Origin of the sequence: Streptomyces djakartensis (assembly GCF_014651075.1) — a bacterium.
In the GTDB taxonomy this organism is placed as follows: Bacteria; Actinomycetota; Actinomycetes; order Streptomycetales; family Streptomycetaceae; genus Streptomyces; species Streptomyces djakartensis.
Genome location: NZ_BMWE01000008.1, coordinates 225,716 through 282,926, shown reverse-complemented (window position 1 = coordinate 282,926; position 57,211 = coordinate 225,716). Strand labels below are relative to the sequence as shown.

At 71.1% G+C, this 57,211-nt stretch carries 49 protein-coding genes, 2 tRNA genes, 1 pseudogene and 1 riboswitch (2 of these 53 cut by a window edge); of the genes and pseudogenes, 23 read left to right on the top strand and 29 right to left on the bottom strand.

Translation table 11 applies throughout. The features are described 5' to 3' along the window. On the bottom strand, positions 1–726 hold the 5' portion of the coding sequence (locus tag IE212_RS16415; RefSeq protein WP_190198574.1) for a cystathionine beta-synthase. 663 nt of this gene lie to the left of the window's left edge; only the first 726 of its 1,389 coding nucleotides appear in the window; it begins with the start codon at positions 724–726; the stop codon falls past the left edge of the window. A 156-nt stretch (positions 727–882) separates the two neighbouring features. On the opposite strand from IE212_RS16415, the gene IE212_RS16410 reads away from it, so the two are divergent. The 3 genes from IE212_RS16410 to IE212_RS16400 all read left to right on the top strand — a co-directional run bounded on the left by IE212_RS16410 (position 883) and on the right by IE212_RS16400 (position 4,326). After that, positions 883–1,908, top strand: a complete 1,026-nt coding sequence (locus tag IE212_RS16410) for an SGNH/GDSL hydrolase family protein (RefSeq protein WP_190198573.1) — start codon at positions 883–885, stop codon at positions 1,906–1,908. Positions 1,909–2,053: 145 nt separating this feature from the next. Beyond that, on the top strand, positions 2,054–3,271 hold the full coding sequence (locus IE212_RS16405; protein WP_190198572.1) for an acetyl-CoA C-acetyltransferase: 1,218 nt from the start codon (positions 2,054–2,056) through the stop codon (positions 3,269–3,271). Between the two features lie 272 nt (positions 3,272–3,543). Continuing rightward, complete coding sequence (locus IE212_RS16400; RefSeq protein WP_190198571.1) at positions 3,544–4,326, top strand: hypothetical protein; 783 nt, start codon at positions 3,544–3,546, stop codon at positions 4,324–4,326. Between the two features lie 93 nt (positions 4,327–4,419). On the opposite strand, the gene IE212_RS16395 is transcribed toward IE212_RS16400, so the two are convergent. Continuing rightward, on the bottom strand, positions 4,420–4,725 hold the full coding sequence (locus tag IE212_RS16395; RefSeq protein WP_190198570.1) for a hypothetical protein: 306 nt from the start codon (positions 4,723–4,725) through the stop codon (positions 4,420–4,422). A 101-nt stretch (positions 4,726–4,826) separates the two neighbouring features. Between IE212_RS16395 and IE212_RS16390 the strand changes: the two genes are divergently transcribed. Beyond that, positions 4,827–5,057, top strand: a complete 231-nt coding sequence (locus IE212_RS16390) for a DUF4287 domain-containing protein (RefSeq protein WP_030242638.1) — start codon at positions 4,827–4,829, stop codon at positions 5,055–5,057. 76 nt (positions 5,058–5,133) lie between these two features. On the opposite strand, the gene IE212_RS16385 is transcribed toward IE212_RS16390, so the two are convergent. The 3 genes from IE212_RS16385 to IE212_RS16375 all read right to left on the bottom strand — a co-directional run bounded on the left by IE212_RS16385 (position 5,134) and on the right by IE212_RS16375 (position 7,618). Continuing rightward, a complete protein-coding gene (locus tag IE212_RS16385; protein ID WP_190198569.1) occupies positions 5,134–6,027 on the bottom strand; it encodes a Bax inhibitor-1/YccA family protein in 894 nt (297 codons plus the stop codon). A gap of 150 nt (positions 6,028–6,177) precedes the next feature. Then, entirely contained in the window at positions 6,178–7,359 is a 1,182-nt protein-coding gene (locus IE212_RS16380) for a 4-hydroxybenzoate 3-monooxygenase (RefSeq protein ID WP_190198568.1), read from the bottom strand. Positions 7,360–7,534: 175 nt separating this feature from the next. Beyond that, positions 7,535–7,618: transfer RNA gene (locus tag IE212_RS16375), tRNA-Leu, on the bottom strand. A 411-nt stretch (positions 7,619–8,029) separates the two neighbouring features. Here IE212_RS16375 and IE212_RS16370 point away from each other — a divergent pair. Next, positions 8,030–8,800: an ABC transporter ATP-binding protein gene (locus tag IE212_RS16370; protein ID WP_190198567.1), complete on the top strand. Its 771-nt coding sequence runs from the start codon at positions 8,030–8,032 to the stop codon at positions 8,798–8,800. A 38-nt stretch (positions 8,801–8,838) separates the two neighbouring features. After that, complete coding sequence (locus IE212_RS16365; RefSeq protein WP_190198566.1) at positions 8,839–11,373, top strand: ABC transporter permease; 2,535 nt, start codon at positions 8,839–8,841, stop codon at positions 11,371–11,373. Positions 11,374–11,442: 69 nt separating this feature from the next. Here the strand turns inward: IE212_RS16365 and IE212_RS16360 are convergent, their stop codons facing one another. The 15 genes and pseudogenes from IE212_RS16360 to IE212_RS16290 form a co-directional block, all read right to left on the bottom strand. Then, positions 11,443–12,750 carry a class I SAM-dependent methyltransferase gene (locus tag IE212_RS16360; protein WP_190198565.1) on the bottom strand — a complete coding sequence of 436 codons (1,308 nt, stop codon included), beginning with the start codon at positions 12,748–12,750 and terminating at the stop codon, positions 11,443–11,445. Between the two features lie 675 nt (positions 12,751–13,425). Continuing rightward, positions 13,426–14,814 carry an NAD(P)/FAD-dependent oxidoreductase gene (locus tag IE212_RS16355; RefSeq protein ID WP_190198564.1) on the bottom strand — a complete coding sequence of 463 codons (1,389 nt, stop codon included), beginning with the start codon at positions 14,812–14,814 and terminating at the stop codon, positions 13,426–13,428. Positions 14,815–15,235: 421 nt separating this feature from the next. Further along, positions 15,236–16,177, bottom strand: a complete 942-nt coding sequence (locus tag IE212_RS16350; RefSeq protein ID WP_190198563.1) for a Ppx/GppA phosphatase family protein — start codon at positions 16,175–16,177, stop codon at positions 15,236–15,238. Next, complete coding sequence (locus tag IE212_RS16345) at positions 16,174–16,704, bottom strand: DUF501 domain-containing protein (protein ID WP_190198562.1); 531 nt, start codon at positions 16,702–16,704, stop codon at positions 16,174–16,176. Before IE212_RS16345 ends, IE212_RS16350 begins: the two co-directional genes overlap by 4 nt. 48 nt (positions 16,705–16,752) lie before the next feature. After that, positions 16,753–17,229 carry an FtsB family cell division protein gene (locus tag IE212_RS16340; protein WP_190198561.1) on the bottom strand — a complete coding sequence of 159 codons (477 nt, stop codon included), beginning with the start codon at positions 17,227–17,229 and terminating at the stop codon, positions 16,753–16,755. 125 nt (positions 17,230–17,354) lie between these two features. Then, entirely contained in the window at positions 17,355–18,635 is a 1,281-nt protein-coding gene (gene eno / locus IE212_RS16335) for a phosphopyruvate hydratase (RefSeq protein WP_030242663.1), read from the bottom strand. A gap of 263 nt (positions 18,636–18,898) precedes the next feature. After that, a complete protein-coding gene (locus IE212_RS16330; protein ID WP_190198560.1) occupies positions 18,899–19,582 on the bottom strand; it encodes a LysM peptidoglycan-binding domain-containing protein in 684 nt (227 codons plus the stop codon). Positions 19,583–19,586: 4 nt separating this feature from the next. After that, a riboswitch (cyclic di-AMP (ydaO/yuaA leader) is annotated at positions 19,587–19,753 on the bottom strand. A gap of 227 nt (positions 19,754–19,980) precedes the next feature. Continuing rightward, entirely contained in the window at positions 19,981–20,949 is a 969-nt protein-coding gene (locus IE212_RS16325; RefSeq protein WP_190198559.1) for a LysM peptidoglycan-binding domain-containing protein, read from the bottom strand. A 141-nt stretch (positions 20,950–21,090) separates the two neighbouring features. Further along, entirely contained in the window at positions 21,091–22,374 is a 1,284-nt protein-coding gene (locus tag IE212_RS16320; RefSeq protein ID WP_190198558.1) for a cytochrome P450 family protein, read from the bottom strand. A 50-nt stretch (positions 22,375–22,424) separates the two neighbouring features. Further along, complete coding sequence (locus IE212_RS16315) at positions 22,425–23,435, bottom strand: nucleoside triphosphate pyrophosphohydrolase (protein WP_190198557.1); 1,011 nt, start codon at positions 23,433–23,435, stop codon at positions 22,425–22,427. 74 nt (positions 23,436–23,509) lie between these two features. Further along, entirely contained in the window at positions 23,510–24,157 is a 648-nt protein-coding gene (locus IE212_RS16310) for a SurA N-terminal domain-containing protein (RefSeq protein WP_190198556.1), read from the bottom strand. 138 nt (positions 24,158–24,295) lie between these two features. After that, complete coding sequence (locus IE212_RS16305) at positions 24,296–25,792, bottom strand: serine/threonine-protein kinase (protein ID WP_268250706.1); 1,497 nt, start codon at positions 25,790–25,792, stop codon at positions 24,296–24,298. Between the two features lie 38 nt (positions 25,793–25,830). Then, on the bottom strand, positions 25,831–26,412 hold the full coding sequence (locus IE212_RS16300) for a hypothetical protein (RefSeq protein ID WP_190198554.1): 582 nt from the start codon (positions 26,410–26,412) through the stop codon (positions 25,831–25,833). 206 nt (positions 26,413–26,618) lie between these two features. After that, positions 26,619–27,360: pseudogene (locus IE212_RS16295) on the bottom strand (N-acetyltransferase). A gap of 61 nt (positions 27,361–27,421) precedes the next feature. Beyond that, positions 27,422–28,195 carry an HNH endonuclease family protein gene (locus IE212_RS16290; RefSeq protein WP_373301395.1) on the bottom strand — a complete coding sequence of 258 codons (774 nt, stop codon included), beginning with the start codon at positions 28,193–28,195 and terminating at the stop codon, positions 27,422–27,424. Between the two features lie 160 nt (positions 28,196–28,355). On the opposite strand from IE212_RS16290, the gene IE212_RS16285 reads away from it, so the two are divergent. After that, positions 28,356–28,541 (top strand): Rv0909 family putative TA system antitoxin, encoded by a 186-nt coding sequence (locus IE212_RS16285; protein WP_190198553.1) that lies wholly within the window; start codon positions 28,356–28,358, stop codon positions 28,539–28,541. Between the two features lie 37 nt (positions 28,542–28,578). Here IE212_RS16285 and IE212_RS16280 read toward each other — a convergent pair whose 3' ends face one another. Next, complete coding sequence (locus IE212_RS16280) at positions 28,579–29,496, bottom strand: SCO6745 family protein (protein WP_190198552.1); 918 nt, start codon at positions 29,494–29,496, stop codon at positions 28,579–28,581. Between the two features lie 119 nt (positions 29,497–29,615). Between IE212_RS16280 and IE212_RS16275 the strand changes: the two genes are divergently transcribed. From IE212_RS16275 to IE212_RS16265, 3 genes are all read left to right on the top strand, one after another. Beyond that, complete coding sequence (locus tag IE212_RS16275; RefSeq protein WP_190198551.1) at positions 29,616–30,218, top strand: TetR/AcrR family transcriptional regulator; 603 nt, start codon at positions 29,616–29,618, stop codon at positions 30,216–30,218. Positions 30,219–30,370: 152 nt separating this feature from the next. Continuing rightward, a complete protein-coding gene (locus IE212_RS16270; protein WP_190198550.1) occupies positions 30,371–31,132 on the top strand; it encodes an SDR family NAD(P)-dependent oxidoreductase in 762 nt (253 codons plus the stop codon). A 26-nt stretch (positions 31,133–31,158) separates the two neighbouring features. Further along, positions 31,159–31,548 carry a MerR family transcriptional regulator gene (locus IE212_RS16265; protein ID WP_190198656.1) on the top strand — a complete coding sequence of 130 codons (390 nt, stop codon included), beginning with the start codon at positions 31,159–31,161 and terminating at the stop codon, positions 31,546–31,548. An 85-nt stretch (positions 31,549–31,633) separates the two neighbouring features. Here IE212_RS16265 and mfd read toward each other — a convergent pair whose 3' ends face one another. The 3 genes from mfd to IE212_RS16250 all read right to left on the bottom strand — a co-directional run bounded on the left by mfd (position 31,634) and on the right by IE212_RS16250 (position 38,785). Next, positions 31,634–35,191 (bottom strand): transcription-repair coupling factor, encoded by a 3,558-nt coding sequence (gene mfd, locus IE212_RS16260; protein WP_190198549.1) that lies wholly within the window; start codon positions 35,189–35,191, stop codon positions 31,634–31,636. Positions 35,192–35,420: 229 nt separating this feature from the next. Further along, a complete protein-coding gene (locus tag IE212_RS16255) occupies positions 35,421–38,000 on the bottom strand; it encodes an ABC transporter permease (protein WP_190198548.1) in 2,580 nt (859 codons plus the stop codon). After that, the gene (locus IE212_RS16250; RefSeq protein WP_190198547.1) at positions 37,997–38,785 is read right to left on the bottom strand and encodes an ABC transporter ATP-binding protein; all 789 of its coding nucleotides are present in this window, start codon (positions 38,783–38,785) and stop codon (positions 37,997–37,999) included. Before IE212_RS16250 ends, IE212_RS16255 begins: the two co-directional genes overlap by 4 nt. Positions 38,786–39,285: 500 nt before the next feature. Between IE212_RS16250 and IE212_RS16245 the strand changes: the two genes are divergently transcribed. The 3 genes from IE212_RS16245 to IE212_RS16235 all read left to right on the top strand — a co-directional run bounded on the left by IE212_RS16245 (position 39,286) and on the right by IE212_RS16235 (position 42,093). Then, the gene (locus IE212_RS16245; RefSeq protein WP_190198546.1) at positions 39,286–39,780 is read left to right on the top strand and encodes a GNAT family N-acetyltransferase; all 495 of its coding nucleotides are present in this window, start codon (positions 39,286–39,288) and stop codon (positions 39,778–39,780) included. A 268-nt stretch (positions 39,781–40,048) separates the two neighbouring features. Continuing rightward, positions 40,049–40,483 carry a DUF485 domain-containing protein gene (locus tag IE212_RS16240; protein ID WP_190198545.1) on the top strand — a complete coding sequence of 145 codons (435 nt, stop codon included), beginning with the start codon at positions 40,049–40,051 and terminating at the stop codon, positions 40,481–40,483. Then, positions 40,480–42,093 carry a sodium/solute symporter gene (locus tag IE212_RS16235; RefSeq protein ID WP_190198544.1) on the top strand — a complete coding sequence of 538 codons (1,614 nt, stop codon included), beginning with the start codon at positions 40,480–40,482 and terminating at the stop codon, positions 42,091–42,093. Before IE212_RS16240 ends, IE212_RS16235 begins: the two co-directional genes overlap by 4 nt. 99 nt (positions 42,094–42,192) lie before the next feature. On the opposite strand, the gene IE212_RS16230 is transcribed toward IE212_RS16235, so the two are convergent. The 3 genes from IE212_RS16230 to IE212_RS16220 form a co-directional block, all read right to left on the bottom strand. Further along, positions 42,193–43,077, bottom strand: coding sequence for a coiled-coil domain-containing protein (locus tag IE212_RS16230; protein ID WP_190198543.1), 885 nt, complete (start codon positions 43,075–43,077; stop codon positions 42,193–42,195). Between the two features lie 203 nt (positions 43,078–43,280). Continuing rightward, a complete protein-coding gene (locus tag IE212_RS16225; RefSeq protein ID WP_190198542.1) occupies positions 43,281–46,370 on the bottom strand; it encodes an SUKH-4 family immunity protein in 3,090 nt (1,029 codons plus the stop codon). Positions 46,371–46,378: 8 nt separating this feature from the next. Beyond that, on the bottom strand, positions 46,379–47,413 hold the full coding sequence (locus tag IE212_RS16220) for an SMI1/KNR4 family protein (RefSeq protein WP_190198541.1): 1,035 nt from the start codon (positions 47,411–47,413) through the stop codon (positions 46,379–46,381). A gap of 350 nt (positions 47,414–47,763) precedes the next feature. Between IE212_RS16220 and IE212_RS16215 the strand changes: the two genes are divergently transcribed. After that, positions 47,764–48,294, top strand: coding sequence for a YwqJ-related putative deaminase (locus tag IE212_RS16215; protein ID WP_190198540.1), 531 nt, complete (start codon positions 47,764–47,766; stop codon positions 48,292–48,294). 94 nt (positions 48,295–48,388) lie between these two features. Then, positions 48,389–48,883 carry an SUKH-3 domain-containing protein gene (locus IE212_RS16210; protein ID WP_190198539.1) on the top strand — a complete coding sequence of 165 codons (495 nt, stop codon included), beginning with the start codon at positions 48,389–48,391 and terminating at the stop codon, positions 48,881–48,883. A gap of 11 nt (positions 48,884–48,894) precedes the next feature. Here the strand turns inward: IE212_RS16210 and IE212_RS16205 are convergent, their stop codons facing one another. After that, positions 48,895–50,193 (bottom strand): sensor histidine kinase, encoded by a 1,299-nt coding sequence (locus IE212_RS16205; RefSeq protein ID WP_190198538.1) that lies wholly within the window; start codon positions 50,191–50,193, stop codon positions 48,895–48,897. 167 nt (positions 50,194–50,360) lie between these two features. On the opposite strand from IE212_RS16205, the gene IE212_RS16200 reads away from it, so the two are divergent. From IE212_RS16200 to IE212_RS16165, 8 genes are all read left to right on the top strand, one after another. Further along, positions 50,361–51,233 carry a hypothetical protein gene (locus IE212_RS16200; RefSeq protein WP_190198537.1) on the top strand — a complete coding sequence of 291 codons (873 nt, stop codon included), beginning with the start codon at positions 50,361–50,363 and terminating at the stop codon, positions 51,231–51,233. Positions 51,234–51,244: 11 nt separating this feature from the next. Next, positions 51,245–51,315 (top strand) — tRNA-Gln (locus IE212_RS16195). A 132-nt stretch (positions 51,316–51,447) separates the two neighbouring features. Continuing rightward, a complete protein-coding gene (glmU, locus tag IE212_RS16190) occupies positions 51,448–52,896 on the top strand; it encodes a bifunctional UDP-N-acetylglucosamine diphosphorylase/glucosamine-1-phosphate N-acetyltransferase GlmU (protein ID WP_190198536.1) in 1,449 nt (482 codons plus the stop codon). Between the two features lie 129 nt (positions 52,897–53,025). Beyond that, positions 53,026–54,006 carry a ribose-phosphate diphosphokinase gene (locus tag IE212_RS16185; protein ID WP_030242738.1) on the top strand — a complete coding sequence of 327 codons (981 nt, stop codon included), beginning with the start codon at positions 53,026–53,028 and terminating at the stop codon, positions 54,004–54,006. Positions 54,007–54,196: 190 nt separating this feature from the next. Further along, entirely contained in the window at positions 54,197–54,793 is a 597-nt protein-coding gene (locus tag IE212_RS16180; RefSeq protein ID WP_190198535.1) for a 50S ribosomal protein L25/general stress protein Ctc, read from the top strand. A gap of 69 nt (positions 54,794–54,862) precedes the next feature. After that, on the top strand, positions 54,863–55,465 hold the full coding sequence (pth, locus tag IE212_RS16175; protein ID WP_190198534.1) for an aminoacyl-tRNA hydrolase: 603 nt from the start codon (positions 54,863–54,865) through the stop codon (positions 55,463–55,465). A gap of 54 nt (positions 55,466–55,519) precedes the next feature. Next, positions 55,520–56,011 carry a hypothetical protein gene (locus IE212_RS16170; RefSeq protein ID WP_190198533.1) on the top strand — a complete coding sequence of 164 codons (492 nt, stop codon included), beginning with the start codon at positions 55,520–55,522 and terminating at the stop codon, positions 56,009–56,011. Between the two features lie 137 nt (positions 56,012–56,148). Continuing rightward, entirely contained in the window at positions 56,149–56,835 is a 687-nt protein-coding gene (locus IE212_RS16165) for an LPXTG cell wall anchor domain-containing protein (RefSeq protein WP_190198655.1), read from the top strand. A 67-nt stretch (positions 56,836–56,902) separates the two neighbouring features. On the opposite strand, the gene ppc is transcribed toward IE212_RS16165, so the two are convergent. After that, on the bottom strand, positions 56,903–57,211 hold the 3' portion of the coding sequence (ppc, locus tag IE212_RS16160) for a phosphoenolpyruvate carboxylase (RefSeq protein WP_190198532.1). The gene runs 2,424 nt beyond the window's last position; 309 of the gene's 2,733 nt are visible here — the last part of the coding sequence; the start codon falls outside the window, past its right edge — the gene reads right to left on this strand; it ends in the stop codon at positions 56,903–56,905.

The following is a 57,211-nucleotide window of genomic DNA, read 5'->3' as shown; positions in this document are numbered from 1 at the left end:
CTCGTCCGCGACGGTGCGGTCGTAGGCGGTCGGCCAGAAGTCCTCACCGACGCCCTCGACGAGGTACGGACGGCCGGAGCCGCCGGAGTAGACGGAGCCCTCGGGGTCGGCGCCGACGACCTTCACCTTGCCGTCGCTGACCTCCTTCAGGTAGCGGCCGGTCCCGGAGATGGTGCCGCCGGTCCCCACGCCCGCCACGAAGTGGGTGATCTTCCCCTCCGTCTGCTCCCACAGCTCGGGGCCCGTGGAGTGGTAGTGGGAGAGCGGGTTGTTGGGGTTGGAGTACTGGTCGGGCTTCCAGGCTCCCGGCGTCTCACGGACCAGGCGGTCGGAGACGTTGTAGTAGGAGTCCGGGTGCTCGGGGTCCACGGCGGTCGGGCAGACGACGACCTCGGCGCCGTAGGCGCGCAGCACGTTGATCTTGTCGGTGCTCACCTTGTCGGGGCACACGAAGATGCACTTGTACCCCTTCCGCTGAGCGACGATGGCGAGCCCGACGCCGGTGTTGCCGCTGGTCGGCTCGACGATCGTGCCGCCGGGCTTGAGCGCGCCGCTCTCCTCCGCCGCCTCGATCATGCGCAGGGCGATGCGGTCCTTGACGGAGCCGCCGGGGTTGAAGTACTCCACCTTGGCCAGGACGGTCGCCCTGATGCCCTGGGTCACGCTGTTGAGCCTCACCAGCGGGGTGTTGCCGACGAGGCTGATCATCGAGTCGTGGAACTGCACCGTTGTCTCCGGATGCCGCAGAAGTGGTCTTAGTGGTGCCGCCAGCCTAGGGCCTGCCGGTGGTCCGTGACGGTCGTTCACCCGCTGTTGCGATTGGGCGACGGCCTGTACGGGGCAAGCACTGGGTGTACGGGTTCGAGGAGGTGGCGGCGACGCATGACGAGCATGTCGAGGGCGCGGGTGGCCCGGCGGATCGCGGCGGGCGCGGCGTACGGCGGCGGTGGTATCGGCCTGGCCGGGGCGGCCGCCGCGGGGCTGGTGCTGGCGGAGGTCCAACTGGCCCGGCGCCGGGTGGGCAACGGCACGGCGCCCCATGTGCCGAAGGGGGACGGGCTGTACGGCCGTACGTACGCCGGACCCGCCGACGCGCCGCTGCGGCTGACGATGCTGGGTGACTCCACCGCCGCCGGGCAGGGCGTGCACCGGGCCTCGCAGACCCCCGGGGCGCTGCTGGCGTCGGGCGTCGCGGCGCTGGCGGAACGCCCGGTCGAGCTGCGCACGGTGGCGACCCCGGGAGCCCGCTCGGACGACCTGGACCGCCAGGTGGCCCTGGTGCTGTCCGCCCCCGGCCCCGTGCCCGACATCTGCGTGATCATGATCGGCGCGAACGACGTCACCCACCGCATCCCCCCGACCCGTTCGGTCCGCTGCCTGGCGTCGGCGGTGCGGCGGCTGCGCACGGCGGGTGCCGAGGTCGTGGTCGGCACCTGCCCCGACCTGGGCACGATCGAGCCGGTCCAGCAGCCCTTGCGCTGGCTGGCCCGACGGGCCTCCCGCCAGCTGGCGGCCGCCCAGACGATCGGAGTCGTCGAGCAGGGCGGCCGCACCGTGTCGCTGGGGGACCTGCTGGGCCCCGAGTTCGCCGCGAACCCGCGCGAGCTGTTCGGCCCGGACAACTACCACCCGTCCGCCGAGGGCTACGCGACGGCGGCGATGGCGGTGCTGCCGACCGTCTGCGCGGCGCTGGGCCTGTGGCCGGCCGAGGAGGAGCGCCCCGACGCGGCCCGCCGCGAGGGCTTCCTGCCGGTGGCCCGGGCGGCGGCGGAGGCCGCCTCGGAGGCGGGTACGGAGGTCACCGCGGCGCTGCCGAGCGGGCCGAGGGGCCCGTGGGCCCTGCTGAAACGCCGGAGGCGCCGGCGGGTACACGAGCAGGAACCGGCCCCCGTCACACCCTCGAGCTGAGGAGCGGGAAGCAGGAGCAGGAGAAAAGCAAGCGCTTAGAAAACTGCGGCCAGGGTCACACCGCCACACCCGTGACCCAGCGCATACGGACGGGTAACTTCCCAGACAGCCCAGCCAGACCACCCGGTACGTCAATGGAGCCGTGATGCCCGAAGCCGTGATCGTCTCAGCCGCCCGCTCCCCCATCGGCCGCGCCGTCAAGGGCTCCCTCAAGGACGTACGCCCGGACGACCTCGCCGCCACGATCGTCCAGGCCGCCCTGGCCAAGGTCCCCGAGCTGGACCCGAGGGACATCGACGACCTGATGCTCGGCTGCGGTCTGCCCGGCGGCGAGCAGGGCCACAACCTCGGCCGCATCGTCGCCGTGCAGATGGGCATGGACCACCTGCCCGGCTGCACCGTCACCCGGTACTGCTCGTCCTCGCTGCAGACCTCCCGCATGGCCCTGCACGCCATCAAGGCCGGCGAGGGCGACGTCTTCATCTCGGCGGGCGTGGAGACGGTCTCCCGGTACGCGTTCGGCAGCTCCGACACCCCCGAAACACACAACCCGCTCTTCGCCGAGGCCGAGGCCCGCACCGTCGAGACCGCCCAGTCCGAGGGGTCCACCTGGCACGACCCGCGCGAGGACGGCCTGCTGCCCGACCCGTACATCGCGATGGGCCAGACCGCCGAGAACCTGGCCCGCGCCAAGGGCGTCACCCGCCAGGACATGGACGAGTTCGGCGTCCGCTCGCAGAACCTCGCCGAAGAGGCCATCAAGAACGGCTTCTGGGAGCGCGAGATCACCCCGGTGACCCTCCCCGACGGCACGGTCGTCGCCAAGGACGACGGCCCGCGCGCCGGCGTCACGCTGGAGGCCGTCCAGGGCCTCAAGCCGGTCTTCCGTCCCGACGGCCTGGTCACGGCCGGCAACTGCTGCCCGCTGAACGACGGAGCCGCCGCGCTCGTCATCATGTCCGACACCAAGGCCCGTGAGCTCGGCCTCACCCCGCTCGCCCGGATCGTGTCGACCGGCGTCTCCGGCCTCTCCCCCGAGATCATGGGCCTCGGCCCGGTGGAGGCCAGCAAGCAGGCCCTGAAGCGGGCCGGACTGACCATCGGCGACATCGACCTGGTCGAGATCAACGAGGCGTTCGCCGCCCAGGTGATCCCCTCCTACCGCGACCTGGGCATCCCGCTGGAGAAGCTGAACGTCAACGGCGGCGCCATCGCCGTCGGCCACCCCTTCGGCATGACCGGCGCCCGCATCACCACCACGCTCATCAACTCGCTGCAGTTCCACGACAAGCAGTTCGGCCTGGAGACGATGTGCGTCGGCGGCGGCCAGGGCATGGCCATGGTCATCGAGCGCCTCAGCTGAGCGCCGCCGGGTAGCCGCCATAGCACGGACCGTGAGGTCGTGGCCCAGAGCCCGGGAAACGCCAGGGTTCTGGGCCTTTTCGTGATCCAATCTCAGCCAGGATGTGACCTATCTCCCTCTACCCGGGGAGAATCCCAGGTCACGGCAGTCACACCCCCGCCCGCAGGACCGAAGCTCTGTCCGTTTCGTGACGTTACGCACTGACAGCTGGTCAGTCCGCCCTTCAAGCTGATGTAGGAAGTCGGGGTCGACTTTGAACCGGGAGTACGTCAGTGAGCGCCTTGCCGATCGCGTTGCTGGTCACCACGGCCGCCACGGGCGCCGTGGGCGTGGCCGTCCTGCGCACCGTCCTGCAGCTGCGCCGACAGGTCGCGGCCCTGCACACCGTGCTGGCCGAGAACCGCGCCGCCACCGCCCGCGCACTGCTGCCCGCGGCCCGTACGGCCGCTGACGCCGACGAGATACGGGCCGCCGTGGCGGCGGCGCTCGCCGAGGAACGGGAGCGGGAGCTCGCCGAGGCCCGGGCGTTCTGGGCCGCCCAGGAGACCCGCGACGCCTCCGACGCGCCGTCCCTCCTGGGCCTGCCCGACAGCGACCTGTTCCTGCACCGGCAGGCCGATTTCGCGGGTCTGGAGCCGGTCTCCGAGCCCGGCTCGGACAGCGACGAGCCGGCCGGCGAGTCCCCGGAGCTGGCCGCGGCCCGCCGCCGTCACCCCTCCCACCCGGACTTCGTGCCGAACTCCTCGCCGGCCGGGAACGACCACGAGCGCACGGTCGCCACCCTGGACGAACTGGCCGCCTCCCGCGTCGAGCTCACGGACGTCCGCCCCGGCCCCCTGGGCACCCTGGACGTCTATGTCTTCGCCGACGGCACGACCCTGTGCATGACCCCGGGCCACCGCGAGACGGCGGAGCGCCTGTCCGCCGCCCTGCGCGCGGGCCAGACCCCGACCCTCCTGGGCGGCTCCGGCGTCTCGGGTGCCTACACCCTGACGTTCGAGTGCGGACAGGAGAACGTGTACATCCTCGCCGACCGGGTCATCGCGTCCCTCTAGGCAAGCGCCCCGAAGGCGCGCGGGGCTGTATCGATGTGCGGCTCCGCCGCGTGGGCGCGAGCAACCCAAGGCAACCCGCACCCGCCGACGGCGCTAGACCCCCGCCCGCTTCTGCGCCTCCTCGACCAACCGCACCGCTTCGTCGACGTCGGCGTCACTGGGGATCACCACCGCCAGATCATGCGCGGCCACAGTGACCTGATCTGCCGCTGCAAACATCCCCGCATCCGGCATCTCCCTGGGCTCCAGCCCCTCCAGCACCTGCGCCCTCCGGGCCAACTCCCTGGCCAGCCTAAGAGCCTCAGCGGCAGCGCCACGCTGCAACCGGCTCTGGGGCGCGGCCCTCAAACGATCGGCGAAGTGATCCACCGCACGGGTCAGAGGCGTCGTATCAACCACGCCGTGAGCGTACGCGTCGCACCGCGACTGTTGCCAACGGGCGAACACTCAGGCACGGTGACCTGAAGGACCGGCTTACATCCCAGCGTCCGGAGGCGCCGATGTCCCAAGTCTTCTCCGAAGAGACCCATCGCAACCTGCTCGCCCGCATCCCCCATTGCACCGGTCGTGAGATCTCCGACTGGCTGCGCACCGTCGACGAAGGCCCGGCACTCTTCCGCTTCGAGGAAAAGGTCAGCTGGCTCCGGCACGAACACAACCTCGCGTACGGCCACGCCAAGGCGATCATCCATGAGTACGACCTGAGGAGGGCCGCGCGCAAACTGCTGTAGGCGACGCGCCGCCGCCCGGCAGACGACGAAGGGCCCCGGCCGGAGCCGGGGCCCTTCGCGCTACGACCGTCGAGGACTAGTCGCTGCTGTTGAGGATCGAAAGGAGCCTCAGGAACTCCAGGTAGATCCACACCAGCGTCAGCGTCAGGCCGAAGGCCGCGAGCCACGCCTCCTCGCGCGGAGCACCGTAGGCGACACCGTCCTCGACCTGCTTGAAGTCCAGGGCGAGGAAGCAGGCGCCGAGGATGATGCCGATGACGCCGAAGACGACACCCAGGGCACCGCTGCGGAAGCCGAGGCCGTCACCGCCGCCGAACACCGCGAACAGCAGGTTCACCATCATCAGCAGGACGAAGCCGAGCGCGGCCGCCATCACGAAGCCGTAGAAGCGCCGGTTGACGCGGATCCAGCCGGCCTTGTAGGCGACCAGCACACCGGCGAAGACCGCCATGGTGCCGATCACGGCCTGCATGGCGGCGCCGTCGGCGATGCGGTTGTCGACGATGTTGGACACGACGCCGAGGAAGACACCCTCGAACGCGGCGTACGCCAGGATCAGCGCGGGCGAGGCCTTGCGCTTGAAGGACTGCACGAACGCCAGGACCATGCCGACCAGCGCGGCGCCGATACCGATGCCGTAGCTACGGCTGATGTTGGCGTCGTCGACCGGCAGCAGGGCCCAGGAGAGCGCCGCGGTGACGATGAGCACACCGAGCGTGCTCGCCGTGCGCAGGACGACGTCGTCGATGGTCATCCGGCCGGTGGTGGCCGGGGCCTGCGGCGGTGCGCCGTACTGCAGGTCCTGCTGGGCGTACGGGTTCTGGGCGTACGGGTTGCCCGTCGGCTGCGCGTACGGGTTGGCCTGTGTGGCGACAGCGGGACCCCCGGCCTGCGGCGCGGTGTTGAAGCCCGCGTAGCCGTTGTCGCGGCTGAACCCCCGTCGCGAGAAGACCGGGTTTCTGCTCCTCATTTCACTCCTCCATGGCCACCAGGCGTGGCCTTGGCTCAAGAGTAATAGGTAGGCAAAGGATTGACCCTAGTGCTTGGGGAGGATCTTTCCCTCGTCGTGCTGCGCAACACGCTACGCGGCTCTGGTGTTCCCCTCACCGGAGGGGCTCATTCATCGCCCGCCGAACGGGAGGCCCGTGTACCCCTCGGCCAGGTCGGTCCCGGCGGCCCGCGAGGAGGCGATCCGCTCCAGCCGGGCGAGCTGGAGCCGGTTCTCGAAGCCGGTCGCGCCGGGGGCCGTGTGCAGGAGGGTGGTCATGTCGTAGGAGAACCGCTCGGCCTGCCAGACCCGGCGCAGGCAGGTGTCCGAATAGGCGTCGAGCAGCTCGGGTGATCCGGTCTCCTTCTGGTGCGTCAGCGCCCGGGCGAACGTCACGACGTCGCCGACGGCGAGATTCAGCCCCTTCGCCCCGGTCGGCGGGACGATGTGCGCCGCGTCGCCGGCGAGGAAGAGGCGGCCGTGGCGCATGGGCTCGTGGACGTAGGAGCGCATGGGCGTGACGGACTTCTGGGTGATCGGACCGCGTTCCAGACGCCAGTCGTCGGCGGTCTCGAAGCGGCGCTCCAGCTCGTCCCAGATGTCCTCGTCGCTCCACTCCGCGGCGTCCGTGCCGTCGGGCACCTGGAGGTAGAGGCGGGAGACGGACGGCGACCGCATGGAGAGCAGGGCGAAGCCGCGGTCGTGGCGGGCGTAGACAAGTTCGTCGTGCGAGGGCGGCACGTCGGCGAGGATGCCGAGCCAGCCGAAGGGATACGTCCGCTCGAACACCTGGGTGAGTCCGGCCGGGACGGCCTTGCGGGCCACGCCCCAGAAGCCGTCGCAGCCGACGACGTAATCGCACTCCAGGACGTCCTCGCGGTCCTCGTGCCGGAAGCGGACGCGCGGGGTGTCCGTGTCCGCGTCCTCCACGGCCAGCGCCTCCGCCTCGAACAGCAGCGGGCCGCCGTCCCTGAGCTGGAGGGCGATGAGGTCCTTGCAGACCTCGGTCTGGGCGTAGACCATCACGGACCGGCCGCCGGTCAGGGCGGGGAAGTCGACGCGGTGGCGCCTGCGGTCGAAGCGGAGTTCGATGCCGTCGTGACGCATCCCCTCGCGGTCCATGCGCTCGCCTGCGCCGGCCGCGCGCAGTACGTCCGCCGTGCCCTGCTCCAGGATCCCGGCCCGCTGCCGCCGCTCGACGTAGGCGCGGTCGCGGCTCTCCAGGACGACCGAGTCGATGCCGGCGACATGGAGCAGCCGGGCGAGGAGGAGGCCGGCGGGGCCCGCTCCGATGATGCCGACGGTGGTGCGCATCGGGCACCTTCTCTCTCTGGTTCGCGGAACCCTGTCCGAACCCTGTCCGAAGCCGTGCGTTGTTCGCACAGTGAAAAATATTTCACTGCGTTCGGATGTGAGTTTCCGACGGCGTGGGCCCGCTGTCAACGGGCATGTCGTGAAGTCTTCAATGAACCATGCAGCGGTCGGAAGGTGCCCGGAGCCGGACTTGAACCGGCACGCCCGCGAAGGGGCAGCGAGGTTTAAGCTCGCCGTGTCTGCATTCCACCATCCGGGCAGGCCATGGGCTCCGCATCGAGGTTCCGAGACTATCGGGACGGTTCACCCGAACAGCGGGAGGGCGGACCGATGTTGTCTTATTTTATTGGCGCCTGAGGGTGCATCAGCCCACGGAATGCGCCATCCGCACTTGCCAATAGCCTTGCGTGCGGACCCCGGCCGCGTATGCGGAATGACGGAATTTCACCGTCTGAACAAGGGCACTCCACCTGTTCTCGACACTGGCCCCCCCAGGTTCTCGACACCGGTCCCCCTCAGGGGTGTTCGTCATCCCCAGGTATGACACCGCACCCCGCGGTCAGCCCGAAGTCCACCTCCGGAACCGGAACAGCGGCTGACTACAGGCGGGCAGAGGACCCGGACGATGGGAGACGTCCTTCCACCGCCGTTCCGACAGGAGTGCCATCCCGTGACCACCGCATCCCTCGCCGACCGGGCCACCACCGTGGCCGCTCGCGCCACGGATCTGTCGAAGATCTACGGACAGGGTGAGACCCAGGTGGTCGCCCTGGACCGGGTCTCCGTCGACTTCCGGCAGGCCGAGTTCACCGCGATCATGGGCCCCTCCGGCTCCGGCAAGTCGACCCTGATGCACTGCGTCGCCGGTCTGGACACCTTCTCCTCGGGGTCGGTGCGCATCGGCGAGACCGAACTGGGCTCCCTGAAGGACAAGCAGCTGACCAAGCTCCGCCGGGACAAGATCGGCTTCATCTTCCAGGCGTTCAACCTGCTGCCGACCCTGACGGCCCTGGAGAACATCACCCTCCCGATGGACATCGCGGGCCGCAAGCCGGACAAGCAGTGGCTGGACTCCGTCATCGGCATGGTCGGCCTGGCGGACCGGCTCGGCCACCGGCCCGCGCAGCTCTCCGGCGGCCAGCAGCAACGCGTCGCCGTGGCGCGGGCGCTGGCCTCCAGGCCGGAGATCATCTTCGGTGACGAGCCCACCGGGAACCTCGACTCGCGCTCCGGCGCCGAGGTCCTGGGCTTCCTGCGCAACTCCGTGCGGGAACTGGGCCAGACGGTGGTGATGGTGACTCACGACCCGGTCGCCGCGGCCTACGCGGACCGGGTCGTCTTCCTCGCGGACGGCCGGATCGTCGACGAGATGCACCGGCCGACGGCCGAGACGGTCCTGGACCGCATGAAGGCGTTCGACGCCAAGGGCCGCACCAGCTGATCCCCCATCAGGACCGACAGGACTGAGAAGAAGAACCCATGTTCCGTACCGCCTTGCGCAACGTGCTCGCGCACAAGGCCCGGCTCCTGATGACCGTGCTCGCCGTGATGCTCGGCGTGGCATTCGTCTCCGGCACCCTGGTCTTCGCCGACACCCTCTCCAACGCCTTCCGCAACCAGTCGGCGAAGAGCTACGACGACGTCGCCGTCGCCATCACCTCGTACGCCGACCCGGACGACGCCAAGAAGGAGCCCGGTCTCTCCCGGAAGACCCTCGACGCAATCGCCGCGGTGGACGGGGTCGACGCCGCGTACGGCCGGGTCGACGGCTTCGCCGGGGTCGCCGACCCCGACGGGAAGCTGATCGGCGTCGGCTGGTCCAACAAGGGCTCCAACTTCGCCCCCGGCAAGGACGGCAAGGACCCCGCCTACACGTTCACCGACGGCTCGGGCCCGGTGAAGGACGATCAGATCGCCCTGGACAAGGAGTCCGCGGCCAAGGGCGAGTACCGGGTCGGCGACCGGGTCCGGGTCGCCACGAACGGGCCGGTGAAGGAGTACACCCTCAGCGGCGTGTTCACCACCGAGGACGGCGCCGTGAACGCCGGCGGCAGCCTGGTCCTCTTCGACACCGCGGTCGCCCAGAAGCAGTACCTCGAGCCCGGCTACTTCCAGAGCGTCACCGTCACCGCCGCCCCCGGTGCGTCCGACGCGAAGATCCTGGACGCGGTCAAGCCGCTGCTGCCGGACACCGCCGAGGCGAAGACCGGCCAGGCGCTCGCGGACGAGCAGGCCGAGCAGATCGAACAGGGACTGGGCAGCCTCAAGCAGGTCCTGCTCGGCTTCGCGGGCATCGCGCTGTTCGTCGGGGTCTTCCTGATCTCCAACACCTTCACCATGCTGGTCGCCCAGCGCACCAAGGAGATCGCGCTGATGCGCGCCGTCGGCGCCTCGCGCCGGCAGATCACCCGCTCGGTGCTCGCCGAGGCGGCGCTGGTGGGCCTGGTCGCCTCGGCGATCGGCTTCGTCCTCGGCATCGGGCTGGCGGTCGGTCTGCGGTCCGGGATGGCCGCGTTCGAGATGAAGATCCCGGGCGGTCCGCTGATCCTGTCCGCCACCCCGGTGATCGCGGCGCTCGGCGTCGGCGTGCTGATCACGATGCTCGCCGCCTGGCTGCCCGGCCGCCGGGCCGCGAAGATCCCGCCGGTGGCGGCCATGAACAGCGTCCACGCGGTGGCCACCACCAAGTCGCTGGTGCTGCGCAACTCCATCGGGGCGGCCATCACCGCCCTCGGCGCGGCCGGGATCGTGCTGGGTGCCTCCTCCGGCGGTGACGACGGCCGGATGTACATCGCGGCGGGCGCGTTCCTCGCGCTGATCGGTGTGATCATCCTGATCCCGCTGCTGTCCCGGCCCGTGATCGCGCTCGTCCGTCCGCTGCTCGTCGGCCCCTTCGGGGTGTCGGGCAAGCTGGCCGGCCAGAACGCGGTCCGCAACCCGCGCCGTACCGGGGCCACCGCCTCGGCGCTGGCGATCGGACTGACGCTGGTGACCGGCCTGTCGGTGCTCGGCGTCACGGTGGGCACGGCCATCGACAAGATGACCACGGACAACATCAAGGCCGACTACATGGTCTCGATGGCGAACGGCCTGGGCCTCGATCCGTCCGCGCTGACGGCGCTGGAGAAGGCCAAGGGCGTCTCGGCGGTCTCGCCGCAGCAGAGCGTCTACTTCGAGACCGGTGACGAGGACTTCGTGTCCGCTTCGGCGGTGACTCCGGGCGACATCGAGAAGGTCCTGAACGTCGACGTCGTCAGTGGCGACATCGGCTCGCTCGCCGAGGGACGGATCGCGGTCGCCGAGAAGACGGCCAGGAGCAAGGGCTGGAAGCCCGGCGACACGGTCCCCGTCACCTTCGACGACGAGAAGAAGGGCACGCTCGAGGTCGGCGCCGTCTACAAGGACAGCGAGTTCCTCTCCCCCGTCCTCGTCGACACGAAGGTCGTGAACCCGCACGAGACGCGGCCGTCCATCCAGCAGATCTTCGTGAAGGTGGACGGCGGCCAGTCCCCGGCGAACGAGAAGGCCCTCATCGACGCGCTGGGCGACAACCCCGCGATCACCGTCATGGACCGGCAGGACATCCGCGACGAGTTCGGCGGCGTCATCAACACACTGCTGAACATCATGTACGGCCTGCTGGCGATGGCCCTGATCATCGCCGTGCTGGGGGTCGTCAACACCCTTGCCATGTCGGTCTTCGAACGGCAGCAGGAGATCGGCATGCTGCGCGCGATCGGTCTCGACCGGCGCCGGGTGAAGCGGATGGTCCGGCTGGAAGCCGTGGTCATCTCGGTGTTCGGCGCGACGGTCGGCATCGGTCTGGGCTCGTTCCTCGGCTGGGCGGTCGGTGAGACCTTCGCGGACAAGATCCCGGGCTACGCGCTGGTCCTGCCCTGGGACCGGATCGGGATCTTCCTGGTGCTGGCCGGCCTGGTGGGCGTCCTCGCGGCGCTGTGGCCGGCCCGCAACGCGGCGAGGCTGAACATGCTGAACGCGATCAAGGCGGAGTGAGCACTCCCGCCACGGCGAAGGGCCGGGCTTCCCACGACGGGGAGTCCGGCCCTTCGGCTCGCGTCCGGATCAACGGTGCTCGGACTCGGTCCACTCGCGGGGGCGCAGCGGCATGCCCGACGCCCCGGACTCGGGGGTCCGCACGGCCAGGACCTGGTTGACGCCGATCCGGTTGCGTTCGAAGGCGAGTGCCGAGGCGGCCATGTAGAGGCGCCAGACGCGGGCGCGGCCGGGGCTGGTGAGCTGGACGGCACGCTTCCAGTCGGCCTCCAGGCGGGCGACCCACTGGCGCAGGGTGAGGGCGTAGTGCTCGCGGATCGACTCGACGTCGCGTACCTCGAAGCCGGCGCGCTCCAGCTGGGTGACGGTGATGCCCACGGGCTGGAGCTCGCCGTCGGGGAAGACGTAGGAGTCGATGAACGCGTCGATGCTGTAGGACGCCTCGTCCCGCTGCGGGCGGCGGGCGATCTGGTGGTTGAGCAGCCGCCCGCCGGGCTTCAGGAGCGTGTGCAGGTCGGTGGCGTAGTCCAGGTACCGCTCGGCGCCCACGTGTTCGGCCATGCCGATGGAGGAGACGGCGTCGTAGGGCCCGTCGCGTACGTCGCGGTAGTCCTGGACACGGATCTCGACCTTGTCGGTGAGGCCCTCGTCGGCGACGCGCTTGCGGGCGTAGGCGGCCTGCTCCTGGGAGAGCGTGACGCCGACGACGCTCACGCCGTGCTCGCGGGCGGCGTGGACGGCCATCGAGCCCCAGCCGCAGCCGACGTCGAGGAGCCGCTGACCGGGCTTCAGGCCGAGCTTGCGGCTGACGAGTTCCAGCTTGTCGTGCTGGGCCTGTTCGAGTGTGCTGTCGGGGGTGGGCCAGTAGGCGCAGGAGTACACCATGGACGGGCCGAGGACGATCTCGTAGAAGTCGTTGCCGACGTCGTAGTGGTGGCTGATGGCCCGTCTGTCGCTGCGTCTGGTGTGCAGATGGCGGCGGGGGCTGCGGGCCTCCTCGCCGGGCGGGGCGGGCGGCAGCGGGACTCCGGCGAGCTTGACGAGGCCGCGTACGGCGGAGCGGACCTCGGGGTCGCGCAGGGCCTGGGTGAGGGTGCGGGCGTCCTCGCCGCGCTCCCAGATGTGACCGGCGAGCAGGTCGAGGGTGGTGTAGAGGTCGCCCTCGATGTCTAGGTCGCCCGCCACCCAGGCACGGGCCAGGCCGAGTTCGCCCGGCTTCCACAGCAGGCGGCGCAGGGCGCGTCGGTTGCGCACGACCAGGGTCGGCGCGCCCGGCGGGCCCGCCTGCGAACCGTCCCAGGCGTGGATGCGCACCGGGAGCGGTGCTCCGAGCAACTGTGCGAAGAGGCCCTGCAGCCGCGGCGCGGCGTCTGCCATGGTGTACACCTCCATGACGAGGATCCCGGAATGTCCGACACCACGTAAACACCTGCGGGGCCCTGGCGCAGTCCCCGGCACGCGTCATGTATGGGCAAAACGGCCCGCCATTCGCCCCTTTCGCCCACGGCCCACCTGACTCGGCCGGTCGTGAGCCGCCCCTCGGCTCGGGCCTTTGGCCCCGAACTGGGGGGCCTCCATCCCCTGCCCCGGCATCCCTGTCGGGTCCCGCCCCCCGGACCGCGGTGGAGCCACCGCCGGCCCCAGCCCGTGCCCCCCGCCTCCGACGGGACTCCGCGACTGGCCGCCCCGGTTCCCAGGTCCATGGCCCACGGCCCACGGCCCACGGCCCACGGCCCACGGCCCACGGCCCACGGCCCACGGCAGGGACTGTGCCCCCCTTGCGGCCCGACGAGAGTCCGCCCCCGAGCCCCGACAAAACCCGCACGCCTCACCACGGCGGGGCCGCCGCCCCCGCTCCCGTCCTGCGGCCCCCGGGAGCACTCCGCCCGGCCACCAGCGGCGACTGCCCCCTCGCAAGCCCCGGCCCCGACACTCCGGGAAGTGACTCGGTGGCCGCGCTCGCAGCCAGGACCGGTCTCGGAAAACCCCGAAGGGCCCCCCGCACCACGGATGGCGGGAGGCCCTTCGGTCAGGCCGGGAACGGACCGGAGGTCAGGAGGCCTTGGCCTTCTGCTCGGTCTTCTCCTTCGGCGCGGAGGCGACCGGGGCCGGCTTGGCGGCCTCGTAGAACTCCTCGCGCGGCGTCTCGATCGCGCCGAGCGAGACGACCTCGCGCTTGAGGAACATGCCGAGCGTCCAGTCGGCGAAGACGCGGATCTTGCGGTTCCAGGTCGGCATCGCCAGACCGTGGTAGCCACGGTGCATGTACCAGGCGAGACGGCCCTTGAGCTTGATCTTCATCTTGCCCATGACGATCATCGCGACGCCCTTGTGGAGGCCGAGGCCGGCCACCGCGCCCTTGTTGGCGTGCGCGTAGCCCTTCTGCGGGAAGCCGCGCATCCCGGAGAGCACGTTGTCACCGAGGACCCGGGCCTGACGCAGCGCGTGCTGGGCGTTCGGCGGGCACCAGGCGTTCTCGTTGCCGGCCTTGCGGGCGGCGAGGTCGGGCACCTGGGCGTTGTCGCCGGCGGCCCAGATGTAGTCGGTGCCCTGGACCTGGAGCGTCGGCGCGCAGTCGACGTGGCCGCGGGGCCCGAGGGGCAGGCCGTAGCGGGACAGGACCGGGTTGGGCTTGACGCCGGCGGTCCAGACGATCGTGTTGGAGTCGACCTCGAGGCCGTTCTTCAGCACCACGTGGCCGTCGACGCAGGAGTCCATGGAGGTGGAGAGGTAGACCTCGACACCGCGGCCCTCGAGGTGCTCCTTGCCGTACTTGCCGAGCTTGGGGCCCACCTCGGGGAGGATCTTGTCGGCGGCGTCGACGAGGATGAAGCGCATGTCCTCACGGGACACGTTCTTGTAGTACTTCGCCGCGTCGCGGGCCATGTCCTCGACCTCGCCGATGGTCTCCGCACCGGCGAACCCGCCGCCCACGAAGACGAAGGTGAGGGCCTTGCGGCGGATGTCCTCGTCCGTGGTCGAGTCGGCCTTGTCGAGCTGCTCGAGGACGTGGTTGCGCAGGCCGATGGCCTCCTCGATGCCCTTCATGCCGATGCCCTGCTCGGCGAGGCCGGGGATCGGGAAGGTGCGGGAGACCGCGCCGAGCGCGACGACCAGGTAGTCGAAGGGCAGCTCGTACGCCTCACCGACCAGCGGGGAGATCGTGGCGACCTTGCGGTCCTGGTCGATGGTGGTGACCCGGCCGGTGAGAACCTCCGCCTTGGGCAGCACGCGTCGCAGCGGGACGACGACGTGACGCGGGGAGATGTTGCCGGCGGCGGCTTCCGGGAGGAAGGGCTGGTAGGTCATGTACGACCGGGGGTCGACGACCGTGACGGTCGCCTCGCCGTAACGCATCTTCTTGAGGATGCGCCGAGCTGCGTACAGGCCTACGTACCCACCGCCTACTACGAGGATCCTGGGACGCTCCGTGGTGCTCATGCCATCGAGTATCCACCCGCCACAGGGGGGTGGCTCGTGCGCCCCTTCACAAGCTCCGACGGGGTGTGTGCTATCCTCCGCCGCCCGCGTGATCCATGTCATGGTGACAACGGGGCTCGTTTGTGCACCCTTGACCGTTGTCAATGCCGCGTGAGCTGCCTCTCTGGGTCCGAGGGGGCTCCGTGAGGTACCCCCGGGGGCCCTCCCCGGCCCCCTTCCCCCACACCTCCTTATCACGCTTCTGAACATGTTCAAGGGCCCGTTGGGCCCCCAGACGGGTCAACCGGGCCCTTGAAGTCGCCCGGGAGTGCCGAATTCCTTGTGAAGAACTTCACGAACTTTCCCGGCGGACCCTCGCCGGGGGCCCCGATCGGAGCCCCCGGACGCGCTCATCCGTGATCCATGCCTGCTCAGAAGCGGCTCACGCCACCGACCACGCGATGCCGTCAAGGATGTCGTGCTCGCTCACCACGACCTCCTCCGCACCGATCCGCTCCATGATCGACAGCAGTACGAGGGCTCCCGCCCCGATCACGTCGACCCGGCCCGGATGCATGGAGGGCACGGCCGCGCGCTCGGCGTGCGTGGAGCGCAGCAGCCACTCGGTGATCTCGCGGACCCGGTCGTGGGAGACGCGGGAGTGGTGGATGGCCTCCGAGTCGTACTCGGGCAGCTCCTGGGCGATCGCCGACACGGTCGTCACCGATCCGGCCAGGCCGACCAGCGTGCGGGCCTCGCGCAGCGGGACCGTCTGCTCGGCGAGGTCGAGGGCGGCCTCGATGTCGGCCCGCATCGCCGCGATCCGATCCTCGGACGGCGGGTCGCTCACCACGCCGTCCCGGACCAGGTGCCGCTCGGTCATGCGGACACAGCCGATGTCCACCGAGCGCGCCGCGCGGACCCGGTCGTCCCCGACGACGAACTCGGTCGAGCCGCCGCCGATGTCCACCACCAGGTAGGGCTTGGGGAGGTGGTCGCCCCCGGCGAGCTCCCTGGTGGCGCCGGTGAAGGAGAACTCGGCCTCCTGGTCCCCGGAGATCACCTCAGGCTCGACGCCCAGGATGTCCAGCACGCCGCGCACGAACTCGTCCCGGTTCTCGGCGTCCCGGGAGGCGGAGGTCGCGACGAACCGCAGCCGCTCCGCCCCGTGCTCCTTGATGATCCCGGCGTACTCGCGGCACGCCGCGAAGGTCCGCTCGAGCGCCTCGGGGGCGAGCCGGCCGGTGCGGTCGACGCCCTGCCCGAGCCGCACGATCGTCATCCTGCGGTCCAGGTCGACCAGCTCACCGGTGACGGGGTCGGCATCGGCGACCAGGAGGCGGATGGAGTTCGTACCGCAGTCCACGGCGGCCACACGGGTCACTGGGCGGCCTCCTCTGCGGTCGTCACGCACGCGCCCTTGAGCCACCACTCCGGCAGCATGGCCAGCGCCTCGTCTCCCAGCGGGTTCACCCCCGGCCCCGCGGCCAGCGAGTGCGCCACCAGCACGTGCAGGCACTTCACCCGGTCGGGCATGCCGCCCGCGCTGGGGAAGTTCCTGAGTTCCTCGATCTCGTCCCGGCGCCTGATGTAGTCCTCGTGCGCCGCCCGGTACGCCGCCGCCAGCTCCGGGTCCGAGGCGAGCCGCTCGGTCATCTCCTTCATCACGCCGTTCGCCTCCAGCGTGCCGATCGCCGAGTTGGCCTTCGGGCACGTCAGGTAGTACAGCGTCGGGAACGGCGTCCCGTCCGGCAGCCGCGGTGCCGTCTCGACGACGTCCGGCTGCCCGCACGGGCACCGGTGCGCGATCGCGCGCAGCCCGCGCGGGGGCCGACCGAGCTGCTGTTTGAAGGCCTCGACGTCCGCGTCGGTGGGCTCGGTGCGCGAAGTGGTCGGCGGGGGCGTTTCCATGACTGTGTTCAGGCTGTCTTTCTCGGGATCACTGGCTGGGAGGTCGGATCACTGGCCGGAGGCGTCGGACTTGTCGACGCCGTCCCAGACGTTGGAGTACCAGGGGCGGTCGGCCGCCCCGAGGTCGGTGCGCGACTGCTTCGCCGCGTGCGGGTCGACGACGATGAATCCCGTCTCCCCGGGCATGACGTAGTGCAACCGCTGCCGGACCTGCTGCTCGGCGTACGCGTCGTCCTGCCAGCGCGCCTTCTGGTCACGCAGCCGTTCCACGCGCTGCCGGGCCTCCTGCTGCTCCTGACGCAGGTCGTCGATCTCGGCGCGCTGGGAGACGTACTCCCGCATCGGGTAGGCCAGCGCGACGATCAGCGAGCACATCACCAGGGCGAGCAGCGCGGCCCGGCCGGTGAGCCGGGAGCGGCGGGCCTGGCGCCGGGTCTGGGAACGGTAGACCCGGGCCGCGGTCTGCTCGCCGAGCAGCCGGATCCTGGTCGCGGTGGAGAACCGGTCCCGGTCCTTCACGGCCATGTCTGTCCGCCTCCCGCTCCACCGTCCTGTGCGCGCACGCCGCCGTCCTGTGCGCGTACGTCCCCGCACACGGTACGGGACCGAGTACGGGGACGTACGTACGACGCTGCCTCTCGCGGGCCGGGTCAGCCCTTGAAGCGCGGGAACGCGCTGCGTCCGGCGTACACCGCCGCGTCGTCGAGGATCTCCTCGATGCGCAGCAGCTGGTTGTACTTGGCGACGCGCTCGGAGCGGGCCGGGGCGCCGGTCTTGATCTGGCCGCAGTTGGTGGCGACGGCCAGGTCGGCGATGGTGACGTCCTCGGTCTCGCCGGAGCGGTGGGACATCATGCACTTGAAGCCGTTGCGCTGGGCCAGCTCGACGGCGTCGAGGGTCTCGGTGAGCGAACCGATCTGGTTGACCTTGACCAGCAGGGCGTTGGCCGCACCCTCCTCGATGCCGCGGGCCAGGCGCTCGGGGTTGGTGACGAACAGGTCGTCGCCGACGAGCTGGACCTTGTCACCGAGCTTGTCGGTGATGGTCTTCCAGCCCTCCCAGTCGTCCTCGAACAGCGGGTCCTCGATGGAGACGAGCGGGTACGCGTCGACGAGCTCCGCATAGTACTCGGTCATCTCGGCGGCCGAGCGGTCCTTGCCCTCGAAGGTGTAGACGCCGTCCTTGTAGAACTCGGACGCGGCGACGTCGAGGGCGAGGGCGATCTGCTCGCCCGGGGTGTAGCCGGCTTCCTTGATGGCCTCGAGGATGAGGTCGAGGGCCTCGCGGTTGGAGCCCAGGTTCGGGGCGAAACCACCCTCGTCGCCGAGGCCGGTGGCCAGGCCCTTGCTCTTCAGGACCTTCTTCAGGGTGTGGTAGACCTCGGCGCCCCAGCGCAGGGCCTCGGAGAAGGACTCCGCGCCGATCGGGGCGATCATGAACTCCTGGATGTCCACGTTGGAGTCGGCGTGCGAGCCGCCGTTCAGGATGTTCATCATCGGCACCGGCAGCAGGTGCGCGTTCGGGCCGCCCAGGTAGCGGAACAGCGGCAGGTCGCTGGCCTCGGAGGCGGCGTGGGCGACGGCGAGGGAGACGCCGAGGATGGCGTTGGCGCCGAGGGAGCCCTTGTTGTCGGTGGCGTCCAGGTCGAACATGGCCTGGTCGATCAGGCGCTGCTCGGTGGCGTCGTAGCCGACGAGCTCCGGGCCGATCTGCTCGATGACCGCGAGGACGGCCTTCTCCACACCCTTGCCGAGGTAGCGGTTCGAGTCGCCGTCGCGGAGCTCGATGGCCTCGAAGGCGCCCGTGGAGGCGCCGGACGGGACGGCGGCACGACCGGTGCTGCCGTCGTCGAGGCCGACCTCGACCTCGACCGTGGGGTTGCCTCGGGAGTCCAGGATTTCCCGGGCTACGACGACGTCGATGGACGGCACGAGCATCTCCTTCTTGGTGTGACGCGTGGTACGCGGGCCGCTCGGGCCCCGCGGGGTGCGGGCCGGTGGCTCGCGACATGAGCCTAACCGGCTCGGGGCGATCGGCCACCGGGTCGCCCACCCCATGGACAGAACCGAGAGTAAATTGTTTCCGAACGGAACAAAGCAAGGATGCCAAGACCGGCAGAAAAAACCCCGCTCCGGCGCGTACGGGGGAACACGCACCGGAGCGGGGAGCCCGTGGGGACGGGGCGGGGCGCTGCTTACTTCAGGTGCAGCTGCTGGCCCGGGTAGATGAGGTTGGCGTCCTCGATGATGTCCTCGTTCAGCTGGTGGAGCTTCTCCCAGCCGCCCTCGACCTTCTCCTCGGCGGCGATGGAGCTGAGGGTGTCGCCCTCGACGACCTTGTACTCGCCGTCGCCCTTCTCGACCTTCTCACCGGTGGGGGTGGTGACGGTCTTCTTGGCGGCCGGGCGCTCGTCGGAGCGGGAGGCCGGCTGCTGCTGGGTCTCGCGGGTCTCGGTGCTCTGCTGGGTGGAGCTGTCCGAGTCGCTGGCGGAGCCGCCGGTGGAGCCGGCGCTCGACAGGCCCTTGCCGCAGACCGGCCAGGCACCCTTGCCCTGGCTCGCGAGGACCTTCTCGGCGATCTCGATCTGCTGCGCCTTGGTGGCCTGGTCGGCGGTGGAGGCGTACTGGGTGCCGCCGTAGCCGGACCAGGTGGAGGCGGAGAACTGCAGACCGCCGTAGTAGCCGTTGCCCGTGTTGATGGACCAGTTGCCGCCGGACTCGCACTGGGCCACGGCGTCCCACTCGGAGGTGGTGGCGGCGGAGGCGTTGCCGGCCGCCATCAGCGGGGCGGCGACGGCGGCGCCGGCGACCCCGGCGACGGCGATGGCACGGGTGGCCTTGGACGGACGGCGGTGCTTGCCCTTGCTGGAAAACAGCATGGATGGATCCCCTCACCGACGCCTGCGAGGTGAGCTGTCGGGTTCGGGCCGGTTGAGTTGCCCGGCCGCGCCCCTCCCGGGACGCGGCTTCACCCCAAGCCCTTCCGGCACAACCGGCCGGTCGGGCACCTACCTTGGGTCCCCCGCTCCTGCCTACGGCGCTTGACGCGACGACTGTTCCCGTGCGGCCGCTGGCAGGATTCGGCGTTGCGGCAGCCGGGGCTCGCGGTGGCGAGCGGTCATGACCGTAGGCACGCGATCCGTCGAATTTCAAAGCCGATCGGGTCTTCTGAGATCTATCTCTCACCGCACCCATTCGGGACATTGGGCGCGAATCGTGGCCTGAAATCGCCCGGTTTCGGGGGGACTTCCGCCGCTGTTTCCGCGCCCCCCGCCGGCTACTCCTGGTCCGCGTCGCCCTCTACCGTGAGCCTCTGGCCGGGGCGGATGAGGTTCGGATCGAGGCCGACGGCCTCCCTGTTGCCGACGTAGAGCGCGCGCCATCCACCGCTGAGGTCAAGGGAGTCGGCGATGGCGGAAAGGCTGTCACCGGAGCGCACGACGTACGAGCCGTCTCCCGCGTCGCGGGAAGCGCCGTCGCCGCGCGAGGCGTGCCGGCCCGCGGACTCGTTCGTACGGCCGCTCGCGGACCCGGCGTTCTCGTCGGCACTGGGGCCGCGGTGACGGCCGGAGCCGGTGCCGGCGGGCGACGTGGACTCGCCACCCTGCCGCGAGTTGCCGGGCTCGTCGCTCCCGGAGCCGCCCGACCGGGCGCCACCGGACTGCTGGTCCCGCGAGGCGGAATCGGCAGACTCGGGCGACTTGGCTGAATTGTCGCTTTGATCCTCTGTGGACGACGTGTCAGACGGCGACGGGGAAGAGTCAGCGGAAGGGGACGACTCGGACGTGCCGAGCAATCCGGGTGAGTCCGTCGAATCAGACGAACCGGAAGAGTCGGACGAGTCGGATGACCCCGATGCGTCCGACCCCTTGTCCTGCTCGAGACCGGAGAGCAGCCCGCAGGTGCGCCAGGCGCCGACCCCCTGGTCGGCGAGAATTCTCTCGGCCACGGCTATCTGCTGCGAGCGACTGGCCAGATCGGCGCTCGGGGCGTAGTCCAGGCCGCCGTGGTTCTCCCAGTTCTCCTGGGACAGCGCCAGGCCGCCGAAGTAGCCGTTGCCGCTGTTCTGGCTCCAGGCGCCGCCGGTCTCGCAGTCCGCGACCCGGTCCCAGGTCGTGCCGTCGGCCGCGCTCGCGCCGGAGGCCCCGAGGAGCGGGATCGCGATGGCGGAGCCGGTCACTCCGGCCGCGACGAGGAGAGCCGGAGCCTGGCGGGGGCGACGGTGCCGACCGTTCCCGGAGAGCATGCGGAAACCTTTCGCGAGACAGCAGTGACCGACACGGGGCAACGCCCGGGCCGTATTGATGGGTGAACGTATCGGCAGACGATCACTTGTCACAAGTTAATGCCGCGTAGATCACGTGAAGATCACAGTCCTGATGTTTCGTCACCCGCCGGCCGGTGCGAACTCCACCGGCAGGGTGCGCAGACCGCGCATGATGAGACCGCCGCGCCACCTCAGCTCGGCCGGATCGGCCGCGAGCCGCAGGTCGGGGAGACGGGTGAGGAGCGTGGCCAGCGCGGTCTGCCCCTCCAGACGGGCGAGCGGCGCGCCGAGGCAGTAGTGGATGCCGTGCCCGTAACCGAGGTGCTGGTTGTCGCGGCGGGCGAGGTCGAGCACGTCCGGATCGGCGAACCGCTCCGGGTCCCGGTCGGCGGCGGCCAGGACGACGAGGACCGGATCGCCGGGTTCGATGCGCTGCCCGCCGATGGTGAGCGGCTGGGTGGCGAAGCGCCACGTGGCGAGCTCCACGGGACCGTCGAAGCGGAGCAGTTCCTCGACGCCGGTCTCCAGCAGGCCCGTCTGCCCGGCGGCGAGGGACGCCTGGAGCCGCGCGCGCTGCTCGGGGTGGGTGAGCAGGGCGTAGGTGCCGTTGCCGATGAGGTTGACGGTCGTTTCGAATCCGGCGAACAGCAGGATGAAGGCCATGGCGGCGGCCTCGTTCTCGGTGAGGTGCTCACCGTGGTCGGAGGCGCGGATGAGCCCGGAGATGAGGTCCTCGCCCGGGGCGGGTTCGGCGGGCAGCGCCTCCCGCTTGCGGTGGATGAGGTCGGCGAGGTAGCCGCGCATCTTCTTCACGGACCGCGCCACACCACCCCGGGGCCCGCCCTGGTGACGGATCATCATGCCCGCCCAGTCGCGGAAGTCGTCCTGGTCCTCGCGGGGGACGCCGAGCAGGTCGCAGATGGCGTAGATGGGCAGCGGGAACGCGAACTCGTGGATGAGGTCCGCGGACCCCTTCTCCGCGAACCCGTCGATGAGGCTGTCGGTGAGCTGCTGCACCCGGGGCGCGAACTCGGCGACCCGCCGGGGTGTGAACGCCTTGGACACCAGCCGCCGCAGCCGGGTGTGGTCCGGCGGGTCGATGTTCAGCAGATGCGTCATCAGCTCCGCCTTGCGCTCGCCGGGGATACCGGTCTTGCCCTTGGCGTGCGCGGGCTCGTCGTGATGCGCGGGATTCTTGGACAGCCGGTTGTCCGCGAGGGTCTGCTTGGCGTCGGCGTACCGCGTGACCAGCCAGGCCTCCACACCGCTGGGAAGCCTGGTGCGGTGCACGGGGGCGTGGTCGCGGAGCCAGGCGTAGGCGGGATACGGGTCGCTCGCGAACTCCCAGGTGAAGAGCTCGGGGGCGGGCGCGGACGGGTCGGGCGGCTGGGGCAGGTCGGTCACTCCTCGACGGTATCCGCCCCGCGGGGCCCGCCGGTCTCCCGCCGTCGCGATCAGCCCTCGGCCTCCCGGATCGCGTCCCGGTACGCGCGGGCCGCCGCTCTCAGGGCCGCCTCCGGGTCCACGCCCTCCGACTCGGCGCGGACCGCCAGGGCCAGCAGGTCGTAGCCGACGCCCTCCACGCGAGGGAGCGGTACGTCCAGATGCGCGGTGCGTGCGCGCGAGGCCAGCTTGGCGGCGAGGGCCAGGCCCGGCTGGCCCAGGGGGATGCCCTCGGTGACCGAGGTCCGCTGCTTCTCGACCGCCTTGGTGCGCAGCCACTGCGCCCTGACCTCCTCCGGCGTGGTGGCCGTCGCGTCGCCGAAGACGTGCGGGTGGCGGCGGATCAGCTTGGCGACGATGCCGGCCGCCACGTCGTCGATGGAGAAGGCCTCCTCCCCGTCCTCCGGGCGGCCCTCCTCGGCGATCCGGGCGTGGAAGACGACCTGGAGGAGGACGTCACCGAGCTCCTCGCGCAGTTCGTCGCGGTCGCCCTCCTCGATCGCCTCGACGAGTTCGTACGCCTCCTCGATGCCGTATTTGGCGAGGCCTTTGTGGGTCTGCTGGGACGACCACGGACACTCGGCGCGGATGCGGTCCATGACCTGGACCAGGTCCAGCAGGCGGGCACCGGGCAGGTCGTAGGACGCGGGCAGCAGCTCCAGCTCCGGCATCGCGACGCGGCCGGTGCCGGCGAGGCGGGCCAGGCCGTCCGTCAGAGCCGGCTCGCCCTCCCCCGTCGCCACGACGACCACCGTGCGCCCGCCCGCGCAGGCGCCGACCAGTTCCTGAGCGGTCGGGGACGCCTCGTCCACCGGTATCCCCGCCTCGCGCAGGTACGGCAGCTGCGGATGCGCGCCGTCCGCGCACAGCACCCGGTCGGCCGCGCGCAGCGCCTGCCAGGCGGGCCAGGACAGCAGGCCGGGGGCGACGCGGTGGCTGGTGGTGAGCAGGACGATGCGGCCGGGGCCGAGGCGGGCGGTCCGGTCGGGGCCCGGGGTGGCTTCGGGGCTGTTGGCGTTCACGGTTCGAAACTAACCCACGCCGCCGACAGCCCCCGGAGTCGTCCACAGGGCCGCCCCGGGGGGACAGGGCCCCGCTACATGCGCTGCTGTGCCTGAGCCGCCGTGACGTCCCGCACCCACGGCGTCTTCGCGTCGGCGCGGCTGCTCTTCTGGACGTCCCAGGTGCCGTAGCGCGGGTTGAGGTCGACGTTCAGGTCCTTGGAGGCGTCGGACAGGGCCTTCCAGAACTCGGGGCGGCTGGTGTCGGTGCCGAGTTTCCCGGCGAGCTTCTGGGCCTGAAGCTGGAGGCGGAGGTTCTCCTCGAGGCGCTGCGGCGGGACGCCGTACTGCTGCAGCCAGGTCGTCTCCAGCGCCTTGGCGCCACCGGCCTGCTCCTCCAGGCCGGACCGCATCTCCTGGACCTCCCTGCGGCTGACGGTCACACCGGCGTTCTCGGCGGCACGGTGCAGCACCCGGTCGAGGACCATGGTGTGCAGGGTGTCGCGGCTGAGGGTGCCGGTCCGGGCGATGACCTGCTGGTACTGGGCGTCGTCGCGCACGGCCGCCCGCTGGGCCGCGCGTACCTCGTCGACCCGCTCCTCCAGCTGGGAGACGGTGATCCGCTGCCCGCCGACCACGGCGGCCGCGCCGGGATGGGCGTCGTTTCCGCAGGCGGTGAGCAGGGGCGCCGCGGCGGCGATCGCGGCGGTGAGGACGAGCGCGGTGCGACGGCGGCGGTGCAAGGAAGCCTCCCGAGGAGATTGTGCGACGGTGCACAAGGTCTTGCGGTGATCGATGGTAGGCAGTGGGCAAGCTCTGGCCAACCCATTCGACCAACGATTCACCAGGACTTCCGGCACCGCCGCGCCCCGGCGCGGTCGTCAGCCCCGGACCTGCCCCAGCCACTGGAGGGTCCGGTGGATCTCCGCGCCGAGCGGATGACCGGGGCCGTGGGTGCGCTCCACGTCGTGCAGCAGCCGGGCCAGGGTGTCGTGCGCGGCGCCGCGGTCGCCGAGGGCGAGCAGGAGATGGCCGATGCGGCGGCGGACGTCGTGCGCCAGCTCCGGGCCACCGGCGGCGACGTACTGGTTCTCGTAGTACGGCAGCACCGCCCGGTACTCGGCGAGCGCCGCGGCCGGTTCGCCCAGCTGTTCCAGGCACTGTGCGGCCTCGTAGCGGAACCGCAGGGACTGCGGGTCGGCCTGGCCGGCCTCGGCGGCGCGTTCGTCGGCGAGACGGCGCAGCTCGGGCAGGGCGCGCCGGTACTGGCCGTCGTCCAGGAGCGTGGCCGCGTACTGCTTGCGCAGGGTGCGCACGACCGGGGAGTGCTCGCCGTGCTGTTCGGCCGCGGCGGGCAGGATCGCGCCGAGGATGTCGACGGCCTGGGTGACGCGGCCCTCTCCGAGGAGCCTTTTCACCTCGTCGACGGCGCGGGCTATGTCCGTGTTCCCCGCGGTCTCGGTGGCGGACGCGGCGGGCGCGGGCTGCGGTGCCGGGGTGCGCGCGCGATCCGGCCAGGGGGCGTGCGGGCGCAGGAACGGGCGGGTGGGGTCGAGGGGCGCTCCGGTGGGCGTGCCACGCGCGGGCAGGAGCGGTTCCAGGTGCTCGTACACCTCCTGCGCGGAGGCGGGCCGGTGCTGCGGATCCTTGGCGAGCAGGCGCAGCACGAGGGCTTCCAGGGCCTCGGGGACCTCGGCGCGGGCGCGGCGTACCGGCAGCGGCGGTTCGTACAGGTGCCGGTGCAGGACGCCGAGTGCCGTGGACCCGGAGAACGGCACGTCGCCGCTGAGGAGTTCGTGCAGGAGCACACCGAGCGCGTACAGGTCGGTGTACGGGCCGACCGCGCCGCCCATGGCCTGCTCGGGGGCCATGTAGGCGGGCGAGCCGATGGGGGTGCCGGTGTGCGTGAGACGGGTGGTGTCGGCGTCCATGACGGAGGCGACGCCCAGGTCGAGAACGGTGACCGTGCCGTCCTGCTTCACCATGACGTTGCGCGGCTTGAGGTCGCGGTGGACGATCGGCACGGCGTGCACGGCGCTCAGCACGGCGCACAGCTGCGCGGCGACCGCGACCGCCCATGGCCAGGGGTACGGGGTGTGCTCGGCCAGGTGGTCGGCGAGGTCGGCGCCGTCGACGTACTGCATGACGAGGAACAGCTCCTCGCCCTCACTTCCCGCGTCGTGCACCGTGACCAGACCGGGATGGTCGACCTGCGCGGTCACCCGGCACTCGCGCACGAAGCGCCGGCGCAGTTCGTCCGCGTCCTGTCCGGCCACCTTGTCGGGGCGCAGCAGCTTCACCGCCACGCGCCGGTCGAGCCGCTGGTCGTACGCCGCCCAGACCTGTCCCATGCCGCCCTGGCCGAGGAGCGTGGACAGTTCGTAACGGCCGGCGACGACCCGTCCTGCCGCCGCGCTCACCTGCCGCCCTCGGCGTCACCGGGGGTGCCGTCCGGCCTGCCCTGGTGCCGGCGCAGGTAGTCGCTGAGCTCGTCGAGTTCGGCGCGTACCTGGTCGATGCGGGCCGGCGCGGGGTGCTGAGGCGGCTGAGGGGGCGGTTGCGGGACGGGCGTCGAGGTGGGGGCGTAGGGCGCCGCGGCGGGCGGACAGCCGTACGGCGGCAGCTGGTTGGGCACGGTCGACACATGGGGCGGCGCGTAACCGGTCAACTGCCGTGGCGTGCTGTGGTGGCCGATGTCGACGATCAGGAAGTAGATGGCCGAGCCCAGGCCGAGCAGCATGATCGACCCCACCGCGATGTCCGTCCGGTAGTCCTCCTCCGGCAGTGCGCCGACCACCGCGAAGCAGGCGATGGACACCGGCAGGCTCACCCAGGCCGCCGCCCAGTCGAGCGCCCTGCCGCGCAGGAAGGCGACCCGGAACAGCGGTACGCAGGCCAGCAGGCCGCACGTGAGGAAACCGGCTGCGGCGAACAGCACGCGCAGGGAGATGACCGTTGCCGCGCTGCGGGAGGGCGGCGCCGCGCCGTGGCCGTACATGACTGCTCCTGGACCGGTGTAGCCGATGGAAGGGGACGTGCGAGTGACAGAGCCCGGTTGGGAATCCGAGCGTATAGCCCGACACGGACAACCGGTCACGGGTTGTACCGAACCGTTGGGTGACCGTTGTCGTGCTGATCACTTCGCGTGTGCCAGGAGCGGAAAGGGGGAGGCCTCACGAGGCCGGCGGGCCCCCTCGGCGGCGCCTACAGCGGATGGCGCATCCACACGTTGGGCTCGACGTACACCGCGTACCCGCGCTCCGCCTCGCAGCGCACCGGCACCAGGCCGCCGGGCACCTCGATGTCGCCCGAGGTGTCGAAGGGAAGGCCCGTCCAGCGGCGCCAGTCGTCCAGTGCGGCGGCCACCGTCATGGACGCCGGTGCCACGGAGTCGATGGTGGCGCCGGCCCGGGCGTGGACCCGCAGCCACGGGTCCTGGGGCAGCCCGTCGGGGCGGACGCGGCGGGCGTACTCCTCCATCGGGGTCCGCGGTTCCAGGTGCTTGGCGTTGGGACGCACCGGGGCGACGACCTCGCGGAAGCCGCGGGCCCGGGCGTTGTCGCGCATGGCCGAGAGCATCACCCGACAGGCCGCGTCCCTGGGCCCGCGGGACGACGGAGACCGAGATCGCGCTGACGGTGTCGGGGCGGACACCGCGGCGCAGGTCGGAGAACGCCCAGACGAGGACCGTGTCCCAGCCGTTCGCGGGAAGCCGGCCGCGGCCCTCGGCGGCGAGCGCGAAGGGCACACTGAAGGCGTTCGCGACGATCTCGCCCCGCTCGTCCTCGGCGAACAGGACGTACTCCGGGAGTTCGGCGGCGATCCGCGGGAAGTGCGAGGCGCCCACGAGGTCCTGGGTCACGAACTCCGGCCAGCTGTCCGCCATCCCGACGACCCGCTCCAGCATGTCGGGGCGGTCGGCGAGACACGAGATCTTCGGCTGCATGGGGCCACGGTAGGCGCGAAGGCGCAGTGCCGGAACCGAATTCCGGGGTGCCGGGTTCCGCTCAACCGCCGCACTGCGTCAGCATCATCCGCTTGTCGGCCGCCGTGACCGGGAGGTCGTACTTCAGCGACACCTGGGCGAAGCGCACCGAGTAGGAGCAGCGGATCAGCTTGTTCGGGGGCAGCCAGGCCGCGGGCCCGGAGTCACCCTTGGCGCTGTTGGTCGGCCCGTCCACCGGGACGAGGTTGAGCGGATCGTTGGCGATGGCCTCCCGCTTGTCCTTCGTCCAGCGCGAGGCGCCCATCTGCCAGTCGTACGACAGCGGCATGACGTGGTCTATCTGGACCTTCGTCGCCCGGGACTTGGTCCACTCGATGTCCTTCCCGGTGTACGGGTCGTGCAGCGTCATCGACATGACGACGCAGTCCGAGCCCGACCGGAAGCGCAGGTCCTCTCCGTCGCGCTTCAGCAGGTCGTTGCGCGAGTCGCACCCGTTGCGGGCGAAGGGCACGTCAGCCGGCGCCGAGTCCATCCAGGCGTAGCCGAACTCGTCGCGCTCGTAACCCGTCCGCGGGCCGCGCCCCTTCGTCGCGACCTTCTCGATGACCGCCCGCGCCCGGGCCTTGTCCGCCGAGGACGTGATCGCCGCCAGGCCCGGCTTCGTGCCGTCCGGGTTGTCCAGCGGGCTCACGGCCCGGCCGTCGCCGCCGGCCGGGACACCGGAGCCGGAGGGCCCGCCGTCCGCGGGCGGGACCAGGCCCTCGCAGCCGGTCAGTGCCGAACCGGCGACCACCATCGCGGCGGCCACTGCCGCCCCGCCCCTCAGACGCGCCACCGTGCGCCCCTCCCCTGCTCGCTGTTCCGCCCCGGGCGGGCGGCCTGTGCCTGGTCCCACCGTAGCGAGGGAGAGGTTCAGACCACAGCGGACCCAAAAGGGCATTCTCCACATGCCACGCGTATCGTCGGTCGTGAATCACGTCTGGAGGGAGCTCCGCATGGGCATCTTCGACAAGTTCAAGAGCCAGGGGCGGCACAAGGCCAAGAAGGGCTCGGACACCGCGGAACAGAGGATGAACGAGAAGACCGGCGACCGTTACGAGGACCAGATCGACGCCGGGCAGCAGCGAATCGAGGGCTCACTCGGCATGGACCGCGACCGCGACCGGCCCGAGCGCCACTAAGGGCTCTCCCTCAGTCTCTGTGCGGCATCCGGCCAGTTCACACCTTGTCTATGCCCAACGTCGTCTCCGAGGGCAGCAGGCCTGACGCCAGGACCGCGACCCAGAAGTCCCCCAGGAGTCCGGCAAGGCGTTCGACGCCGTCGGATCCGAGCGACTGCCAGGGTCCGGCGGCCAGTCGGTCGGTGTTCCACTCCACGCGATGGCGCAGTTCACGGCCTGCCTCCGTGGCCTTGCCGCCCGCGTCGACCAGACCCCTGGCCGCAAGGCGGTCGCGTGCGGCCGCCCATTCGTCCGCGCTCCAGCCACGGCTCTCGAAGCGTTCCACCGAGGCCGCGCCTATCGCGGCGAAGGAGACCAGCGACTCCACGGGATCGAGGCCAGCCGTGAGCAGAGCGGCGAGATGGCCGTCGCCGCGATGCTCGCGCAGGATCGTCGCCGCGTGCCACAACTGCACATGCGGGGCCTGCGGCCAGTCGAGTGCGGCGTTGGCCGCGGCGAGCGGACGGCCGGCCGGTTCCGCGGCCTCCGCCGCGCGCCGGGCGAGCGCTGCGGCCTCCGCCATTTCAGGACTGTCCACCCGGTCACCGAGCAGGGCGCGGTAGGCCCGGTCGACCGCCCGCTCTCTCGCCTCCAGCACCGCGTCCGGGCTCGCGATCCGCCAGGCCGGTCCGGCGTGCTCGGCGACCATGCGAGGGCTGAAACTGTAGAAGGCCGAGGCCACCCGCTCGGGGTCGGCCTCCCCCAACGGCGCGGCGCGGTACGGGAAGTAGCTCGGCCAGCGCTCCCGCGTGTCGTACCCGAGAGCGGCCGCCTCCTCGAAAGCCTCCGGCGCGTAGTACAGCACCGCATGCAGGGGCTCCAGCAGGTGCCACATCTGCCGCGCGCGCGCAGGCTCTACGCCTCCGCCGCCCTGCACCACGGCGCCTGCACCGGTTTCGCCGACCCGTTCCGACATGACGTACCTCCACTCACACCCAGGCCACCGCGGCCGACCCCTGCAAAACTTGTCACTGACAAGATTGCAGCGGCCGCCCCCAACTTGTCAATGTCTAGATTCGGCGTACGCTCCTGACCATGACCTCCAGCAAGGCCTCAGCTAACGAGCAGAACTCGCCGGACCGCCCGTACCACCACGGCGACCTGCGCCGTGCCATCCTCGGCGCCGCCCTCGACGTCATCGCGGCGGACGGCCCGTCCGCGCTGAGTCTGCGCGGCCTGGCCCGGCGGGCAGGCGTCTCGCACGCCGCGCCCGCCCACCACTTCAAGGACCGGGCCGGGCTGCTCACGGCGATCGCCGCCGAGGGTTTCGGGCTGCTCGCCACCACGCTCAGGGAGGCGACGGGCCTCAAGGAGGCGGGCGTGCGCTACGTACGGTTCGCGCGTGACCATCCGGCGCACTTCCAGGTGATGTTCGCCCCCGAGCTGCTGCGCACCGGCGATCTGGAACTGACCACCGCCCGCGCCCTCGCCGGTGACGCCCTGCGCGAGGCCGTCGCCGCCGTGCCGCCGGGCGGGCGGGGCACCGATGCCCGCCTCGCCGGTGTGGCCGCATGGGCCCTGGCCCACGGCTTCGCCACGCTGCTGCTCGGCCACAACCTGGACGGTCCGGTGGGCGAACGTGATCCGGAGGAGGTGTTCCGCGAGCTGGCGGGGATGCTGTTCCGCCACGCCGAGTAGCCGGCGTGCGGGAGCCCGTGTGATGTACCCGCACCGAGCAGCCGCCGTGCCCGGGCCCGGGGCTCCACCCGGCCCCGAGCAACCCCTCGGCGCCGGCCCCGTGTGGTGTGCGCTTGACCTTGACACCGGCGTCAGAGTCCGACGATCCCCGTATGACACCCCCGTATCCGAAGACCCCGCGCACCGTGCTCGTCACCGGTGCCGGTACCGGCATAGGCCGTGCCACCGCCCGCGCGTTCGCCGACGAGGGCGCACACGTCGTGGCGGTGGGCCGGCGCGAAGCGCCCCTCGTCGAGACCGCTGTCCACGACCCGTCCCGCATCAGCCCGCTCGTCGCCGACGTCACGGCCGCCGATGGCCCCGAGACGATCGTCCGTGCGGCACTCGACCGGTACGGACGGATCGACGTGCTCGTCAACAACGCCGGCATCGTGAGCACCCAGTCCCTGCGCACGTACACGCATACCGCCGTCGAACCACTGCTCGCGACGAACCTCCTCGCTCCCGTGCTGCTCGTCCAGTCCGCGCTCCCCGCTCTCGAGAACAGCCGCGGCGTGATAGTGAACGTGACGACGTCCGTGGGGCAGCGCGGCTGGCCGGGCAACTCCCTGTACGCGGCCGGGAAGGCGGCCCTGGAGGTGCTCACGCGCAGTTGGGCGGTGGAGCTCGCCCCGCTGGGCATCCGGGTCGCCGCCGTGGCGCCGGGCGCGATCGACACGCCCATCGGCGAGCACGCGGGACACACCCCCGAGCACCAGGAGGCGATCCGAGCGTGGCAGCTCCGGCACACCCCGCTCGGCCGTGTCGGAACCCCCGGGGAAGTCGCCTGGGCGATCACTCAACTCGCCTCGCAGCACGCCTCGTTCGTCACCGGCGTGGTCCTGCCGGTGGACGGTGGCGCGGTGGTCGCATGAGACTGACGCTCATGGCAGAACCCCGTATGCGGATCGGTGAACTCGCCGAGGCCACCGGTACGACACCGCGCGCCCTGCGCCACTACGAACAGGCCGGGCTCATCACCTCCGTGCGCGCCGCGAACGGCTACCGCTTGTACGACGCCGGTACAGCCGTCCGCGTCCGCAACGTCCGGCACCTGCTCGACGTGGGTCTGACACTCGACGACGTACGGGTGTTCCTGCCGTGTCTGGACGGCGATGTCATGGCGGCGCCCGCCTCCGAAAAGGCGCTCAGGGTGGCGGCTGACCGCCTCGCGGTGCTGGAGGCGCGCATCGCCGCGCAGGTCGCGGTCCGCGACCGGCTGGCGGCGGCCCTGCGCGAGGCCGGCGGCGGGGTGCCGCGTCGTCGCGGTCGCGAACGGCCGGCGGCCTGACGGCGCCACAAGAGGCCAGGCCCGATTAACGCTTGACGGGGCCGCGGCCTGACGGGGCCGGGCAGGCCCCGTCAGGACTCGCGGATCAGGACCCCAGCACCGACGTCAGGAACTCCCCGACCCACGCCAGCAACTCCCGTCCGACCAGCGGCTTCCCGCCCACCTTCGCGGTCTTCGGGCGCGGTACCAGCACCTGGTGCACCGCCGGCTTGATGACGACCCCCGGGTAGAGGCGCTTGACCCGCAGCTCCTGCGACTCGCGCAACTCCACCGGCGCGAACCGGATGTTGGTTCCCTGCAGGACGATCTCGCCGACGCCGCACGCACGGGCGAGCATCCGCAGACCTGCGACGAGCAGCAGGTTCTCCACCGGCTCGGGCAGCTTGCCGTAGCGGTCGACGAGTTCCTCGCGTACGGCCTTGACGTCCTCCTCGGTGTTGGCGGAGGCGATCGCCCGGTACGCCTGGAGCCTGAGCCGCTCACCCGGCGCGTAGTCGTGCGGGACGTGCGCGTCGACCGGGAGCTCGATCTTGACCTCGAGCGGCGGCTCCTCCTCGATCTCGCCGGTCTCCAGCTGGCGCCGGTAGTCGGCGACGGCCTCGCCGACCATCCGCACGTACAGGTCGAAGCCGACGCCCGCGATGTGACCGGACTGCTCGCCGCCGAGCAGGTTGCCCGCGCCGCGGATCTCCAGGTCCTTCATCGCCACGTACATGCCCGCGCCCATCTCCGTGTGCTGGGCGATCGTGGCCAGACGCTCGTGCGCGGTCTCCGTCAGCGGCTTCTCCGGCGGGTACAGGAAGTAGGCGTAGCCCCGCTCGCGGCCACGGCCGACCCGGCCGCGCAGCTGGTGCAGCTGGGACAGGCCGAAGGTGTCGCCGCGCTCCACGATGAGGGTGTTCGCGTTGGAGATGTCGATGCCGGACTCCACGATGGTCGTGGAGACCAGCACGTCGAACTTCTTCTCCCAGAAGTCGACGACGACCTGCTCCAGCGCCGACTCCGACATCTGCCCGTGCGCGGTGGCGATGCGCGCCTCGGGGACGATCTCACGCAGCCTGGCCGCCGCCCGGTCGATGGACTCGACCCGGTTGTGGATGTAGAAGACCTGGCCCTCGCGCAGCAGTTCACGGCGGATGGCCGCGCCGATCTGCTTCTCCTCGTAGGGGCCGACGAAGGTCAGCACCGGGTGCCGCTCCTCCGGCGGGGTGGTGATCGTCGACATCTCGCGGATGCCGGTGACCGCCATCTCCAGGGTGCGCGGGATGGGCGTGGCCGACATGGTCAGCACGTCGACGTTGGCCCGGAGCTTCTTCAGCTGCTCCTTGTGCTCGACGCCGAAGCGCTGCTCCTCGTCGACGATGACCAGGCCCAGGTCCTTGAACTTGGTCTCGGACGAGAACAGCCGGTGCGTGCCGATGACGATGTCCACCGAGCCCTCTCGCAGACCCTCCAGGACCGCCTTCGCCTCGGTCTCGGTCTGGAAGCGGGACAGTGCCTTCACGTTCACCGGGAACTGCGCGTACCGCTCGCTGAACGTCCCGAAGTGCTGCTGCACCAGCAGGGTCGTGGGCACCAGGACGGCGACCTGCTTGCCGTCCTGGACGGCCTTGAAGGCGGCGCGGACCGCGATCTCGGTCTTCCCGTAGCCGACGTCGCCGCAGATCAGGCGGTCCATGGGGACCGTCTTCTCCATGTCCTCCTTGACCTCGGCGATGGTGGTGAGCTGGTCGGGCGTCTCCGCGTAGGGGAAGGCGTCCTCCAGTTCGCGCTGCCACGGGGTGTCCGCCCCGAACGCGTGCCCGGGCGCCGCCATGCGCGCGCTGTACAGCTTGATGAGGTCGGCGGCGATCTCCTTGACGGCCTTCTTCGCGCGGGCCTTCGTCTTCGTCCAGTCGGCACCGCCCAGGCGGTGCAGGGTGGGGGCCTCGCCGCCGACGTACTTGGTGATCTGCTCCAGCTGGTCGGTGGGGATGTAGAGGCGGTCGCCGGGCTGGCCGCGCTTGGCGGGCGCGTACTCGACGACCAGGTACTCGCGGGTCGCGCCCTGCACGGTGCGCTGCACCATCTCGATGTAGCGGCCCACGCCGTGCTGCTCGTGGACGATGTAGTCGCCCGCCTCCAGGGTGAGCGGGTCGATGGTCTTGCGGCGGCGGGCCGGCATCCGGGCGCCGTCGCGGCCCGCGGCCCTCTGACCGGACAGGTCGGTCTCGGTCAGGACGGCGAGTCTGAGGGCCGGGTCGACGAATCCGTGCTCGATCGAGCCGCACGCCACGTGCACGACCGACGGGGAGATCTCGGCCAGGTCCGCGTCGAGGCGGGCCGCGACGCCCTCGCCGCCCAGCACCTCGACCGTACGGGCCGCCGGGCCGTGCCCCTCGGTGACGAACACCGCGCGCCAGCCGTCGGCGAGCCAGCCCTTGGTGTCGGCGAGCGCCTTGGCGGTGTCCCCGCGATAGGTCTCCGGGGCGTGCATGCCGAGCTTGAGAGTCTCGCCCGCCGCGTCAGCGGCATATTTCTCCGTGAGCTCCTCGTCCGCGGCGAACGGCGACACCGACCACCACATCATGTCCAGCTCGCGGGCCCGGTCCCGGACGTCCGCGATGGACCACAGGGAGGCCGCGCCGACGTCGATGGGAGCCTCGCCGCCGCCCGCGGTCGCCGCCCAGGACGCCTGGAGGAACTCCTGCGAGGTGGCCACGAGGTCCGAGGCGCGCGTACGGACCCGCTCCGGGTCGCAGACGACGGCCATGGCGCCCTTGGGCAGCACGTCGAGCAGCAGCTCCATGTCGTCGACCAGGACGGGCGCGAGGGACTCCATGCCCTCGACGGCGATCCCCTCGGCGATCTTGCCGAGGAGTTCGCCCAGCTCGGGGTGGTCCTCGGCCAGGGCACGCGCGCGGTAGCGGACGTCGTCGGTGAGCAGCAGTTCGCGGCACGGCGGAGCCCACAGGCCGTGCTCGGCGACTTCCAGGGAGCGCTGGTCGGCGACCTTGAAGTAGCGGATCTCCTCGACGTCGTCGCCCCAGAACTCGATGCGCAGGGGGTGTTCCTCGGTGGGCGGGAACACGTCGAGGATGCCGCCGCGGACGGCGAACTCGCCGCGCTTCTCCACGAGCTCCACGCGCGCGTACGCGGCGGCCGCGAGGGCCTCGACGATCTCGCCCAGGTCGGCGCTCTGCCCCGTCCTCAGGGAGACCGGCTCCAGGTCGCCGAGGCCCTTGACCTGCGGCTGGAGCACGGACCGTACGGGCGCCACCACGACGGAGACGGGCCCGGTCTCGGGGTCGTCGGGGCGGGGGTGGGCCAGGCGGCGCAGCACGGCCAGGCGGCGGCCGACGGTGTCGCTGCGGGGGCTGAGCCGCTCGTGCGGGAGCGTCTCCCACGACGGGTACTCCACGACCGTCTCCGGTGGGAGGAGGGAGCGCAGGGCCGCGGCCAGGTCCTCCGCCTCCCGGCCGGTCGCCGTCACCGCGAGCACGGGGCGGCCCGTGTCGCGGGCCAGGGCGGCGACCGCGAAGGGGCGGGCCGCAGGGGGGCCGACCAGGTCGACGTGCATGCGGGTGCCGTCCGCGGCCGCGCTGATCGCTTCGGCGAGGGCGGTGTCCTTGACTACGGCGTCGAGCAGACCGTGCAGGCTCATGGGGGGCTTTTTCCGTCCAGGGGTGGGCAACACGACTGGCCCGACGCGCGCCGCGGGCCGGGGTTCTCCAGCGTACGACTCCGCGCGGCCGGCCGGTGGGGCTGTGGACAACGCCCCCGGTGTGAGCCCGGGCGCTCGGTCCGCACAGCACCCGGCGCCGGGAAGTCCAGGACTTCCCGGCGCCGGGTTCCCCGCAACCCCCGTATGCGGAGGTTCTCGGTCTGACCGGCTACTCCGTCGCGATCGCGTTCAGGACGTTCATCCGGCCCGCCCGGAACGCCGGGACCAGTGCCGCGAACAGCCCCACGAAGGCCGAGCCGATGAAGACGCCGATGATGGTCGGCCAGGGGATCTCCAGGACCCCCAGGCCCTCCAGGGCGAGCAGCTGCTGCGCGGTGGCGCCCCAGCCCATGCCGAGTCCGAGGCCCAGCAGGGCGCCGAAGAGGGCGATGACGACGGACTCCATGCGGATCATGCGGCGCAGCTGGCGGCGGGAGAGGCCGATCGCCCGCATCAGGCCGATCTCCCGGGTGCGTTCCACCACCGACAGGGCCAGGGTGTTCACCACGCCGAGGACGGCCACGATGATCGCCAGGGCCAGCAGGCCGTAGATCATGTTGAGCAGCTGGCCGATCTGGTCCTTCAGTGCCTCCTTGTAGTCGGTCTGGTCGCGCACCTCGTACTGCGGGTAGTCGTGCAGCGCCGACTTCAGGGACTTGTAGGCGGCGTCCTGCCGCCCGTCCTCGGCGCTGGCGAAGAGCAGCGTGTCCAGCGGCATCTTGTCGGCCGGGACGTACTTGGCCATCGTGTCGATGGACGTGTACATCGCGCCCGCGTCGATCACCACGTCACTGCTGGTGATCGCCCGGACCGTCAGGTCGGCCGCACGGCCGTCCCGGAAGGCGACCTTGACCTTGGAGCCGAGGCTGATGCCGTGGTCCTTCGCGAACTTCTCGTGCACGGACATCGAGTCGGGCCGGTAGGCGTCGGGGAGCTTCCCGGCGACCGTCTCGGTGCGCAGGTCGGTCGCGTACGACGGGTCCGCCGCCGTGATCGCCGTGTCCTTGAGCGTCTCGCCGTCCGGGGTGGTGAAGTCGGCCTTGGTCCACTTGTACTCGGTGACCCGCTCCACGTCCGGCGCCGCCTTCGCGGCCTCGACCGCCTTGGGCGTGATCAGCTGGCCGCGGTCGTTCTGGATGATGAAGTCCGTGCCGACGGTCTTGTCGAGCTGTTCGGTGGCGGACGCCACCATGGAGGAGCCGACCACGGACAGGCACGCCACAAGGGCGAGGCCGATCATCAGCGCGGCGCCGGTCGCGCCGGTGCGCCGCGGGTTGCGCAGGGCGTTGCGCTCGGCCATGCGGCCCACGGGACCGAACATCCGCAGCAGGACGGCGCCGAGGACCCGGACCACACCGCCGGCGAGCAGCGGGCCGATGACCACGAAGCCGATGAGCGAAAGCACCACGCCGAGGCCGAGCCACAGCGAGCCCTCCTTGGCCTTGTCGGCCGCCGCCGCCAGGTACAGGCCGTAGCCGCCGGCGCCGGTGAGGACGGTGCCGATCGCCGCGCGTATCCAGCCGGACTTGGCGTCGGCGGGGGCGCCCGCGTCGCGCAGGGCGGCCATCGGGGAGATCTTGCCGGCGCGCCGGGCTGGCAGGTAGGCGGCGAGCACGGTGACGACCACGCCGAGGACGAGGCCGACCACCGGGGTCGTCCAGGCCACGGTCAGGTCGTCGGTGGACAGTTCCATGCCCATCTGGCCCATGAGCTTCATGAGGCCGATCGCGAGGCCGACGCCGGCGCCCACACCGAGCACCGATCCGACGAGGCCGAGCAGCAGCGCCTCGGCGAGCACCGAGCGGTTGACCTGCTTGCGGGAGGAGCCGATGGCCCGCATCAGGCCGATCTCCCTGGTGCGCTGGGCGACCAGCATGGAGAAGGTGTTGATGATCAGGAAGATGCCGACGAGGAAGGCGATCCCGGCGAAGCCGAGCATCGCGTACTTCATGACGTTCATGAAGTCGGCGACACCCTTCTGGTTGGCGTCGGCGGTCTCCTTGGCCGTCTGCACCTTGTAGCCGCCGCCGAGTTCGGCGGTGACGTTCTTCTTCAGCTGTGCGTCGCTGACGCCGGCGGCCGCGGTGACGTTGACGTTGGTGTAGACGCCGGTCTCGCCGACCAGGGCCTGCTGGGCGGTCTTGGTGTTCAGGTAGAAGATCGCGGCACCGGGGTTGGTGACGGTGAAGTCGACGATGCCGGAGATCTTCGCGGTGTGGGTGCCGACCGCGCTGATGACGCCGATCTCGTCGCCGAGCCTCAGATCGTGCTTGTCGGCGGTGTCGGCGTCGACCATGATCTGGTCGGCGCTCCGGGGAGCCGCACCAGAGGTGATCTCCATGGTGCGGGCCTCGTTGGCGTTCCAGCCGCCGACGATGGTCGGCGCGCCGCTGGACGGCGACAGGTTGTCCTTGTCGGCGTCGACGACCGTCACCGAGCTGGAGAACACCGCGCCCTCGGCGGACTTTACGCCCTGCGTCCTGCGGACCTCGCCGAGCACGGAGGCCGGCATGACCGGCGGCTTGCCGTTGTCGGCGGTCGTCTCACCGGTGTCGGAGGCGCCCTTGGCGCTCACCGTGACGTCCGAGGAGGTGGCCGCGAAGAGCTTGTCGAACGTGGTCGACATGGTGTCCGTGAAGACGAGCGTCCCGCAGACGAAGGCCACCGACAGCAGGACGGCGATCGCGGAGAGCGCCATGCGTCCCTTGTGCGCGAAGAAGTTGCGCATCGAGGTCTTCAGGACGGTCATGACGTACGCCCCCGGGCGTCGAAGTCCTTCATGCGGTCCAGGACCGCCTCGGCCGTCGGCTTGTACATCTCGTCGACGATGCGGCCGTCGGCGAGGTACAGCACACGGTCCGCGTAGGAGGCGGCGACCGGGTCGTGCGTGACCATGACGATGGTCTGGCCCAGTTCGTCGACGGACCGGCGCAGGAAGCCGAGAACTTCGGCGCCCGCGCGGGAGTCGAGGTTCCCGGTCGGCTCGTCCCCGAAGATGATCTCGGGTCGGGCCGCCAGGGCCCGCGCCACGGCGACGCGCTGCTGCTGGCCGCCGGACAGCTGGGTGGGCCGGTGCTTCAGCCGCTCGGCGAGCCCGACGGTCTCCACGACCCGCTCCAGCCACTGCTTGTCGGGCCTCCGGCCCGCGATGTCCATGGGCAGCGTGATGTTCTCCAGGGCGTTCAGCGTGGGCAGCAGGTTGAACGCCTGGAAGATGAACCCGATGCGGTCCCGGCGCAGTTGCGTGAGCTTCTTGTCCTTCAGGCCGGTGATCTCGGTCTCGTCGAGGTAGATCTGCCCCTCGGTGACGGTGTCGAGTCCGGCCAGGCAGTGCATGAGTGTGGACTTGCCCGACCCCGAGGGGCCCATGATCGCGGTGAACTGGCCGCGTGCGATGTCCACGTCGACGTGATCGAGGGCGACGACGCGGGTCTCGCCGGCCCCGTACGCCTTCACGACCTGCCGCGCCCGCGCGGCAACGGCCGTACGCCCTCCAGTACCCCCGTGCCTGGGAATGGTTACAGCCGATGTCACGGTATATCTCCTATATCGGTCGGCAGATGGTGCGGACGGCCGCCCTGTCGACAGCCGCTGTTCGTGAAGCCGGATGACGGAACTCGTCCGACGCGTTTCAGTCTTCCGGCGGGGAGGGGCCCCGCGCCCTGGTGCGCAGCGCAGTCTTTTCCTGTGGAAAACCCCACCCCCGCCGGTGTGCACAACCGCCCCCCGGCGGCGTAAGGCCAGGTTAAGGACGACCCCCGCCGCGTCTCGTCCTCCGGCGGTACGAACCCTCCCCAGGTCGTAGTGCGGAGGTACCCCTAGGGGCAGTCCACCGATGGGTGGAGACGGCCTCAGGGTTCCCTCCACCCGACGGCCCGTTCAGGGTCCACCCTGCCGTGGCGTCAGGGTCAAGTGGGATCTGCCGGGCGGCAGTTAGGTGCAAGGGGCAGAAAGCGGCGGCGCTCCCGGCACTGCCGTTCCCCGCGCCGCGGAAATTCCGGCACTCCAGGGCTGACCGTACGTATCCTCCGGCCATGGTGACCTTGGAAAGACTCCGGGCCGATCACGCGCAGGCGCTGCTGGCGTTCGAGTGGGAGAACCGGGCGTACTTCGCACGGTCGATCCCGGACCGTGGCGACGAGTACTTCACCGGGCCCGGGTTCGCCGAACGCCACCAGGCGCTCCTGGCCGAGCAGCAGGCGGGCGTGTGCCACTTCCATCTCGTGCTGGACGAGGAGGGCGGCATCGTCGGCCGGGTCAACCTGGTGGACGTGGCGGACGGCTGCGCCGAAGTCGGCTACCGCGTGGGCGAACAGGCGGCGGGCCGGGGCGTGGCGACGGCGGCCGTCGCGCAGGTGTGCCGACTGGCCGCCGGCGACTACGGACTCACCGCCCTCACGGCGGTCACGACCGCGGACAACCGGGCTTCCATGACCGTCCTGGGCCGCAACGGCTTCACCTGTGTAGGCGACACTACGGTGGCCGGGCGGCCCGGGCTCCGGTTCGTGCGCGACTCCCTGACCGCCTGAGCTTTCACCGCTCTCGCTCGAACCAGGCCGTGCGCACGATGCGCAGGGCGGCACCGGCGAACTCGCCGGGCGCAGCGGCGCCGAGTTCGCAGAAGACCCGCGACAGGCCGCGACCGGAAGCGCGCGACCGAAAAGGTAAGCGCATACCGACCAACCAGTTTGGCGAAACCCTCGCGCGGCACCGGACTCCGAAGTAACGTGCGTGGCCGCCCTCCCCACCTCCCTGCGGTCCGCCGCACCGGAACCCGCCCGCGCAAGGAGCACCGGGATGTCCTACGACCCGCCGCCGCCCTACCCCTACCCACCTCGCGATTCCTCCCCCTCCTACGACGCCTATCCCTGGGCGCCGCAGCAGGAGCCCGAACCGGCCGGGAGGCGTCCCCAGCGCCATGCCGCGCTCGGGCACCACAGCGACCTGCGGGTGCTGCGCAGCGCCTACCGCTGGCAGCGTCGCGTGGCCACGCTCACGGCGCTCGGCTACTTCGTCCTGTTCCTCATCCTCTCGGCGTACGCCCCGTCGTTCATGACGAGCACCGTCACCGACGGCCTGCCCACCGGCCTGCTGCTCGCGCTCCTCCAGGTCCCCGTCACCTGGCTGGCGATCGCCCTGTACGAGCACACGGCCCGCCGCCACGTCGACCCCGTCGCGGACCGGATACGCAAGCAGGCCGAACTGGACGCCAAGCGGGAGGGAACACGGTGACCACCGAGTTCAGCGGCAACGCCCAGGCGATGTCCCTGGTCGGCTTCTCCGCCGTCGCCACGATCACGCTGCTGCTGTGCGTGATGACCGGCCCGGACCGGGACGACCTCGACGAGTTCTACACCGGCTACGGCTCCCTGTCCCCCATGCGCAACGGCCTGGCGATCGCCGGTGACTACATCTCCGCCGCGACCGTCCTCGGCACCGGCGGCGTGATCGCCCTGTTCGGCTACGACGGGACCGTCCTGGCCCTGAGTACGGCCCTGTCGCTGATGCTGCTGATGTTCCTGCTGGCCGAACCGCTGCGCAACGCCGGCCGGTTCACCATGGGCGACGCCCTCACCCGCCGGATGCCGGGACGCGGCGCCCGCATCGCGGCCTGCGCGGTGACCCTGGCGGCGCTGGTGCCGCTGATGCTGGTGCAGCTGGCGGGCACCGGGCAGCTGATGGCGTTCATCCTCGGCTTCTCCGGCGAGTCGCTGCAGACCGGCTGCATCATCGGCGTGGGCGCGCTGATGATCAGTTACGCGGCGATCGGCGGCATGAAGGGCACCGCCCTCATCCAGATCCTCAAGATGGTGATGCTGCTCGGCTCCGGCATCGTGGTCGCCGTGCTGATCCTCAACCGGTTCGACTGGGACCCGGGGGCCCTGTTCGACGCGGCCGCCGGCAACAGCGGCGTGGGCTCGGCGTTCCTCTCCTCGGGCCTGCAGTTCGCGGGCGGGCCCAGCCCCGAGCTGGACATGATCACCGCGCAGCTGACGGTGGTCCTCGGCGGCGGCGTCCTGCCGCACGTCACCATGCGCATGTACACCGCCTCCAGCGCCCGGCAGGTACGGCGTTCGATGTCCTGGGCGGTGTCCGGCGTGGCCCTGTTCGTCCTCGTCATCACGGTCGTCGGCTTCGGCGCGACGGCCCTGGTCGGGCGAGCGGTGATCGCCCAGGTCGACCCGCGGGGCAACACGGCCTATCTGCTCGGTTCGAAGGCGGCGTTCGGCGCGGACGTGTCGGCGGCGGAGACCTTCCTGTTCACGACGGTCACCACGGCCGTCTTCCTCACGCTGCTCGCCTCCGTCGCCGGGATGATCCTCGCCTGCGCCAACTCCCTCGCGCACGACGTGTTCGCGGCCCGGGTGCAGGAGATGTCCGCGCGCCGGGAGATGACGCTGGCCCGGCTCTCGGCGCTGGCGGTGGGCACCCCGGCGATCCTCCTGGCCACCCAGGTCCAGCACCGCAGCCTGCAGCCCCTGGTGACACTGTCGTTCTGCCTGGGCGCCTCGGCCATCGCGCCCGCGCTGGTCTACAGCCTCTTCTGGCGCCGCTACACCCGGACCGGCCTGCTGAGCACCCTCATCGGCGGCTCGCTGGCCGTCCTGCTGCTGATGCCGGGCACCAACCTGGTCTCCGGCTCGCCCGTGTCGGCGTTCCCCGAGGCCGACTTCAACTGGTTCCCGTTCACCACCACGGGCCTGGTCTCCATCCCCCTGGGCTTCGCCTGCGGCTGGCTGGGCACGCTCGCCTCCGGCCGCCGCAAGTCGGAGGAACAGCGCCGCCAGTACGAGGCGGTGGAGGGCTGGATCCTCGCCGGGGCGGTACGCAAGAACCGCTGACGGCTCCCCGGCCGGCGACGCCCACGAGTCCGCCCGCGTCAGGGCGGCGGCAAGGCACGCGTGCCGCCGCCCTGACGGCGCCTCGCCGCACACCGCACGTCACTCCGCCGCCTGCCCCGCCCACAAGGTCAGACTGGCGTGGATGCGGTCGATGTGCGCCCGTACGTCGTCAGCCTGCCGGGCGTGCTCGCGGAGCAGGCGTTCGGTCTCCAGTCCGACGGACTCCGCACGCCCCCGGGCCTCAGCGACCAGCTCTGCGGCCCGTGCCCGCGCCTCCTCCTGCCGGTCACGGGCCGAGACCTCCGCGTCGGTGAGGGCCTGCTGCGCCTCGGACAGTGCCCGCTCGGCGCGCGCCTCCGCCTCCGCGTGCCGCGCGTCCAGTTCCGCCGCCCGGGCGGCCTCCTGCTGCTCCACCTCGGCCCACCGCTCGGCGTGCTCCTTGTCCCGCTCGGTCAGCATCCCGGAGGTGCGCAGCCGCATCTCCCGCAGCGCGCCCAGCGCCTCGCTCCGCTGCGCCTTCACCTCGCTCCGGGCCGAGAGCAGGATCTCGTCGGCCTCGGCGCGCGCCGCGAGGAGCAGCTGCCGGGCGCGCTCGTCGGCATCGGCGCGTACGGCGTCGGCCTGCGCCTGCGCGGACTCGCACACGCCGGCAGCGGACTCCCGCGCCTCGTTCACCCGCTGCCAGGCCTCCTGTCGCGCCCTCTCCCGTACCGCCTCGGCCTCCTCCTGGCCGAGTTCGAAGAGTCGCCGCGCCCGCTCGCCGAGCGACTCGTACGTCTGTGGCGCCAGGCCGGCCACGACCTCCCGCAGCCGCTCCAGCTCCGCGTCCATCTGCCGGGCGAGCACCGTCAGCCGGGCAGCCCGCTCCCAGGCCGCGTCACGCCCGGCCGACAGGGACCCGACGTACTCGTCGACCTGCTGGGGACGGTAGCCGCGTCCCCGCACGGCCACGAAGCCGTGCGGAGACTCCGATGCGCTGCTCATCCTGGGGCCCCTCTCCACCACACCGACGCGAAGTCGAGTACGAAACGGGATGATTTCGTACATCTTGGTGGATCGGGCGGAAGTGTTCATAACGCGACACTCCGCACCGGGGTCACGGTGCGGTGGCCGCGCACGAAGAAGCCGGGCCCGGTCGCATACGAGCGACCGAACCCGGCTCCCCGGGACACGTCAGCGGCGGCGCGTCACAGCAGCCCGTCCCACATCTGCTCCAGCAGCACCGACCACCAGCTCTCCGGCGACCCCAGCGCCGCCGGATCCAGCGCGGCCAACTGCGCCTGGAAGTCGACGGTCCAACGACCCGCCTGCTCCTGGTTCAGCCCGAACCGCAAGCGCCACATCCGGCCGAGCAGCGCCAGACAGCGCGCGAACTCCGGCAGCCCCGTGTTCACGAACTGCGGCGGTACCGGCGCTCCGCCCGGCCCCGCCTCCACCGGCACGGCGACGATGTTGGCCGTGCCGTACTGCACACAGACCGCCTTGCCGAAGTCACTGCCCATGACCAGGTACGAACCCGCGTCCGGGGCCGGCTGCACACCGCGCTCGGCCGCCAGCTCCGCCAGCGTCGGAACCGGCCGCCCCGGCTGGGCCTGCGCCCAGAAGAAGGGCCCCATGTCCACCGGCAGACCGGCCACCACCAGCGTGTGCGCCACCACCGGCGGCACGCCCTGCCGGGACACGGCGGCCTGCTCGAACCGGAACACTCCCGGCCCGAACGCGGCGCCCATCTCCTGGGCGACGCCCTCCGGCGGAATCGGCGGCACCGCCTGCACCGGCGGCAACGGCGCCCGCACCGGGGCCGGACGCGCCGGGCCGTCCGCCACCTGGTGCAACTCGCCCTGATGGGCCAGTAGTTGCCGCATGCCCTGCTGCCGGCTCGCGTGGTCCGTGCCGTACGGCGCGATGGACGTGATCCGCGCCTGCGGCCACTGCTCCCGGATCATCCGCGCGCAGTACGCGCCCGGCAGCTCGCACGACTCCAGCTCGGTGTGCAGCTCCAGCACCTGGTCCGGAGGCACGTTCATGGCCCGCAGCTCGTGGAAGATCTGCCACTCCGGGTGCGGCGTACCCGGCGCCGAACGCCGGATCAGCTGCTGCTCGGAACCGTCCTGCGCGCGGTAGCGCAGCACGGCCTGGTAGCCGGGACCGACCGTCGGCTGCCCGGCGGGCTGCTGCGGATAGCCGTACGCCGGCGGCCGCCCAGGGGCGGGCTGACCGGGCGGCGGCATCGCACCGGGCGGCACCGCACCCGGCACCGCACCGGGCGGCATCGGCGGAGGCCCCCCATGTGCACCCGGCAGGGGCGCGCCGGGGACGCCCGGGGCCTGCGGCGGCGGAGGCACGCCCGGGCCGCCCACCGGGGGCGTGGACAGCACGGTCTCCGCGTGATGCACCGGCCCCGCACCACCGCCGGGCACCCCGGGAGCGGCAGCGGGCGGGTGCGGAGCACCCTGAGACCTGGACGCACCAGGTGCACCCGGAGGCCCCGGAGGCGGAGGTGCGCCCGCACCCGGCCGACCGGAGCCGGCGAACATCGTGCCCGCGTGGTGGACACCGCCGGGGGGTGTGACGCCGGGCGCGCCCGGCGCGTGCGCAGCACCCTGCGCCGGCGGAGCACCCGGAGGCTGCGACGCGGCAGGGGGGCCCGGCGGCTGCTGAGGAGGCATCGGCACACCCGGACGGGCGGGCGGCTGCTGAGGGGGCATCGGCATACCCGTGCCTCGCGCGCTTCCCGAGCCCGAGGAGTCCCCAGCGGCACCGGGAGCCCCGACACCACCGGGACCACCGGCTCCGCCCGGCCCGGCTCCGCCCGGGCCCACAGGCCCCTCCGGCCCCAGCGCCGACACGAGCTGCGTGGGCTCGTAACCACCCGCGGGGGTACCCGGCGCCCCGGACCCCGACGGCGGAGGCGGGCTGCCCGGTCGCACACCCGGCGTCCCCGGAGCACCCGGCGGAGGCGGCATGGCCGCAGCCGCACCCCGCCGACCCGGCGGCGGAGCCGCCTTGCTGGTCGCCGCGTCGGCGATGTCCCCGGCGTTCGGCGCGCGCCCGGGCATACCCCCCGGCCCGGCCTGCGGATAACCGTACGGCTGCCCACCCGGCGCAGACGAAGGCGTACCGCCCCCGGACACACCACCGGGCTGAGCCCCAGCCGTGGACCCAGGCACACCACCGGGCGGTGTCCCAGGCGCAGCACCCGGCAACGCCCCCTGCACACCACCGGGCGGAGCCCCAGGCACCCCACCATGCGGCGCCTCCGGCACACCACCGGGCGGAGCCCCAGGCACAGCACCCGGCACCCCACCATGCGGCGCCTCCGGCACACCAGACGGCACCCCCGGCGCAGAACCCGGCGGCACCCCCGGCACACCACCAGGCGGCGTCCCCGGCCCACCCGGGGCGGCACCCGGCCCCGGCGGACAGCCGTAACCCGGCCCACCAGAGGCCGTCGGCACCGCGCCCGGCATCGGGACGGCGTCCCCCGGCGCACCAGCGGCACCCGCACCGCCCGGCACACCCCCCTGCTCGTCCGGATCCTCGATCGCCGGCGAGACCGCCGTCGGCGGAAGCCCGCTGCCCCCCGGCATCAGCGCCGTCTCGGCGCCGGGCGTCGCCGCCGGCGCCGGCGTGCCATCGTCGGCCTCACCCAACGGCGGCGCGAACACCGTCGCGGGCAACGGCACGGAACGGTCGTCACCGGCATCCGCGTTGGTGTCCGTACCGGCCCAGGGCGTCGCCCCGGCAGGCACGCCCGGCGTCTCCTCCCCACCGCCGCCGTCCGCCCGCGAGTCACTCCCCGCGGCAGCCGGCCACGACGCACCGCTCCCCGAAACGGAATCCCCGGCCGAACCACCATCAGACTCAGCGGCGGCCCCGGCACCACCGCCCCGCCGATCCGGAACCCCCATCCTGTCCGCCGCGTCCTGCAACCACTCCGGCGGAGTCAGCAGGAACGACGTCTGGTTCAGATCCACCCGCGCCGCAGGCACCGGCCCCGGCTCCTCCACCACGTCCGGACGGCCGTACTCCTCCTCGTACCGGCGGATCACCTCACCCACCGGCAACCCGGGCCACAACGTCGCCTCGCCGCTGTCACGCGCGATCACCAGCCGCTGCGCGCCCCCGTCCGAACGCGGCCCGCCCGCACGGTCCTCGGCCCACACCACGAACCCGAGCTCGAACTCCCGCACCCGCACCTCACGATGCTGATACGACGGCAGATCCCCGTTGACCCACTCTTCCGCCCGCTCCTGCGCCTGCGCGAAGGTCACCATCGCCGACGTCACTCCCCCACAGCCGAGGACGACACCGCACCCACCGGCACCACACGCGCGAACCCGCCGTCCACCATCAGATTCGCCACCGTCTCCAACTCCGGCGGATTACCGGCCAACCGCGACAGGAACACATCGAAGTCGTCCCCGCACGGCAGCAGCAACCGCTCCACCCGCTCCGCCGGCGGCAACGAGGGATCCACATCCCGCGCGTCGTCGTACGCGCAGAACCACACCGACCCGACCCGATCACCCTTCACCTTCACGGCCAGCAACCCGCCCTGGACGAAACCGATCCCCAGGTAATCCTTCGTCAGATGGTCACGCAGACACTTGTTCACGTACACCAGGTCGTTCACGGCCGCCTCGTCCCGCACCGTGAAGAACGGCTGATCGACCAGCAGCCCCAGCTCCGCGTCCAGCGCGGCACCCACCGGCGCACAACCCCCCGCCGCCTTCAGAAACGACCGGTACGCACCCGGCAACCGGTAACCGAGGTCCTCCTCGACCCCCTGCACCTGAGACTCCGTCACCGCCACACCTGACTTCGGCAACCCGAAGTGCGCCGGACGCGTCTCCTGCAACGGCCGCGTGCCACGCTTACCGTGATCCACCCCCGACGTGGCCACACCACCGTGATGCCGCAGCAACGCCTTCACCTCGACCGGAACCAGCTCCAACCGCCGCGTCCCCACCACGTGATGCCACGTCCAGCCATGCGGCGTCGCCACCGCCGGCACCGTGTCCCACAGCTCATGCCCCGACGCCGCCAGCGCCGAATTCGCCGAGACGTAGTCCGTCAGCCGCAACTCGTCGACACCGAAGCCCTCCGGCGGCTCCGCGATCTCCGCGGCCGCACGCGCGTAAGGCGAGAAGTCGGGGTAACCACGACCATCGACCCGCACCCCCCTCGGGTGACGGGCCGCCCGCACCGGATCCGGGAAATGCACGACCTGCCCGGCATAGGCCGCGTTCGGCGGCGCGGCTTGTCCCCCGGCCTGGCGGCCGGGAGGAGCCCCCAGCCCGAGCCGACCTGTCGTCATGGCGGTTGCCCCCTGCGGCACTCTGTACGACCCGTACCGACCACTCGGCGCACTACGACCCGTATCGACTGTCACGTCTGCTGTCCCGCGACCCCCACGGATCACCCTCCGGTTCACTGCATCGAACCCCGAACGGATCACCGCATCGCCCGCGGTGCCGACAGCCTATGCGGTACGACGACACCGGTCACCGGCACCGGCCGACGCCCCCTCCGCTTCCGTGACCAGGCGTCACCCCACCGTGACGGCACACCCCGGAACGGGCGTGTCGCCCCGCCCCAGCTTCCGCAGCAGCCACGCCATTTGGCAGTCTGTGATCCCCGGGGGGATGCACGGAGGGGAAGACGATCATGAACGCGACGCAGACCGGACCTCACATCGGCAGGCCCGCCGACCCACGAAGCGGCGACCCCCGCATCGGCTGGAGCACCACCGAAACGGCCCACACCCCCACCCTCCACCACCGCCGCGACGGCATCCTCCCCACCATCGCCGCCGCCCTCTCCGTCCGCGGCACCACCCTCACCGGCACCGCCGCCCGCGGCGACACACCCCCCGCCCTGCACCCCCTCGTCCAGGACTTCCTGGACACCCTCACCAGCGCCCAACGCGACCGCTACACCGGCCGCTGCGCCGAAACCATCCTCATCTCACGCCACATCGCCGCCGCCGACGCCGCCCGCAGCAAACGCGCCGCCCGCAAACCCATGACCAACGGCGAAGCCCGCAAAGCCCTCAAACAGGCCAAACTCACCGCCCGCCGCATCCGCGAGGACGGCGACCCCCTCCACGGCAGCTTCGCCACCCCCTGCCGCGCCTGCACCGCCCTCAGCGCCCACTTCGGCGTCCGCGTAGTCGACCCAGCGGACCGCAACGACTGACCCCACCACCCCCACAACACCCAGCACCCACCACGCGACGCACACCCCACACCACCGCACGACCGCGACACCACCTCGACGAGACGAAGGGCAGATGCACCCCGACCGCACCTCCTCCACCCGCTTCGCCGTCCCCGTCGACGCCGCCCTGCGCGCCGCCGGCTGGCAACCCGGACGCTGGGACATAAAGCAAGCCGAAATCTGGGCCGACGCCCTGCGCGACCACACCTCACCCGCCGGCCACCGCCACAGCGTCTTCCCCGCCGCCGTCGAAGCCTGGGCCGAATTCGGCGGACTCCACATCACCCCCACCGGCCCCGGCCGCCAGGTCGCCCCCGCCACCTTCCACCTCGACCCACTGCACGGCCTCCACATGGCCCGCACCCTCGGCGACCTCGGCCGCGCCCTCGCCACCCAGGTCAGCCCCCTCGGCGCCGAAACCGACAGCCAGGCCCTCCTCGCCATCGACACCGACGGCCGCGTCTACGCCCTCGACCACACCGGCGACTGGTACCTCGGACCCGACATCGACCAGGCCCTCTCCACCCTCATCGCCGGCACCGAACCGACCCGCCTGACCACCGGCTGACCCGGCAAGGGCTACGACGCCGGAATCACCGCCGACACCCGGAAACCCCCCGCCTCCGTCGGCCCCGACACGAACACCCCACCCAGCGCCGACACCCGCTCCCTCATCCCCACCAGCCCGTTCCCCCCGGACGGCAACCGAGCCGACGACGCCGCCTCCTCAGGCGGCTCGTTCTCCACCTGCATCGCGATCTCCGACACCCGATGCGCCAACCGCACATACGTCTTCGCCCCCGCCGCGTGCTTGTGGACGTTCGTCAACGCCTCCTGCACCACGCGATACGCCGTCTGCTCCACCTCAGGCGCATACGACCGCACATCCCCCTCCACCGACAGCGCCACCACCATCCCCGCGGCGGCCGACTGCCCCACCAACTCCTCGATCTCCGCCAACGACGGACCCTCGTCATCGACCACCCGCGAAGCCGCCGCCGCGGCAGCCACCCCCACCGCCGCCAACGGCACCGAACGCGCCCGCTCCCGCCGCTCCTCCCCACCACTGCGCAACACCCCGAGCATCTCCCGCAACTCGGTCAGCGCCTGCCGCCCCATGTCCCCCACCAGCGCGGCGTTCTTCACCGCCTTCTCCGGATCCTTCCGCGCCACCGCCTGCAGCGCCGCCGCGTGCACCACCATCAGACTCACCCGATGCGCCACCACGTCGTGCATCTCCCGGGCGATCCGCGTCCGCTCCTCGTTCCGGGCCCACTCGGCCCGCTCCTCCGCCCGCTCGGCCAGCAACTGAAGCTCCAGCTCCAGACTCTCCGCACGCTCCCGCAGACTCTCCATCAACCGCCGCCGCGCCCCCACGTACAGCCCCAGCAGCACAGGCGGCGCCGTGAACCCCAGCGACATCGTGATCGCGGCGAAGGGCACGAACCAGTCCCCCAGCTCCAGATTCCCCCGCGCCATGTCCTGCTGCGTCTTCACGAACGTCACGATGAGCGTCCCCACCAGCGACATCCCCGCCAGCGAGGCGATGATCCGCCGCGGCAGCTCGGCCGCGGCCAGCGTGTACAGGCCGACCATGCCCAGCACCAGGCCCATCTGGGCCGGCGTGATGGCGATCGACACCAGCACCACCGCGATCGGCCACCGCCGCCGCACGACCAGCACCGCACCCGCGAGCCACCCGAAGACGACCCCCACCGCCACCGGGATCCCCGCGTCCCTGGCGAACGGAACACCCTCCAGCGCGCACTCCAGCGCCGACACCACGGCCAGACTCACATCGAACACGGCACTGCGCCGTCTGCCCCACCACCACGGCCCTCCCCGGGCCGTCACATGCTCTTCCCCCGTCGCGGTCATGCCCTCCAGCCTACGGGCGCCCGCCGCCGGTTTTCCGGCGAGTTTCCCGGACTCGCCTGCACCACACTCCGTGACCGTTCGGACGCCATACCACCCGATATCCCTCGAACTGCTGAATCGCTCACCGTTCGACCCGGAGGCCTCCATTCCGCCCGGACGGTATGCGTATGACACATGCATCTGGCAAATACGCCGACTTCGAGGGGCTGCGGGAGAGGGCGGTGGCACTGCGACGGGCGGGCCTCAGCCGCCGCCAGATCCGCGACCGACTGCACGTCGACAACAACGACATCCTCAACCGACTGCTGGAGGGCGAACCCCCGCCGGCCTGGACGAAGCGCCCCAACGCGAAGGACGACCTCAGGGAGAGGGCGAGAGAGCTCCGACTCCAGGGCTGGACCTACGACCAGATCCAGGTGGAGCTGGGGTGCTCGAAGAGTTCGATCTCACTGTGGGTGCGGGACCTGCCGAAGCCGGAGCGCAAGCGGACGCCCGAGGAGGCATCGGCGATCGCGAGGCGCGGCTGGGAGGTCACCATGCGCATGCGCGACGAAGAGCGGCAGCGCGCCAAGGAGGCCGCCAAGCAAGCAGTCGGCATACTGTCCCCGCGCGAACTGTTCCTCCTGGGTGTCGGCCTCTACTGGGCCGAAGGCGGCAAGGACAAGCCGTACGACCGCCGCGAGAACGTCTGCTTCGTCAACAGCGACCCAGGAATGATCGAGGTGTTCCTGGCCTGGCTCAACCTGCTTGGTGTGGAACGGGACCTGCTCCGGTTCACCGTGATGATCCACGAGTCGGCCGACGTGTCGGGCGCGGAGAGGTACTGGGCCGACCTCGTCGATGCCCCGGAGACCGCGTTCTACAAGACGACACTGAAGAAGCACAATCCGAAGACCCGGCGCAAGAACATCGGCGACGACTATCGGGGTTGCCTGGCCATCAGAGTCCTGAAGGGTGCTGATCTGTACCGTCGCATCGAGGGCTCCTGGTACGGCATAGTGGAGTCCGCACGCAAGGCCGATCAACGAAATCGGACATAGCGCGCGATCTATCCCGGATCGTCTAAGGGTAGGACAAACGGTTTTGGTCCGTTGAATGAGGGTTCGAATCCTTCTCCGGGAGCTCACAGCACACACCAGCCCGGTTCGGGTCCTGGCCGATGGCCACCGGTCAGGGCCCGCACCCATACCCCCCACAAACCCCCCGGTATCCTGCGGATGTCACCCCTCCCCATCCACAGCCGAAGGGCATCCCGTGAGCGCCAACCGCCCGGCAGCCGTCGTCGTTCTCGCAGCGGGTGAGGGCACCCGTATGAAGTCGGCCACACCCAAGGTCCTGCATGAGCTCTGTGGCCGCAGTCTCGTGGGGCACGTGCTCGCCGCCGCAGGTGAGCTGAATCCCGAGAACCTGGTCGTCGTGGTCGGCCACGCGAGGGAGAAGGTCACCGCGCACCTCGGTGAGATCGCCCCTGACGTCCGTACCGCCGTGCAGGCCGAGCAGAACGGCACCGGGCATGCCGTGCGCATGGGCCTGGAGGAGCTGGGCGGGTCCGTCGACGGAACCGTCGTGGTCGTGTGCGGGGACACTCCGCTGCTGACCGGCGCGACGCTGCGGGCCCTCGCCGCGACCCACTCCGCCGACGGGAACGCGGTCACCGTGCTGACCGCCGAGGTGCCGGACGCGACCGGTTACGGCCGGATCGTGCGGGACGAGGCCACCGGCGCCGTGACGGCGATCGTGGAGCACAAGGACGCCAGCGACGCCGAGCGGTCGATCCGTGAGATCAACTCGGGTGTGTTCGCGTTCGACGGTGCGCTGCTCGCGGACGCGCTGAAGAAGGTGCGGACGGACAACAGCCAGGGCGAGGAGTATCTGACGGATGTGCTCGGGATCCTGCGTGAGGCGGGGCACCGGGTGGGGGCTTCGGTGGCCGGTGACCATCGTGAGATCGCGGGGATCAACAACCGTGTGCAGCTCTCCGAGGCCCGCCGGATCCTGAACGACCGGTTGCTGACCGAGGCGATGCTGGCCGGTGTGACGGTGATCGATCCGGCTACCACCTGGGTGGACGTGACGGTGACGTTCGAGCAGGACGTCGTCGTGCATCCGGGTACGGAGCTGCACGGTGCCACGCACCTGGCCGAGGGTGCCGAGGTGGGGCCCAACTGCCGGCTGGCCGACACCCGGGTGGGTGCGGGTGCGCGCGTGGACAACACGGTGGCCATGGGCGCCGAGGTCGGTGCCGGGGCGTCGGTGGGGCCGTACGCGTATCTGCGTCCGGGGACGCGGCTGGGCGCCAGGGGGAAGATCGGGACGTACGTGGAGACGAAGAACGCGTCGATCGGTGAGGGGACGAAGGTGCCTCACCTGTCGTATGTCGGTGACGCGACGATCGGTGAGCAGTCGAACATCGGTGCCGCGAGTGTCTTCGTGAACTACGACGGTCAGGAGAAGCATCACACGACCATCGGTTCTCACTGCCGTACGGGTTCGGACAACATGTTTGTGGCGCCTGTCACGGTGGGGGACGGTGCGTACACCGCCGCCGGGTCCGTGATCACGAAGGATGTGCCGCCCGGTTCGCTGGCCGTGGCCCGTGGTCAGCAGCGGAATATCGAGGGTTGGGTGGCTCGGAAGCGTCCGGGGAGCGCGGCCGCGAAGGCGGCGGAGGCGGCTTCCCGGGAGTCGGCCGATGAAGGGTGACCGGAAACCGGTGCTTCGAACACGGCGTACGGTGATAAGTGCATACCCGCACCCCCACCAGCTGAGACAGCCTCTCGCAAGCCGGCTGAGAGGTCTCTTGAGCTGCGACACCTCTGAGGAGAAAGTGCTGTGACCGGGATCAAGACGACCGGCGAGAAGAAGTTGATGTTCTTCTCCGGCCGCGCACACCCCGAGCTTGCCGAGGAGGTCGCCCAGCAGCTGGGTGTCGGGGTTGTCCCGACGAAGGCCTTCGACTTCGCGAACGGCGAGATCTATGTGCGTTATCAGGAGTCGGCGCGTGGCGCCGACTGCTTCCTGATCCAGAGCCACACGGCTCCGATCAATAAGTGGATCATGGAGCAGTTGATCATGATCGACGCGCTGAAGCGTGCGTCGGCCCGGTCCATCACTGTGATCGTGCCGTTCTACGGTTACGCGCGGCAGGACAAGAAGCACCGGGGGCGTGAACCGATCTCGGCGCGTCTGATCGCGGACATGATGAAGACCGCGGGTGCGGACCGGATCCTGACCGTGGATCTGCACACGGACCAGATCCAGGGCTTCTTCGACGGTCCGGTGGACCATCTGTTCGCGTTGCCGCTGCTGGCGGACTACGTGGGGCGGAAGGTGGACCGGGAGAAGCTGACGGTCGTGTCGCCGGACGCGGGCCGGGTGCGGGTGGCGGACCGCTGGTGTGACCGGCTGGGTGCGCCGCTGGCGATCGTGCACAAGCGCCGGGACAAGGACGTCGCGAATCAGGTCACCGTCCACGAGGTCGTGGGTGAGGTGAAGGGTCGCGTGTGTGTCCTGGTGGACGACATGATCGACACGGGTGGGACGATCTGTGCGGCGGCGGACGCGCTGTTCGCGCATGGTGCGGAGGACGTCATAGTGACGGCGACGCACGGTGTGCTGTCGGGTCCGGCGGCGGACCGGTTGAAGAACTCGCGGGTGAGTGAGTTCGTGTTCACGAACACGCTGCCGACGCCTTCGGAGCTGAGCCGGGATCTGGACAAGATCTCGGTGCTGTCGATCGCGCCGACGATCGCGAGTGCGGTGCGTGAGGTGTTCGAGGACGGTTCGGTGACGAGTCTGTTCGACGAGCAGTAGGGGTTCCCGGTCGGGGCTCCTGTAGATCGTTTTGGGTGCGGCCTTCCTTGCCGAGTAGACTGCTGCAGTTGCTCGGCGAGGGAGGCCGTTTCCCGTTGCGGGATGCGGTGGTCCGTTATCGACGCGCTCTTCGTAGCAGGCCGTTCGTGGCCGGGTGACCACGTCCGTTTTCTGACTTCGAGGAGTGATCATGTCCGAGGTGAAGATCGCCGCCGAGACGCGCACCGAGTTCGGTAAGGGTGCCGCGCGCCGTATCCGTCGTGAGGACAAGGTTCCCGGCGTGCTGTACGGGCACGGCGAGCAGCCGGTGCACGTGACCCTGCCGGGTCACGCGCTGCTGATGGCGCTGCGTACCCCGAACGTGCTGATCGCGCTGGACATCGACGGCAAGAAGAACGAGCTGGCGATCCCGAAGGCCGTGCAGCGTGACCCGCTGAAGGGCTTCCTGGAGCACGTGGACCTGCTGCTGGTGAAGCGCGGCGAGCAGGTCACGGTCGAGATCCCGGTGCACACCGAGGGCGAGCTGGCCCCGGGTGGCAACCTGCTGGAGCACGTGCTGAACGCGCTGCCGGTCGAGGCCGAGGCGACGCACATTCCGGAGTCCGTGACGGTTTCGGTCGAGGGTCTGGAGGCCGGTGCCTCGGTCCTGGCCAAGGACATCGAGCTGCCGAAGGGCGTCACGCTGGCCGTGGAGGAGGACGCTGTCGTCCTGCAGGTGCTGTCGGCGCAGGCCGAGGAGGCCGCTGAGGGCGAGGAGGCCGCTGAGGAAGAGGCCGCCGAGGCCTGATCCTCTTCGTCGTCGTTTGGTCGGCCGCTGTTCCCGTGCGGGGCAGCGGCCGACGCGTATGAAGGAGACATGGACGTGACGACCGATGCCGCCGCTCCCTGGCTGATCGTGGGGCTGGGCAATCCGGGGCCGGAGTACGCCGGGAACCGGCACAACGTGGGTTTCATGGTGGCCGATCTGCTGGCGGACCGGGTCGGGGGGAGGTTCAAGCGGGCCGGGCGGGCGCAGGCGCAGGTCGTCGAGGGGCGGATCGGGCCGCCGGGGCCGTTGAACCGGCGGGTGATCCTGGCGAAGCCGATGTCGTACATGAATCTGTCGGGCGGTCCGGTGAACGCGTTGCGGGACTTCTACAAGGTGCCGGTGGCCCATGTGGTGGCGGTTCATGACGAGTTGGACATCGACTACGGGACGCTGCGGCTGAAGCTGGGCGGCGGGGACAACGGGCACAACGGGTTGAAGTCGATGACGAAGGCGTTCGGGGCGGAGTATCACCGGGTGCGGTTCGGGATCGGGCGGCCGCCGGGGCGGATGCCGGTGGCGGATTTCGTGCTGAGGGATTTCTCGTCGGCGGAGCGCAAGGAGCTGGACTACTTCGTGGACCGGGCTGCGGATGCGGTGGAGTGTCTGGTGATCGAGGGGCTGGAGCGGGCGCAGAGTACGTACAACTCCTGATTTGTCACCCGTCGAGGTTGACGGGCCGATCAGGCATGGCCAATGATCCCGGCCATGCCTGCCACTGCCACGTCCTCTCGTCCGGCCTCCGCCGTCGCGATGCGGTTCGGGCGGTTCGCGGCGATGGGCACGGTCGCGGCGTTGATTCTGGTGGCGGGTGTGTGGGCGTCGTGGGGTACGGCGCAGCACGTGATGCTGACGAAGGGCCGGGAGCGCGGCGCGGTCGAGGTGGCGCGGTGTGGGGCGCAGGCGTGCTGGGGCCGGTACGCGCCGTTGTCGGAGGGTTCGCAGCCGCGGGCGCGGGTGGTGCTGGAGAAGTCGGTCGCGGTGGCGAGGGGCCGGACCTACACGGTGGTTCTGAAGCCCGGCGGTGATGAGGCGGTCCGTTCGGGGCCGGCCGGGGTTCTGTACGCGTGGATTCCGCTGGGTGGTGCGCTGTTGCTGGCGTCGGTCGTGGTGGCGGGCGGGTTGCTGCGGACGCGGGCGGCGTGGGTGTTGGCGTTGTCGGGGGTGGCGTTGCTGACGGCCGCGTTCGTGACCGTCTGAGGGGTTCGGGCGTTCTCTCCTTCTGTGGAGGGACGAGTGTTGTGTGTTCGTGATTGACGTGTCGGCGGACGAGGCTGGATGCTGAGCCGCCCCCTCCACATCTTCCCGCTCACTTCTCGAAGATGGACTCACCGCTCATGCGCAACCTCTCCCGTTACGGCGCCGTCTGCGCCGCCGCTTCGGCGGTTCTTCTGCTTGCTCCGGCCGCCCATGCGGCCCCTCCCGGTGACAACGGCACGGTCAAGATCCATGACGCCTCGACGGGCGAGGAGCTGCGCCGCAATGAGCCGCATGTGTGCTCCTTCTATCTGGACGCCTTCGGTTTCGACGGCGGTCAGCAGGTGGATTGGCGCATCGATGCCATCCCTCCGAGTGAGAACAAGGGGGAGACGGTGAAGAGCGGCGCGCTGGCGCTGGACGACGAGGGTCATGGCCGCAGCGAGGATCTGTCGCTGCCGGACGGGCACTACAAGCTGTTCTGGAAGTTCGACGGTGAGAAGGGCGCCGCGAAGCACAAGGTGTTCTGGGCGGACTGCGAGGACGAGGAGCCGGGCGGTGTGACGCCGTCCGGGTCGGCTTCGGCTTCCGCGTCGCCTTCGTCCGGGGCGTCCGAGTCGCCGTCCGGTGAGCCGGGTGTGTCGGCGTCCGCGAGTGCGCCGGCCGGCGGGGGCGTGTCGCCGTCCTCGTCGCCGAAGGGTGCCGACGGTGATCTGGCCGAGACGGGTAACGGGGCCCCGGTGGGCCTGCTGTCCGGTGTGGCGGCGGCGCTGGTCGCGTTCGGTGGGTTCCTGGCGTTTCGTCGCCGCAGGCCCGGCCGCGGCTGACCCGGGGTACGACCGTGCCCCCGGACCCGTGTGCGGGTTCGGGGGCACGGTCGTGTCCGGGGACGGTTCAGCCGGTGTTGCGCAGGCCGGCTGCCACGCCGTTGACGGTGAGGAGCAGGGCGCGGGAGAGGAGCGGGTCGGGGGTTTCGCCCGCCGCCACCGCGTCGCGCTGCCGCTTGAGCAGGGCGACCTGGAGGTAGGAGATGGGGTCGAGGTAGGCGTCGCGGATGGCGAAGGTCTGCTTCAGGACGGGGGCGGCGTCGAGGAGTTCGTCTTCGCCGGTGACGCGCAGCACTTCACGCACGGTGAGTTCGTGTTCGGTCTTGATGGTGTCGAAGACGTGCTTGAGCTCGTCGGGGACGAGGGTGTCGACGTA

What these genes read in the sequence shown, in the direction of transcription:
- IE212_RS16405 (WP_190198572.1), top strand. Translation starts at nt 2,054, where the DNA reads ATGCCCGAAGCCGTGATCGTCTCAGCCGCCCGCTCCCCCATCGGCCGC.
- IE212_RS16345 (WP_190198562.1), bottom strand. Translation starts at nt 16,704, where the DNA reads ATGGAAACGCCCCCGCCGACCACTTCGCGCACCGAGCCCACCGACGCG.
- IE212_RS16285 (WP_190198553.1), top strand. Translation starts at nt 28,356, where the DNA reads ATGGGCATCTTCGACAAGTTCAAGAGCCAGGGGCGGCACAAGGCCAAG.
- IE212_RS16365 (WP_190198566.1), top strand. Translation starts at nt 8,839, where the DNA reads ATGTTCCGTACCGCCTTGCGCAACGTGCTCGCGCACAAGGCCCGGCTC.
- IE212_RS16330 (WP_190198560.1), bottom strand. Translation starts at nt 19,582, where the DNA reads ATGCTGTTTTCCAGCAAGGGCAAGCACCGCCGTCCGTCCAAGGCCACC.
- IE212_RS16340 (WP_190198561.1), bottom strand. Translation starts at nt 17,229, where the DNA reads ATGGCCGTGAAGGACCGGGACCGGTTCTCCACCGCGACCAGGATCCGG.
- IE212_RS16180 (WP_190198535.1), top strand. Translation starts at nt 54,197, where the DNA reads ATGTCCGAGGTGAAGATCGCCGCCGAGACGCGCACCGAGTTCGGTAAG.
- IE212_RS16220 (WP_190198541.1), bottom strand. Translation starts at nt 47,413, where the DNA reads ATGACGACAGGTCGGCTCGGGCTGGGGGCTCCTCCCGGCCGCCAGGCC.
- IE212_RS16200 (WP_190198537.1), top strand. Translation starts at nt 50,361, where the DNA reads ATGACACATGCATCTGGCAAATACGCCGACTTCGAGGGGCTGCGGGAG.
- IE212_RS16390 (WP_030242638.1), top strand. Translation starts at nt 4,827, where the DNA reads ATGTCCCAAGTCTTCTCCGAAGAGACCCATCGCAACCTGCTCGCCCGC.
- IE212_RS16170 (WP_190198533.1), top strand. Translation starts at nt 55,520, where the DNA reads ATGCCTGCCACTGCCACGTCCTCTCGTCCGGCCTCCGCCGTCGCGATG.
- IE212_RS16210 (WP_190198539.1), top strand. Translation starts at nt 48,389, where the DNA reads ATGCACCCCGACCGCACCTCCTCCACCCGCTTCGCCGTCCCCGTCGAC.
- IE212_RS16245 (WP_190198546.1), top strand. Translation starts at nt 39,286, where the DNA reads ATGGTGACCTTGGAAAGACTCCGGGCCGATCACGCGCAGGCGCTGCTG.
- IE212_RS16275 (WP_190198551.1), top strand. Translation starts at nt 29,616, where the DNA reads ATGACCTCCAGCAAGGCCTCAGCTAACGAGCAGAACTCGCCGGACCGC.
- mfd (WP_190198549.1), bottom strand. Translation starts at nt 35,191, where the DNA reads ATGAGCCTGCACGGTCTGCTCGACGCCGTAGTCAAGGACACCGCCCTC.
- IE212_RS16230 (WP_190198543.1), bottom strand. Translation starts at nt 43,077, where the DNA reads ATGAGCAGCGCATCGGAGTCTCCGCACGGCTTCGTGGCCGTGCGGGGA.
- IE212_RS16410 (WP_190198573.1), top strand. Translation starts at nt 883, where the DNA reads ATGACGAGCATGTCGAGGGCGCGGGTGGCCCGGCGGATCGCGGCGGGC.
- IE212_RS16380 (WP_190198568.1), bottom strand. Translation starts at nt 7,359, where the DNA reads ATGCGCACCACCGTCGGCATCATCGGAGCGGGCCCCGCCGGCCTCCTC.
- IE212_RS16325 (WP_190198559.1), bottom strand. Translation starts at nt 20,949, where the DNA reads ATGCTCTCCGGGAACGGTCGGCACCGTCGCCCCCGCCAGGCTCCGGCT.
- IE212_RS16165 (WP_190198655.1), top strand. Translation starts at nt 56,149, where the DNA reads ATGCGCAACCTCTCCCGTTACGGCGCCGTCTGCGCCGCCGCTTCGGCG.
- IE212_RS16215 (WP_190198540.1), top strand. Translation starts at nt 47,764, where the DNA reads ATGAACGCGACGCAGACCGGACCTCACATCGGCAGGCCCGCCGACCCA.
- IE212_RS16265 (WP_190198656.1), top strand. Translation starts at nt 31,159, where the DNA reads ATGCGGATCGGTGAACTCGCCGAGGCCACCGGTACGACACCGCGCGCC.
- IE212_RS16225 (WP_190198542.1), bottom strand. Translation starts at nt 46,370, where the DNA reads ATGGTGACCTTCGCGCAGGCGCAGGAGCGGGCGGAAGAGTGGGTCAAC.
- IE212_RS16360 (WP_190198565.1), bottom strand. Translation starts at nt 12,750, where the DNA reads ATGGCAGACGCCGCGCCGCGGCTGCAGGGCCTCTTCGCACAGTTGCTC.
- IE212_RS16255 (WP_190198548.1), bottom strand. Translation starts at nt 38,000, where the DNA reads ATGACCGTCCTGAAGACCTCGATGCGCAACTTCTTCGCGCACAAGGGA.
- IE212_RS16270 (WP_190198550.1), top strand. Translation starts at nt 30,371, where the DNA reads ATGACACCCCCGTATCCGAAGACCCCGCGCACCGTGCTCGTCACCGGT.
- IE212_RS16240 (WP_190198545.1), top strand. Translation starts at nt 40,049, where the DNA reads ATGTCCTACGACCCGCCGCCGCCCTACCCCTACCCACCTCGCGATTCC.
- IE212_RS16205 (WP_190198538.1), bottom strand. Translation starts at nt 50,193, where the DNA reads ATGACCGCGACGGGGGAAGAGCATGTGACGGCCCGGGGAGGGCCGTGG.
- IE212_RS16355 (WP_190198564.1), bottom strand. Translation starts at nt 14,814, where the DNA reads ATGAGCACCACGGAGCGTCCCAGGATCCTCGTAGTAGGCGGTGGGTAC.
- IE212_RS16300 (WP_190198554.1), bottom strand. Translation starts at nt 26,412, where the DNA reads ATGTACGGCCACGGCGCGGCGCCGCCCTCCCGCAGCGCGGCAACGGTC.
- pth (WP_190198534.1), top strand. Translation starts at nt 54,863, where the DNA reads ATGGACGTGACGACCGATGCCGCCGCTCCCTGGCTGATCGTGGGGCTG.
- IE212_RS16280 (WP_190198552.1), bottom strand. Translation starts at nt 29,496, where the DNA reads ATGTCGGAACGGGTCGGCGAAACCGGTGCAGGCGCCGTGGTGCAGGGC.
- IE212_RS16385 (WP_190198569.1), bottom strand. Translation starts at nt 6,027, where the DNA reads ATGAGGAGCAGAAACCCGGTCTTCTCGCGACGGGGGTTCAGCCGCGAC.